The sequence below is a fragment of the Peptococcaceae bacterium genome (assembly GCA_024655825.1).
GTDB lineage: Bacteria > Bacillota > Peptococcia > DRI-13 > PHAD01 > JANLFJ01.
Genome location: JANLFJ010000028.1, coordinates 1 through 42087, shown reverse-complemented (window position 1 = coordinate 42087; position 42087 = coordinate 1). Strand labels below are relative to the sequence as shown.

Sequence of the window (42087 nt, the reverse complement as noted above, 5' to 3'; positions counted from 1 at the left end):
AAATATTTTTTGATTATGCTTTGGTGTTATTTTCCATCAACTGCATAACTCCTGTAATATTATATAAACATCTTGCTGATTTTGTGGATGTCAAGGGTATAATGGCAAGTATTTATTGGAACAAATAAAAACACAGAGAGAACCATCTATTTAGTTTTGTAGGTTGATAAAGTGACTGTATGTTAAAAATATCTTATAGAGATGCTTTTTAATATGAATAAATAAGTGAGGGTGATATAACTTGAAGAAAGTAATAGTAATATTGTTGATAACATTGATTATGATTCAGTTTGGGTGCAGTACCAATTCAAACAGTGCAGATTTGAACATTAATAATAGCTCTCAAGATGATTCTTCGGTAACATTGACTTATCCGATTGTTGATACTGGTGTTAAGGAAAGCTACAGTGATACAGATGTTATCCCTAAACCTAAAGAAGGCGATCCATTTTATGGACAAGATTCTAATTATAGCGGAAATGAACCTAGTTACACTGATAATGGGGATGGTACTGTAACAGACAATGTTACCGGGTTAATGTGGATGAAGGACATGGGCGAGAAGATGACATGGGAAGAAGCAATGGCTTATGCTGAAACTTGCACATTTGCAGGATATAATGATTGGCGGGTGCCGTCTATAAAAGAACTGTATTCACTTATTCTCTTTACAGGAACATCTGGCGGAGAAAAGGCAGGAGAAAGGTTGTTTATTGATACCCGCTACTTCAATCAACCGCTTGGAGATGTTACCAAGGGAGAAAGAGAAATTGACGCCCAGACATGGTCTTCGACCGTTTATGTTGGAAAAGTAATGAATGGGCAAGAAGCAATATTTGGAGTAAATTTTGTGGATGGAAGAATCAAAGCTTATCCAAAATATAAGCCAGGTACCAAAAGACCAAATGCTATGTATGTAAGACTTGTAAGAGGAAATCCGGAATATGGTAAGAATAATTTTATTGATAACGGAGATGGTACGATTACTGACCTTGCTACGGGACTTATGTGGCAGAAGAATGATAGTGGGGTTGGTTTAAATTGGCAGGAAGCACTTGCTTATGCTGAAAATCTTGAACTGGCTGGATATAAAGATTGGCGATTGCCTAATGCTAAAGAACTGCATAGTATTGTAGATTATACGCGTTCACCTGGAACAACTGGTTCGGCTGCTATTGATCCATTATTTAATGTTACCCCGATTAAGGATATTAAGGGCAATAAACAATATCCTTATTTCTGGACAAGCACTACTCACCTGGATGGGAAAAATCCGTATTCTTCTGCTGCTTATATAGCTTTTGGTTATGCACAAGGGATAATGAATAATAAGCTCATGGATGTACATGGTGCGGGAGCACAACGCAGTGATCCAAAATCCGGCAACAAGATGGACTATCCTCAGGCATGGGGACCGCAGGGTGATATCCGTATGGTTTATAACTATGTGCGTTGTGTACGAACTGTAGATTTGTCTTCGTTAAATACAAAAGCTGAGAAATCTCAAGCCCAAAGTGGTAATACTGATGAAGTTTCTCCGTTTTCCTTCGTCGTTATGGCAGATACCCACATGGACGAAGAAACAGATTTCGATATTCTCTATCAAACCTTTCACAATATTGTTAAGTCTTCTCCGGCATTCATTATGGATTTAGGAGATACACTAATGTTTGGAGATTATGGAGAAACGCTGGAAGAAATGCGTGAAAGGGCTCTGTTTGTTTCAGAAAAATTGTCTCCTCTGAAGAATATTCCGATATATTTTGTAACAGGGAATCATGATGGCGAGAACGGTTTCCGGCCTAAACAGCAAAGACTATCGAGAAGTATACGGAACGAATATTTTCCAATGCCAAGTATCAACTCATCATTTTCAGGTGACACAAAAAATGCCAACTACTACGCATTTGAATATGAAAATGTTCTTTTTGTGGTATTGGACGCCTTTACTTTTACAACAGATTCTTCAGCAGGATGGTCTGATACATTGGGTTTAGAACAGTATCAGTGGCTGGAAAGCATATTAAAAAACAGTAAGTGTGATACAAAGTTTGTCTTTGTCCACCATTTGCTTGGTGGAATCGATGTAGAACACAGAGGTGGGGCGCAGGCTTCAAAATATTTTGAATGGGGAGGAAGGGATCTCAACGGTTCATATACCTTTAATAAAAACAGAGTGGATTTTACTATGCCAATTCATGAGTTGCTTGTTCAAAATCATGTTACTGCTGTTTTTCATGGACATGATCATTTTTATGCCAACGAGCAAAGGGACGGAATTCATTATATTTTAGTTCCCCAACCTGGAATAAGTCGTATAGCAACAAAAAAAGCAGTGGAATATGGTTACAATCCGGACGATACATTACCATCTGCTGGATTTTTAAATATATCGATTGAATCTGAATTAATTTGTATTTCTTATATAAAAACAGACAAAAACAACGGTGATTTTACAGTTGCTGATGAGTTTACAATTCAAAGAAAAAATTGATGACTTGATTTATTATAACTAAATAGAATGAAATCGAAGTAGAGAAAGAAACAAATAATCCAATATATATGATGATGGGCTTAAGTAATATATATGGAACAGAAAAGTCTTTGATGCAAAAAGTTTCGAAGATATAAAAATAAAATTGCTATGTGAAAGATACAAAATTATTTGGAAGAATTTTTAAATAAATGGAAGAAGACAATAAGGAATCCGTTAAACCATTAACAATTTCTTTAATGCTGTATCAGCACTTCATATCTTAGTGGAAAACAGCCAAAAACCCATTGATATGTTCCCGCATACGTAAGGTTCAAAAATGAACGCAAGACATCAATGCCATCAACTCGAGCCAGCTCGTATGCACACAAAAATATTGCCTTAGAGCATGAATACCAATCAATGGTAACATTGAGCTGCCATACATCTGTATAATACATATTTCAGGGAGCGTGATCCTTTGCTAAAAGTTATTAACCCAGTTGTTTGTGGTCTTGATGTCCATAAGGATTCTGTAAAAGCATGTCTCCTTAAGGCCCAAAGATTCACAAAGGTATGAAGACACAATCAAAACATTTACAACTATGACCTCGGACCTTGAAAAATTAAAAGCATGGCTTTTGGAAGAAGACTATACCAAAGTAGCCATGGAGAGCACCGGCAAGAACTGGATACCTGTACACAATATCCTTGAGGATTCAATGGAAATTGTTCTGGCTAATGCTCGTCACGTAAAGAATCTTCCTGGGCGCAAAACAGATACCAACGATGCTAGATGGCTGGCAAAGCTTCTTGCACTGGGCCTTGTAGAAGGCAGCTTTGTCCCTCCAAAATACATCAGGGAACTTAGAGATTTAACAAGACGCAGACAAAAACTGATTCAAATGCGTTCATCGGAAAGAAGCCGTCTCCTTGATGTCCTTCGTACAAGCAATATCATGCTTTCAAGCGTTGTTTCAGACGTTTTCGGCGTTTCTGGAATGGCAATGATTGCTGCATTAATATCCGATGATGAGGAGAAAAGCAACGATGTCGAATCAATTGCCAATCTTGCGAAACGCAAGCTTCGCCAAAAAATCCCTCAGTTGCTTGAATCTTTAAATGGCCAGCTGAACAACCATCAAAAAGATCTCATCAAGGAAATTTTAGGGCATCTGGACTTTCTTAATTCACAAATTGCCAAGCTGGAAAGCATGATCGATGAAAAATGTGAGCCTTACAAGGAACTTATTGATATCATCGACTCTCATCCCGGCATTGACAAAACGGCTGCTCAGGCGATTCTTGCGGAAATAGGCCCTGACATGGAAGTGTTTCATTCTGAGGATCATATTGCTTCATGGTGTGGGCTAAATCCGGGTAATAACGAGAGCGCCGGCAAAAGAAAATCCACGCGCGTTAAAGCCGGAAACAACTACGTAAAAACCCTTCTTTGCCAGTGTGCTCATGCAGCTTCAAACACAAAAAACACTTACATTTCTGCGAGGTACTGGTCAATCAAAGTAAGACGTGGGCCTCAAAAAGCTGCTGTTGCAACTGCAAGAAAAATTGTAACAACAATTTACCATATGCTCAAGACAAAGAGCCTTTACCAGGAACATGGTCCGGATTTTTATAAAGAAGCAAGGAACAAAAACAAAGCTCGCAGCATGATTAAGAGGCTTCAGGCTCTTGGTTACGAAGTCAAAGAAAAAGGTTTAGCTGTTTAACAAGGTTCGTAAAGGTCGATAGATAACTTTTCTACCCAAAGCACGTTTTATTATGCTTGTAGTTTTTTATTGTCTTTTTTAGGGTTAAGAATGGCTTTGCGGGTCTTTTTCCCGGGGAAGCTAAACTTCATACCAATCATCCATAGAAACCAAGCGGTTATTGTAAATAGCAATCTTATGGGTATAGATAGCGGCTTAAATACTCCACCACACGATGAGACTACTTAAAAGGCTTCTTGCAGTAGACTACCCAGGAAGTATCATATAGAGAATCGAGCAAAGACTGAAAACTAGATTTTTCGGCATATTGAAGCGATTCTCCAGAGAACCTTAATTTGATTTTCACAAAAGCCTTTTTCAAGTAGAAAAGGAACTTGCCCCGGAACACCTTGGACAAAACCTTTACAGGAATAAAGAACTTTTTTCTCGAACGCACAAAAGATAAGCCGGAAGGAGAAAGACCACCCCCAGGAACAATACAGTGGACATGGGGATGGAAAGAAAGGTTTTGTCCCCATGTATGAAGTACCATCGTCACGCCGATCTGAGCTCCCAAAAACTTTTTATCCAGAGCAAGTTTGGAGAGAGTTTCTGATGCCGCCTTAAAAAGAAGAGAGTACATCAAATCCTGGTTAGAGAGAAACAAACCATTAAGTTTATGAGGTACAGTGAAAACAACATGGAAATACCGGACTGGCAAAAGCTCAGACTTTCGATCCAAAATCCACTGCTCCTTATTCAAATTACCGCATTTAGGACAATTCCTGTTCCGGCAAGAATTATATGAGACCTTGGAACATCCGCAGGAATCACAAACATCCACATGACCTCCCAGAGAAGAAGTCCTACAATTTCTAATCGCATTTATAGCATTCAAGCCTTCATAATGAATAAAATGAGAATCAATAAAACGAACACCGAAGCGGGAAAAAACATCTTGCAACTCAAGCATCAAAGTCACCCCTAATGGCAAAATCCAGGGGACTTTTTAGGCCAAGAACCTGAGCGTGAGTAAGATGCAGGTATATAGAAGTAGTTTGAATATCGGAATGACCCAGCAGATTCTTAATTTGCAGGATGCTGGGACCATTATTTAAAAGGTGTGTAGCAAAACAATGGCGTAGAGTATGAACAGAAACATCCTTAAAAATCCCGGCAGTGACAAGGGCATTATGAAAAACGGATTGGATTGTCCGGGCAGAAATTGGCTTAGAATCAGGAACACCTGGAAAGAGCCAGGATTTAGGACGATACAGTTTCCAGTATTCACGAAGAAGAGAAAGATTCTTCTCTGACAGAATCGAATAACGGTCCTTATTTCCTTTAGATTGACGAATAAAGATACGCATCTGGGAACTATCAATATCGGAAACTTTCAAATGGGCAGCTTCACTGACCCGAAGCCCAGCTGAATAAATCGTAGAAAGAATAGCTTTGTGTTTGAGATTATTAGTAGAATTAATAATCTGAAAAACTTCCTGGGGAGATAAAATTACCGGAAGAAAAGACCTCTTTTTCACTCTGGGGACATGAAGCATATTCCATTTCCGGCATAGAGCCGACTGAAAAAAGAATTTAATAGCTCCATAGGCAGAATTAACGTAAGCTGAGCTCAGTTTTCTTTTGCAAATAGCATGATGAAGAAAAGCCCTGACATCGTCATAGCCGGCTGCTGCAGGGTGTTTGCCGCAAAATTGCGTAAAACGGCGGATGTGTGCCAGATAGTTTTTTTGAGTGCTTTTGGCAAAGCCCCTTAGCTCCATGGAGGTCATCATCAATTGAAGATAATCTTGCATAAAAAACACCTTCCTTATTTCTATTGAGAATAAAGGAAAGTGTAATAAACTGGCAGGAATAAATTGGAAAAGCCACCGCGCCAGCGGTTTAGTTCAACAATGGCTTCACGCAGTGGGCGCGGTAAGCGCGAGAAGTCGACCAGGGGGTAGTACATGTCTGGGGCAGCCGCGCCACATCCCCCGGCCCAAGTCAGGCATGACCCGGCTCGCCCGGGCCTAAGCTAAGAGCTAGCTAAGGTTTGGCCTTCGCCTTAAGGTCGGAAGGCGTCGACGTATAAAGACTTAACAAAGCGGTAATTAACGTAAAACGATGATAGAAACTACCTTATTAATATAGGGTATAATTTAATTATAAAGTCAATTATTAATGAGGTGCGTTTCATGAGTATAAGTGTAAACGTAAAATAATCCCCACCTTGCAAGTAAGGTGGGGACTCAAGTAAGGCTTATTTGCTGCCCCGGCAGACAAGGGGCAAGGACTCGGACCATGGGAGCAGCTTATCAAAAGCATTCTCGTCTTTGGTATCCAGGTTGGGAAGTTTTTCGAAGAGATAGCTAATGATCTGAAGTTCTTGCCGTACCTCGGTGCTCGTTTCATGCAAAGGACCGCCGTAACATGAACAGACCTGCTCTTCGACAGGCAGACGGTACTCAACCGTTTCAACCGGCAGGTTTTCGAGCACCGTCTCACGGTGGCCGCGTTGTTTGCGGCGCTGGTAGGTGATCGTTTCCACGGTCGGCTCAGCTGGAACCGGTTGGGCTTCCACTTCCGTCTCATTAAAAAGAAAAAGCTGCTGTTGTTCAGGAGCGGTCCGTTCGCTGGAAACGCCGAATTGCCGGTGTTTACTTAAGCGAAACTGCTCCATAAACCAGTTCAGCTTGGCGGTCAGTTTAGCGTTTTGACCGTTCACAACACAGCGCTTTTGAAGTTCTTCTATGGTCATTGTGGCAGTATTTGATGTACTATTCATACTTTAATGATTCGACAAATTACCGTCAATTTTCTCCAAAATGAACCAAGAACTGAAAATATTTCTGTCTTATGGTTTTTTACAAGTATTTGACTAATGATTATCTAACCGAGGGAGGAAAAGAAATGTCCAAAAAATCATTTAATGAAAAACTTAATAACACCAAAGAACTGCCTAAGGTACAATTTGTAGGTGCTGACAATAAAATGGCCAAGCGCTTTGGCTGTGGCAATATGCTTATTGCAGCGCCTATCGAATATGATGAGGTAATGAAGAGGATACCCGAAGGTAAGCTTATTACTTCTGATGAAATCAGAGCATTTCTTGCCAAAAAGCATAATGCTGATTTCACTTGTCAGCTTACTGCGGGAATTTTTATAAACATCGCTGCAAATGCATCACAGGAACGAGAAAATTCAGGAAGTAGTGAAATAACACCATATTGGCGCACCTTGAAAAAGGGCGGTGAGTTAAACGAAAAGTATCCAGGTGGTATAGACAAACAAAGGTTATTATTAGAAATGGAGGGGCATGAAATAATACAGAAAGGCAAAAGGTATTTTGTAAAGGACTATCAAAAAGCGTTACATCAATTGTAATTAATTTCATGGTTTTTTGGTATTAGGAAAGACAATAAAGGTTTCTAAAGCCCAACTTATAGGATTTTCAAGATATCCTAAAACACATACAAAAGTGTCATATTCATGTTAAAGCGGTATTGCGCAGCTTCGAAGGGAGAGAATTTCGGGCGGATAAGATGATGTTATCTGCATCTTGCTTTTAGGGGAAAGTATGATGACAAAGGTACCAAGCAAAATCGAGACTTGGCAGATGGTCTCTCTTGGTAAAATGGAGAAAGCCACTATTGACGTGCCTAAGCTTAAACCGGGCGAGGTACTGGTGGAAATAGCAGGTTGCGGTATTTGCAGTTTGGATCATAATGTGTTCTATGGTAAAGTGCCGACTGTTACGGTGACACCGCGAACATTAGGGCATGAGATTAGCGGTACTATTGTCGCCGGCGATGCCAAACTCGTGGGTAAAGAGGTTATCATTCCCCCCACGATGCCGTGCAACAACTGTTCCATCTGTAAAGCTGGGAGGGGGAACCGATGCCTAGCGGCAAAAATACCAGGCTACAGCATGGGTATTTATGGTGGCAACTCCAGTCATATCGCCGTACCTTCGGAAGACTTATGTTACATTAAAGAAAGGAAGGGAATAGCGCTTTCTCATCTCGCGGTAGTTGCTGATGCCGTTGCTTCTGCCTATCAAGCGGCTAAAAGGGCAGATGTGAAGTTGGGAGACCTGGTAATCGTCGTCGGCGCCACGGGAGGGGCTGGCGTTTATGCTACTCAGATCTGTGCGGCAATGGGTGCCCAAGAGATTATTGGCATCGCCCGCAATCAGGAAAAACTTCAGAGGGCGCTTAAGTTCGGCGCAACTCATGTTATTAGCAGCCAGAACAAGACAGCTAAGAATGTACGCGATGAGTTCTATGCCTACTGCAGGAGTAAGGGATTGCCTTCCCATTACGGGTGGAAGATTTTTGAGTGGACAGGCACCGCGGCGGGGCAGGAAATCGCTTTAGAACTGCTGCCCTTTATCGGCAAATTAGTGATAGCTGGTTTCGGAATGCACAAAAATGAGTTCTCTTTATCCAGGGTGATGGCCCTGGAGGCTGAGATAATAGGCACTTGGGCCTGCCTGCCTAAGTACTACCCTGATGTTTTAAACATGGTGCTCAGCGGCAAAATCCAGATAGAGCCGTTTATTAAAACCATGCCGATGAGCCGGATAAAAGAAGCATACGAAGAAGCGCACAAAGGGGGATTGAGGCAAAGGATTGTACTAACTCCTGATTTTTAAATTAATAAAACGGGAACGTTATATGCCATTCATGATAAAGACAATTTATCAATTCGCTTGGGACGGTGTGACCATGAAACTTGAATTTCTTAGAAATGAAATTAATCGGGAAAATAATAGTTCCAGGAGTAACACGCAAGGGAGAAGCAAAAGAAAAAAATGAATACATGGAGAAAGCATATGAATTAGGGAAAAACGCAGCTAAAGCTGTGGAAGGTGTATAACAATACAATGGCTTCACACAACGGGTGCGGCTGTATAAGGCATAATTGAAAAGGTTTTGCTAAACTCGATTAAAGGTACAGTGCGGGTAGAATAACAAAAGGGGAGTGGGAACATGATGAAGAAGTTTACTTTAACCAGGGAAGAAGCGGTGCTGATGGTGATTGATGTCCAGGAACGTTTGGCCGCGGCAATGAAAGACAGGGAAAGGGTTGTCGGAAGAAACTGTGTCTTGATTTCTGCTGCCTCGCAACTGGGTATCCCGGTAATAGCGACAGAACAATACCCCAGAGGTTTGGGAGCGACGGTTCCGGAGATAAACGACCAACTGAAAGAGGGATGCAAGTTTGAAAAAATGACTTTCTCAGGGTGTACGGACCAGGTGCTTTCTTGTCTGGAGGGAATGGGAAGGCGGAAGGTGATTTTGACCGGTATGGAAACACACGTCTGTGTTTTTCAGACGGCCAGGGATCTGCTTAACCATGGGTATGCCGTTTTTGTGGCGGCAGATGCGGTGTGCTCCCGCACAGAAGAAAATTATTCCAGCGGTCTTGATTTGATGCGTGAAATGGGAGCGGTGGTTTCCAACACGGAAACCATTTTGTTCGATTTGCTTAAAGAAGCTGGCACATCAGAGTTTAAGTTCGTATCCGGACTGGTCAAATAACCGGTTATGGTTGAAGGCGAGAGGTGTAATCCATTTGAGTGACAGCAGAATTGACCAGCAGGTAAGGTTTGTTATCGAGATTGACAGGTTGAAAACAATATTCAGGCAAAGTTATTTAGCCGACGGCTCGCGAAAGGAAAATGATGCCGAACACTCCTGGCACCTTGCTGTAATGGCCTTGATTCTTGCCGAGCATTTTCCGGAAGAGATTGATTTGCTTAAAGTGCTCAAGATGACCCTGATGCACGACCTTGTCGAGATTGAGGCAGGCGATACCTATTGTTACGATGGGGAGGCAAACTGCGGCAGGTTTGAACGTGAACGTCAGGCCGCCGACAGGTTGTACCGATTGCTTCCTAAGGATCAGGCAGAAGAATTTTATAAACTCTGGGTAGAGTTTGAGGAATGTAAAACCCCGGAAGCCAGGTTTTCAGCCGCTCTTGACCGGCTGCAGCCTCTGTTGTTGAATTTTCAATCGAAAGGGAAATCATGGCTTGAGAACAATATTTCTTGCGATCAGGTCTTGGTAAGGAATGAAGTAATCAAGGAGAATTCGGATGTATTATGGAACATTGCCGTAAGAATTATTGACGAAGCAGCTGCAGCGGGGTATTTGGCACATGCAAAAGGAGGAAGAAGAATATGAGAATTTTCCAGGTGGACGCTTTTACCGGCAGACCGTTTGCGGGAAACCCGGCAGGGGTTTGCATTATGGAGAAACCCCAAACTGACAGGTGGATGAGTGATGTGGCCAGGGAAATGAATTTATCTGAGACGGCGTTTCTTTTGAGAATTGACGACGGGTATAATTTGCGCTGGTTTACTCCGGAAGTTGAAGTTGACCTCTGCGGCCATGCCACCCTGGCCAGCGCCCATGTGTTGTGGGAAAAGGGATATTTGAGAATGAAAGAAACAGCAAAGTTTCAGACCAAAAGCGGGCTTCTTACCGCTGATTACAGGGAAGGATGGATATGGATGAATTTTCCGGCCACGCCGGATGAAAGAGTTGATGCGCCGGCGGAACTGCTGGCGGCTTTGGATGTCGAACCGGTCTATACAGGCAAGAGTATTTATGATTATATAATCGAGGTGGAATCCGAAGAGACAGTAAGGCGGATAAAACCTGATTTTTCAATTGTTTCAAAGCTGCCGGCGCGCGGGGTTATAGTTACAGCAAAGGCTAAAGATAAAGAATATGATTTTGTGTCCCGGTTTTTTGCGCCGGCGGCCGGGGTGCCGGAAGACCCTGTAACGGGATCGGCTCACTGCTGCCTCGGCCCGTACTGGATGAAAAAGCTTGGAAAAGACAGTTTCACCGCTTTCCAGGCCTCAAAGCGGGGCGGGATTCTGAAGGTCTGCGTAAAAGGCGACAGGGTGTTGATAGCCGGGCAGGCAGTTACCGTAATAGAAGGAGAGCTTTTGCCTTCAGAATGAAGGAAGAATGAGACATGGTTTGCGAATTGTCAGAACGGCAGGTAAAAAAGCAAGGTTTGTGCTTGAAAAAATGGTTGAAAAATGGTAATGTTAAGATAGATGTGGTAGCGATTATAAAAGCGATGATAATAATTTAGAAATCAGAAAAAAACGAGGCGCTTTTTGATTGAATCAAAAGGCGTTTTTTGTCTCATTGTGACGGAAATGAGCAAATATGTTTAATCAGATATATTCTTCAAGGACGTGCCAGCAAAAGAGAACATAAAAGACTGAATATTATGCAAGAAGCGGAGAAAGAAAATGATGGGTCATAAAAAGCTGACTTCTTATGACATTCACCTTTTTCATGAAGGCAAGTTGTTCAGGGCTTATGAAAAATTCGGGGCGCACGTTACAAATGAGAACGGGGTAGACGGCGCGAGGTTCACGGTGTGGGCTCCCCAGGCCAGGCAGGTGGGCGTGGCCGGAGATTTTAACGGGTGGCGGGGCTTGAAGTGTCCCCTGGAAAAAATCAGCCCTTCGGGCATCTGGTCTGCATTTATTCCGGGGATCAGGGAAGGTGAGCTTTACAAGTACGAAATAGACACTGGCCGCGGGCAGGCTTTTATGAAAGCTGACCCGTATGCCTTTTATTCCGAGGTGCGGCCCAAAAGCGCGTCCATTGTCTATAACCTGGACGGTTATCACTGGGGGGATGATTGCTGGCTGCAGAAAAAAACGCCTCCCTACCTAGGACCGCTCAATATTTATGAAGTGCACGCCGGCTCATGGAAACGCAAAGAAAACGGGGAATTTCTCGGTTACCGCGAACTTGCGCACGAGCTTGCCGCCTATGCGCGTGAAATGGGCTACACTCACCTTGAACTGCTGCCCTTGATGGAGCATCCCTTTGACGGTTCCTGGGGCTACCAGGTGACGGGATATTATTCGGTTACCAGCCGTTACGGCCCACCGCACGATTTTATGTATTTCGTTGATTACTGCCACCGGCAGGGGATCGGCGTGATCCTCGACTGGGTTCCTTCCCATTTCTGCCGTGACGAGCACGGCCTGGCAAAGTTTGACGGCACTTCTCTTTATGAAAAGGGGGAAAGCGCTGAGTGGGGCACATTCCACTTTGACTTTTCCAAACCGGAAGTGGTAAGTTTTCTCGTTTCCAACGCTCTTTTCTGGTTCGAGGTCTATCACGTGGACGGGCTGCGCCTAGATGCCGTGGCCAGCATGCTCTATCTTGACTACGGCAGGAAAGAAGGAAAATGGCGGCCCAACAAATATGGCGGCAAAGAAAACCTGGAAGCAATCGACTTTTTAAAAAGATTGAATGAAGCGGTTTTTTATTACTTTCCTCATGCGCTTATGATTGCTGAAGAATCGACGGCCTGGCCCCTGGTGAGCAGTCCCACCTACGCGGGCGGGCTGGGCTTCAATTATAAATGGAATATGGGCTGGATGAACGACATTCTGGAGTATATGGGCAAGGACCCACTCCAGCGGAAATGGCACCACCAGAAGCTGACCTTTTCTCTCCTGTATGCCTTCAGCGAGAACTTTATCCTGCCGTTTTCGCACGACGAGGTGGTGCACGGGAAAAAGTCGCTCATAGAGAAGATGCCGGGAGACTACTGGCAAAAGTTCGCCAACTTGCGGCTGCTTATCGGTTTTATGATGACGCATCCGGGCAAAAAGCTGCTCTTTATGGGCGGAGAGTTCGCCCAGTTTTTGGAATGGCGGTTTTACGAGGAACTGGACTGGAAAATTCTCGATTTCCCAATGCACAGGAGCTTTCAGAGGTATGTAAGGGAATTGAACCGTTTTTACCTGGAAGAAAAAACGCTGTGGGAAAACGACAGCGAGTGGCGGGGTTTCAGCTGGATTGAGGCTGACAACTGGCGCCAGAGCGTGATCGTTTTTATGAGAAAGGATGCGGCTGGAGAGGATTTTGTGGTCGTGGTCGGCAACTTTACACAGGCCGCGTATGAAAAATACAGGATTGGTGTCCCCTTCTCAGGCTGGTATGGGGAAGTATTCAACAGCGACCTGGAAATATACGGGGGTTCGGGCCGGAAAAACCCTGCCTCGATCCGGGCGAGAAAGGTCCCCTGGCAGAACCAGCCCTTTTCGGTGGAAGTGGATATCCCACCTTTGGCCGTAGTTTTTTTGAAGAAACAGCAGCAAATCAAAGAAAAAGACAGGTGAAAAAATGATAAGCAAGGAAGAATTCATTAAGCTGTACCTCGATAAATTTGAAAAGATCCATGGTAAAAGCATTGACGAGGGAACCATGTACGATAAATACGTGGCCCTGGCCGGTCTGGTCAAGGACCTGCTGGCGGTGGACTGGGTTAAGACAAACAATTTATACAGCGAACGAGATCAAAAGCAGGTATATTATTTCGCCATGGAGTTTCTGCCGGGCAAGTTTCTGGGGATTAATCTGCTGTACAGGGGAATTCGGGAGACGGCCAGGGAGGCTTTAAAAGACCTGGGCCTTGACCTGGAGGAACTGGAAGAATTGGAAAGCGATGCTGCACTGGGGAACGGAGGGCTGGGCAGGCTGGGCGCTTGCTTGCTGGATTCCATGGCTTCCATGGGCATAGCAGGGCACGGCTGTTGTCTCCGCTATAAGTACGGGCTCTTCAGGCAGCGCATTGTGGACGGGTTCCAGGTGGAACTGCCCGACAACTGGCTGGTCAACGGCAACATCTGGGAAATCAGGAAGCCGGATAAGGCTGTGGAAGTGAGATTTGGCGGCACTGTGCGAACGGATATGCTTTGCGGCAGGCTTGTTTTTATCCACGAGAACTATGAAGCGGTAAAAGCCGTTCCCTACGACGTACCTATTGCCGGGTATCAAAACGGGGTTGTTAATACCCTAAGGCTCTGGCGGGCCGAGGCGGCCGGGGAAGATTTTGATCTTTCCTCCTTCCCCCGGGGGGATTATTTGAAAGTGCTGGAGTACAAACAAAGTGTGGAAGCGATTTCCCAGATCCTGTATCCCGATGACAGCAGCAGCGAAGGCAAGCTGTTGCGTTTAAAACAGCAGTATTTTCTCGTTTCGGCGGGGTTGCAGAGCATTTTGCGAAGGTATAAGAAAAAGCACGGTTCACTTTTGAATTTTGAAAACAAGGTGGCGATTCACCTTAACGATACGCATCCCGTTCTCTGTATCCCGGAACTGATGCGGCTGCTGATCGACGTGGAAGGAATGGGCTGGGATGAAGCCTGGCGCATCACCACCGGTGTCATGTCTTACACCAACCACACCATTCTTCCCGAAGCCCTGGAAAAATGGCCTGTGGAGATGTTCAAAACGCTCCTGCCGCGGCTTTACCTGATTGTGCAGGAAATCAACGAGAGGCTGGGCCGGGAATTATGGCAGCGCTTCCCGGGAGACTGGCAGAAGGTCGACAGGATGGCGGTAATGAATAAAGACCAGGTGGTTATGGCCCATCTGGCGGTGGTTGGGAGCAGCCGGCTAAACGGGGTTTCAAGAGTGCATACGGAAATCTTGCAGAAGCAGGTATTGAGCGATTTCTATGGATTGTACCCGCAGAAGTTCAGCAACAAGACAAACGGCGTCTCGCACCGCAGGTTCTTGTTGAAAGCCAATCCGGGCCTTAGTTCTTTAATCACGGAGGTCCTCGGCCCGGAATGGATAGGGGAGCCGCAGCAATTGTCCGGGCTGGCGGCCTTTGCTAACGATGCCTCTTTTTTGGAGAAGGCTGCCGCTGTTAAGAGGGAAAACAAACTGAAAATGGGTAAGCTTATTTTTGACAAGTACGGGATTGCGGTTAACCCTGATTCCATTTTCGATGTGCAGGTCAAAAGAATACACGCCTACAAAAGGCAGCTGTTAAACGTGCTGCACATTTTGGATTTGTTCAACCGTCTCAAGGATAACCCGCAGCTGGAGATTGTTCCGAGAACCTTTATCTTTGGCGGCAAGGCCGCTCCCGGCTATTATCTGGCCAAAAAAATCATCAAGCTTATAAACACTGTGGCCGCAAAAATAAACAGCGACAAGCTCGTCCGGGATAAGCTCAAGGTTGTTTTCCTGGAAGACTATAATGTCTCGCTGGCCGAACGGGTGATACCGGCGGCTGATGTGAGCGAACAGATTTCCACGGCCGGCAAGGAAGCCTCGGGTACAGGCAATATGAAGTTCATGATGAACGGGGCTGTTACCGTCTGTACCCTGGACGGGGCTAACATCGAAATAAGAGATGCTGTGGGCGAAGAAAATATTATCTGCTTCGGGCTGACGGTGGATGAGGTGCTTGGATATTATCAACAGGGCGGGTACAGCGCCTGGGAAGAATACCGCCGCAGCGATCGCCTGAGAAGAGTTATCGACCAGCTGGTATCCGGGTTCTTGCCGGCGCCCGCAGAAGAGTTCCGCGAAATCTACAATTTTTTGCTGGTTGACAACGACGAGTTTTTCCACCTGAAGGATTTTTCCTCTTATACGGAAGCCCAGGATAAGGTCGAACGGCTGTACAGGGAAACCAGGAAATGGCTGAGGATGTCTGTCAGCAATACAGCGCAGTCGGGCAGGTTCAGCAGCGACAGGACGGTTGCCGAATATGCCGGGGAGATCTGGCAGGTTTAACCTGTTTTAAACTCGTGCTAAAAATTGTTAATAAGGAGGGGAAAACGCGCATGCCAAGAAAAGAATGTATTGCCATGCTCCTTGCCGGCGGGCAGGGAAGCAGGCTGGGCTGCCTCACAAAAAGGATAGCCAAACCCGCTGTTCCTTTTGGCGGAAAATACCGGATAATAGACTTTAGTTTGAGCAACTGCAGCAATTCCGGCATAGACACCGTCGGGGTTTTGACCCAGTATAAACCGACGCTGCTCAATTCCTACATCGGCGTGGGGAGCGCTTGGGACCTTGACGTGGGCGATGGTGGGGTTTATGTGCTGCCTCCCTATATGGGAGAAAAAGGCGGGGAGTGGTACAAAGGCACGGCTAACGCGGTCTACCAGAACCTTGACTTTATTGAGCATTATGATCCGAGGTGCGTGCTGGTGATTTCCGGCGACCACATTTATAAGATGGACTATTCCCTGATGCTGGAATACCACCGGCAAAAGCAAGCCGATGTTACCATAGCCGTCATTGAAGTGCCCCGGGATGAGACCAAGCGTTTTGGCATTGTAAGAACAGACGAAGAGGGGAGAGTTACGGAATTTAAGGAAAAACCAAAAGAAGCCGCAAGCAACCTGGCTTCCATGGGAGTTTACATATTCAACTGGTCTGTATTAAAAGAACACCTGGCCATGGATGAAAACGATCCCTCGTCCGACCATGATTTCGGTAAAAATGTTATCCCGCGCATGCTCGGTGAGGGCGTGGGCATGTACGCGTACCGCTTCAGGGGCTACTGGAAAGATGTGGGAACGATAGAAAGCTATTACGCGGCTAACATGGACTTGCTTAAAAGAGACCCGGAATTTGATATTTTTGAAGACTATTTGAAGGTATACTCGAAGGCTCCCGTTTTACCTCCTCATTTCCTGGGTCCCCGGGCTGAGGTGCGGAGAGCGCTTGTCCCCGACGGCTGCGTTATTCTCGGAGAGGTGGAGAACTCGGTCCTCTTCACGGGAGTCTATATCGGCGAGGGGAGCAAGGTGATTGACAGCATCATCATGCCGAAAGTGGAAATAGGTGAAGGCTGCATGATTAAAAAGACAATCATCGGCGAAAACACCATTGTGGGTGACGAATGCCGCATCGGGTATGAAAGCGGTGATGAGGTCAGTAATATTGAACTCACGGTTATTGCCGATAATGTGACTTTACCCGGGAGGGTGAGAGTAAAGAAGAGTTCGCAAATCGCTGGCTGGCGGCAGTCGAAAATAAGTTGATAACGAAACGAGAATCGGATTTATCAAGGAGTAGGATCATATGCAGGAAATGATGGGCATTATCGCTAATATCAAAAACGAAGAGTTGATGCCTGAACTGACCCAGCACCGCTGTTTATCCGCCGTGCCGTTTGGCGGGCGCTACCGGGTGATTGATTTTGTGCTTTCCAGCATGGTTAACTCGGGCATCCGCAACGTGGCTGTTATTTCTTCTCATAAATACAGGTCACTGGTGGGTCATCTCGGCTCCGGCAAAGAGTGGGGGCTTGACCGCAAGTCGGAAGGTTTGATGGTTTTGCCTTCGGCCAGTCCCGGCCTCGCCAGGAGAAATCTGAGCCTGGACTTGAAAGACATGTATGCCAATATTGATTACCTGGAAAAGAGCAGGCAGCAGTATGTGGTAATTTCCGGCAATAATGTAATCTGTAACCTCAACTACCAGGACGTGTTGGTTTACCACAAGCAAAAAAATGCCCATATTACCATGATTTATAAACAGGAGAAAGGCAGCGCAGCTGACTTGAGTGGGGTTGTTTTCTTGGGCGTGGGTGATGACGGGCGGGTTAACGGGATTTACAGGACACCATATAAATTGGGGCACAACAATGTTTCGATGGAAATGATGATCATGCGGCGAGAATTTCTTAAAGAATTGATCTGGGCAGCTCTGGCTTCAGGCAACTGGGATCTTACCGCTGTTATTGCCGGCAACCTCGATGATATTGAAGTCTTTGCTTTTCCGTTTAAAGGTTATCTTGCCAGGATCAACTCGGTCGAGTCCTATTTCAGGCACAATATGGAACTCCTGAATCCTGAAATCTCACAGGAACTGTTTTTTGGCCACGGGCCGATTTATACAAAGACAAAAGACGGTCCTCCTACGAGGTATTCTGAGGGATGCAGCGTTACGAACTCCCTGGTGGCTTCCGGCTGCATTGTTGAAGGCAGCGTGGAAAACAGCGTTCTCTTCAGGGGTGTCGATATCGGGCGCGGCGCCCTGGTCAAAAACAGCATCATCATGCAGAAAAGCGCAGTGGAGGAAAATGCTGTCCTTGAAAACGTCATCTTGGATAAAGAAGTAGTGATAAGAAAAGGCACGGTGTTGAAAGGCCAAGAAGGACAGCCCATCGTTATTGGCAAGAATAACATGCTGTAATGGAGTTAACAAAGGTGATGAAAGTTCTTTTTGCCGCTGCGGAAGGAGCTCCTTTTGCCAAGAGCGGAGGCCTGGGGGATGTGATCGGCTCTCTTCCCAGGGCCCTACAAGCGAAAAAAGTCGAGGCGCGGGTTATCATGCCTTTATACGGAAATGTCCCGGCCGCTTACCGCCGGAAGATGAAGGAACTGGGCGCGCTTACGGTTCCGGTTTCCTGGCGGAAGCAGTACTGCGGGATTAATGCCCTCCATTTTGAAGGGATAACCTGGTATTTTCTTGATAATGAATATTATTTTAAAAGGGAAGGGCTTTACGGGTACGGCGACGATGCCGAGCGCTTCGCCTTTTTTTCGCGCGCGGTCCTGGAGAGCTTGCCATTCATTGGTTTTCGACCTTCAGTTCTCCACTGCCATGACTGGCATACCGGCCTGGTCAGCGTTTACCTGCGGGCGTTTTACAGCCGGCAGCCTTTTTATTCCTCCCTGAAGACGGTTTTTACAATCCACAACATCGCCTACCAGGGCGTTTTTCCGGCCTGGATGCTTGGTGATGTGGTGGGATTAAAAGACGATTACTATCACGCAGAAGGCCTGAGGTTTTTTGACTGTATAAATTATCTTCAAGGAGGCATTATCTTTTCCGACCGGCTGACGACGGTAAGCAAGACATATGCCGAAGAAATAATGACCCCCGCATATGGGGAAAACATGGACAATGTACTGCGAAAAAGAAAAGATAAGCTGTGTGGTATAATCAACGGTATTGACGGCGGGAGTTATAATCCTCGTACCGACCCCCATATTTACTGCAACTACCGTTGTTCCCTGCGCAAAAAAGGACAGAACAAAATGAGGCTCCAGCAGGAGCTTAACCTGCCGGTCAGGGAAAGAATCCCCATGCTGGCAGTAGTTTCAAGGCTGGCAGAGCATAAAGGGATTAACCTTTTGCTTGCCCTTTTGCCGGACCTGTTGAAAAAAGAGATACAGCTGGTGGTCCTGGGCACGGGAGATGAGGCGGTGGAAAGGCATCTTTCGGCGGCTGCCGGGATGTATCCGGCCCGGATGGCGGTGAGAAATTCATTTGACGAATCCCTGGCCCGCAGGATTTATGCAGGTTCCGACATGCTTTTGATGCCTTCGCGCACTGAGCCGTGCGGGCTGAGCCAGCTCATTGCCTTGCGCTACGGCACTATACCGGTGGTCAGGGAAACGGGAGGACTTAAAGATACGGTGAGGCCGTACAACGAGGTCACAGGCGAGGGCAATGGGTTTTGTTTTGGGGAATACTCCGCTGACGCCTTAAGGGACGCGGTCGAAAAAGCGCTTGAGGTTTATAAAAGAAGGGAGGTTTGGGCCGGCATCGTTAAAAACGCTGTGCAAGCTGACCACAGCTGGGACAGGTCAGCCGGGGAATATGTTAAACTGTACAGGGAACTGGCTGATTGGTAAAATAAACAAAATGAGAAAAGAAGGGAAGCTGGAAACTGGCGATGAGGGCAGACCTGCACATCCACACCACCGCATCCGACGGCAGCTGGACGCCCGGAATGCTTGTGGGAGCATTGAAGAAAAAAGGCATCAGCATGTTTTCTGTAACCGACCATGACTCGGTTTCAAATTTGAGTGAAACACAGGAGCTGGCCAGGGAAGAAGGGCTTTGCTTCATACCAGGGGTCGAGATTTCCACCTCTGTTCAGGGGAATCTTTTTCATATCCTGGGTTATGGCATCGATCCGGCAAACCGCAGGCTTAACGAACTCCTGCAGCATAACACGGACCTGATGAACAAGAAAGATGACGACAGCATCAGAACCCTGATCAAGCAGGGTTACCGGCTTGATTTTGAAAAGTACAGGAATTACCGGGATGACGGGACCCGCGGCGGCTGGAAAGCGTTGAATTTCCTGATTGATGAAGGGCTCTGCAAAGATGCGGGAGATTTTTTTACGAATCTTTTTACTGAAAAATACAGGCTTGAATTTCCCGTTTTCCCGCCGCCGGAGGAGGTAATCAAGACGGTAACAGAGGCAGGAGGGGTGCCTTTCCTGGCCCATCCGGCCGGGAACCTCCATAAAAGGCTGAATTTGCCGGAGGTCTTGGAACATTTTACACAGCTGGGCATCACCGGAATCGAATGCTGGCATCCCGAACACGACAGGGAAGAAGTCAATTTTTGCCTGGACTGGTGCAGGAAAGGAAGGCTTGATATTTCCGGGGGTTCGGACTGTCACGGTGTATTTATCAAAACCCGGCAGTTGGGAAACCCGCAGGTTTTTCTTGAACAGCTAAAACTGGACAGGCTGAAGTCCTATCTTGGCATTTGACACGGCAAAGATAACAGGGTAAAATATACCCTGTTAAGTTTTTTTACTTAACAGCATAAACGGCAGGGTTGGTGCATGACCATGGACGGTATGGTCCGCCGCGCTCTTTTGTTTGATTTTTACGGTTCTCTGTTAACAAAAAAAACAGCAAGAGGTGTACGATCTCTACTTCCAGCAAGACCTTTCTTTGGGTGAAATAGCCCAGATAAAGAATGTCTCGCGCAACGCCGTTTACGATTTGCTGCAAAGGTCCGAGGAAGCATTGGAATCATATGAAGAGAAGCTTGGGCTGGTAGGTAGGCACATGGAGAGATGCAGATTGGTTGAAAATATGAAGGTGAAACTGGCCAGCCTGCAAGGGAAAGTGAGCCCCGCCGAACTTTACAATCTTCAGGTTATCCTTGATAAAATCGAAAAAAGCTGGTAGGTGACGAATATGGCTTTTGAGGGACTGGCCGAGAAACTGCAGAAAGCTTTCAAGGTTTTGCGAGGCAAGGGAAAGGTTTCGGAAAAAGACGTTGAGCAGGCCCTGCGCGAAGTTCGGATGGCTCTTCTGGAAGCAGACGTGAATTATAAAGTTGTCAAAGACTTTATCGGAAAAGTGAAAGAAAGGGCCGTGGGAGCGGAAGTCATGGCCAGCCTTACTCCCGGGCAGCAGGTTATAAAGATCGTCCATGAAGAAATGACCCGGCTGATGGGCGGTACCGCGAGCAAGATAACGACAGCATCGCGGCCTCCTACCGTAATTATGCTGGTGGGACTGCAGGGTTCGGGCAAGACCACGACCTGCGGCAAGCTGGCGCGATTATTGAAAAGACAGGGCAGAAGGCCGCTCCTGGTTGCCGGCGATGTTTACCGCCCTGCGGCCGTCAAGCAGCTTGAAATCCTGGGCGAACAGGTCGAAGTCCCCGTTTTTTCCAGGGGAGATAAACATGACCCGGTGGATATTGCCAGGGCAGCGAAAGAATATGCGGAATGCCAGGGTCTGGACGTAGTTATTATTGATACGGCCGGGCGTTTGCACATCGACGACGAGCTGATGACGGAACTAGAACGAATGAAGTCCGCCTGCAGGCCTCACGAGATCCTGCTGGTGGTTGATGCCATGACCGGCCAGGATGCCGTAAACGCGGCCGAGGTTTTTAATGGGCGCCTGGGACTTGATGGCGTCATTCTAACCAAGCTTGAGGGAGATACTCGTGGCGGTGCGGCTATTTCGGTCAAAGCCGTTACAGGGAAACCGATTAAGTTTGCTGGGATGGGAGAAAAACTCGATTCCCTGGAGCCGTTTCATCCTGACCGCATGGCTTCGCGCATACTGGGGATGGGCGATGTCCTCACTTTGATTGAGAAGGCCCAGGCCAGTGTTGACGCTCAAAAAGCCGCTGAACTGGAGAGAAAGCTGCGAAAAAGCGAATATACCCTGGAAGATTTTTTGGACCAGTTGCAGCAGATGAGGTCCATGGGACCAATCAGCCAGCTTATGGATATGCTCCCGGGGATGGGAAAGGTTAAAGGATGGCAAGGGATGGAAATCAGCGAAAAGGACATCAAGAGGACGGAGGCCATTGTTCTCTCCATGACCAAAGAAGAAAGAAGAAAACCGGAGATCATAAACGGCAGCCGCAGAAAACGCATTGCGGCCGGGAGCGGCACATCCGTGCAGGAGGTTAACAGGCTCATCAAGCAGTACGAACAGTCCCAGAAGATGTTCAAGCAGTTTGGCCAGATGCAGCAACTGGCAAAGGGCGGCAAAAAGGGCGGCTTCGGCTTCCCCTTTTTCAAATAAAAAAACCGAACAGGTAAAACGAAATGTGCCAGCTGCCGCAAGGAGGTGAAAACATTGGCGACACGAATCAGACTTAAGCGGATGGGAGCAAAGAAAGCCCCTTTCTATCGCCTGGTAGTGGCTGATTCCCGTTCCCCACGCGACGGGAAGTTTATTGAAGAGCTTGGTTATTATGATCCGACCAAAAACCCTTCAATAATTAAAATAAACGAGGAAAGAGCATTATACTGGTTGAAAAACGGCGCCCAACCATCCGAGACTGCCCGGTCTTTACTAAACAAAACCGGTATTATCGCTAAATTGAGCGAATAACCGAATGTTTGGGGGTAGGCAAGTGAAAGGATTAAAAGAATTAGTAGAAGCTCTGGTGCTGGCCCTGGTTGACCACCCGGAAGAGGTCAGGATTACTGAGCGGGAAGAGAACAGAATCATTTTTATCGAGCTGCGTGTCGCGCCTAATGATATGGGTAAAGTGATTGGCAAACAAGGCAGGATAGCCAGGGCGATCCGTACCCTGGTCAGGGCGGCGGCCGCCCGCGAGGAAGGCAAGAAAGTGATTGTGGATATCACGCAGTAAGGAGGGGCCTCTTGCCTCTCTTTGTTTTCAAGGACTTAAAAGGGATGATTCCCAAACCTGGCCTGGAGGTTTTTAGGCCAGGTTTGGGCCCTGTGCGAGCGGCTGGAATTATGGCTGATAAAAGGCAGGGATTCTAATGGAGCAGTTTATAAAAATCGGCCAGATCGTTAATACCCACGGCTGCAGGGGAGAGTTGAAGGTGCTGCCTCTCACTGACGATCCCGGCCGGTTTGAAGAATTGACCCAAGTTTATGTTTTCAGGAAAGACAGGGATTACATCAAGTACAATGTTGCGTCTGCCAGGATTCACAAAGGTATGGTGCTGGTTGCTTTTGCCGAAATAAACGATCTGCTCGAAGCTGAAAAAATGAAGGGGCTTTACCTGGAACTTCCGGTTTCCGAATTGAAACCGCTGCCGGAGGGTCATTACTATATATTTCAATTGATAGGCCTTAATGTTTACGAAGATGATAAGCTGCTGGGAAAAATGATTGATGTTATTAAAACCGGCAGCAACGATGTCTATGTGGTGAAAGCCGTGGGGAGTAAAAAAGAGATTCTTATACCCGCGCTCAAGGAAGTTGTGGAGAAAATCGATTTGTCTTCTGGCGCAATAAGAGTGAAACTCCCGCCTGGACTGCTGGATTTATAAATTTTGGAGGGTCCCTATGGATATTTGCGTTTTCACTCTTTTCCCGGAAATGTTTACCGGACCTCTCGATAACAGTATCCTTAAAAAAGCCCGGGAAAAAGGACTTATTAGTATTAAAATTATTGATTACCGGTATTATTCCCCCTCCCGGCATAAGAATGTGGATGATAGTCCTTTTGGCGGGGGAGCCGGAATGGTGTTAAAGCCGGAACCAATTTATTATGCCCTGGAAAAAAACTGTCCCCGTCCAGGGAAGGTGCTTCTCATGACTCCTCAAGGGAAAACTTTTGATCAGGCGCTGGCCAAGCTTTTGGCCAGCGAGGAATCACTGGCTATCATTTGCGGTCATTACGAGGGATATGACGAAAGGATACGCGCACTGTCCGATTATGAGCTATCGATCGGCGACTATGTTTTAACGGGAGGCGAACTTCCTGCCATGGTGGTCATCGACGCTGTGTGCAGGCTCTTGCCCGGGGTTTTAGGAGAAAAGGAATCGCCGTTGACTGACTCGTTTTATGATGGGCTTCTCGAACACCCGCAGTACACAAGGCCCAGGGATTTTCGCGGCATGAGGGTTCCTGACGTTTTGCTTTCCGGAAATCATGAACAAATCCGGGTCTGGCGGCGTAAAGAGTCATTAAGGCGCACATTGTTGAGACGGCCCGATCTCTTGGCTAAGGCCAGTCTTTCTGAAGAGGACCGAGAACTCTTGGAGGAGATCGCCCGGGAGGAGCGTCAAAAAGATGAATAATCGCGTTTTTCTTGGACTGGTTCACTATCCTGTCTATAATAAGAATTCGGAAATAATCACGACATCGATTACCAACCTGGATATTCACGATATTGCCCGCTGCGCGATTACTTATAACTTGGCACGCTATTATGTGATTCATCCGCTTCCTACCCAGCGCAAATTAATCCGGGAGATTACCGATTACTGGCAGACAGGATACGGGGCGGTATACAACCCCGACCGCAAAGAAGCGTTGGAACTTGTGGAACTAAAGGAATCTATCGAAGAAGCGAAACAGGCCATTAAAGCAGAATACGGCGGGAAAGTGTATACGGTGGCTACGGATGCCAGGGCGTATCCTCACACGGTTGGTTATAGGGAGTTTCGAAGTATCCTGGCCGGAGAGGGCGGGAACAATTTTCTGCTGCTTTTCGGGACTGGCTGGGGCATGTCGGCGGAAGTCATCAACCAGGCTGATTACATATTACAGCCGATTTACGGCAGGGGTTCTTACAATCACCTTTCAGTCAGGAGTGCGGTGGCCATAATTCTTGACCGGGTTTTAGGCGAAAATTGGTGGCAATAAGTTGCCAGAAAAGAATTGTTTATGCTATAATTACTGTCGGTTGCCGAGGAAAACGGATGGTCCGCTGTCCTGACGCGGGTGCAGGATAAGAACATCTAAGCGGGAAGGAGGGAATACCATGGATTTGATGAAGACAATCGAAGCGGAACAATTAAGGAAGGATATCCCCGATTTCCGTCCCGGCGATACTGTGCGGGTCAAGGTGAAAGTGGTCGAAGGCAACAGGGAGAGAATCCAGGCCTATGAAGGCATAGTCATTAAAAGAAGGGGCGGCGGGCTGAATGAGACGTTTACCGTGCGCCGTATTTCATACGGGGTGGGAGTGGAACGCTGTTTTCCCGTGCATTCGCCCAGATTGGAAAAGATAGAAGTGGTTCGCAAGGGCCATGCGCGCAGAGCAAAATTATATTATCTTCGCGAGCGCACAGGCAAGGCGGCGACAAGAATAAAGGAAAGGACCCGCGGCGAGAGCAAGTAAAAGACTGACCAGTAAGGGGTGTTGTTGTTTATCCCCTGCGGGCAATTAATTTAAGAATGGGGGGGCTGATATTCAGCCCCTTTGCGTCTAAAATGGGAGTGTAGTATTTACCTGATCAAAGCGGTTGTGAAGAAATGAGGAGATTCTTTTGGTCCAGTGGTTTCCCGGTCATATGGCCAAAACAAGGCGACTGGTATATGAGAACATCAAGCTGGTTGATGTTGTTACGGAGCTTTGTGACGCCAGGATCCCCGCCAGCAGCCGCAACCCGTTGTTTGACGGGCTTGCCGGAAACAAGCCGCGCCTTTTGGTCCTCGGCAAGGAAGACCTGGCTGATACGGCCGCAACCGGCTTGTGGCTCGAATACTATAACCGGTCAGGGCAAAAGAGTCTGGCTTTAAATATGGTGCGCGGGACAAAAACCGCCAGGAAAAAACTCCTGCAGGCTATCAGAAGCCTGGCAGAACCGGTACTGGCCAAAAGGGTGCAGAGAGGGATAAAAAAACAGACCGTGCGGACCATGGTAGTAGGTATCCCCAACGTGGGCAAATCAACGCTCATTAATTTCCTTGCGGGAAAGGGAGCAGCGGAGACCGGCGACAGGCCAGGAGTGACCAGGGGAAAACAGTGGATCAGGCTGGAAGGCGAGGTTGAACTCCTGGACATGCCTGGGCTGCTCTGGCCGAAGTTTGAAGACCGCGAGACCGGGTTGAAGCTGGCTGTGACCGGCGCAATCAGGGATGAAGCGGTCGATGGACAGGAACTGGCCTTGTGGCTGATAAAATGGCTTGCCGGAAACGCGCCGGGGAGAATAAGGGAAAGATACGGTATTGAAGAAAGTAAAGACGCCAATTTATTGCTGGAAGAAATAAGCAGGAAGCGCGGTTTTTTGCAAAGGGGCGGCAAAGTGGATGTGGAAAAAGGCGCAGCGATGCTGCTTGACGAATTCCGCGCCGGAAAGATAGGCGCTTTTACCCTGGATGCCTTGCCCGGTAAATTGTAAGGCGGGGGTAATAAAGATGAAAATGGAAAAGCAAAAAGCCGAAAAAGAGCGCCTGTATAGATTGTGGGAATGGGAAAGAAGTCTTTGGACAGCGGGTTACAGTAAGGTAGCCGGTCTCGACGAGGCGGGGAGAGGGCCGCTGGCCGGCCCTGTAGTGGCAGCTTCTGTAGTATTACCGCCGGAAATCGAGATACCCGGTCTCAATGATTCCAAAAAGCTTTCCGGAAATAAAAGGTCGGCCCTGGCGGAGATAATAAAACAAAAGGCTTTAGCCTGGGGTGTGGGGGTAGTTGACCAAAGCGAGATAGACCGGATCAATATTCTGCAGGCTTCTAAAATAGCCATGATCGAAGCGGTGCGGCAAATGGGAGTAAGGCCCGATTTTCTGTTGATCGATGCGCTTACTGTTGCCCTGGATATACCTCAACAAGGAATTGTTCATGGGGATACCTTATCAGCCTCTATTGCCGCCGCCTCTATTATTGCCAAAACGCACCGCGATTCGCTGATGGAGATGATGGACGTGCTTTACCCGGAATACGGTTTTAAGGACCACAAAGGATACGGAACACCGCGCCATCTTGAGGCGCTGAGGTGCTACGGGCCCTGTCCGATTCACCGGGTTACGTTTATACATAAAATGAATAAAACAAGAAATTGAGATATTTCCTGAAATATGGAAAGAATATGAAGATAAAAACCAAAAAATATTGGCTGGTCTTGCGCCGCGAAAACTGGTAATATAAAAAAGATAGAAAACTTTGCGGAGGCGAAACAAGGACTGCCGCGATTTTCCGGTAAAGGGGTTGGTTTAAAAAATGTTTATGCAGTACGCAACAGTCGGCATCTTCTTAATTGCAGGCATTATTTTCGGTTTTGGCGCGCTCTTTGCCAACTGGCTGCTGCGGCCCAAACCAAAAAACGCGCCGCCCGCCAAGCTGGAGGCTTACGAATGCGGCATGGAGACAATCGGGCCCACCTGGGTCCAGTTCAGGATAAACTATTTTATTATTGCGCTGGTGTTTATGGTCTTTGACGTTGAAACGATATTTCTTTACCCCTGGGCGATAGCTTTTCAGAAATTGGGTTTATTCGCGTTTATCGAAATGTTTGTTTTCCTGGCGATTCTTGTAGTCGGATTCTGGTATGCCTTGAAGGAAGGAGCATTTGAATGGCGCTAGAAATAAACGATGAAAAGACTTTGGAAAAAACGCTGGAAAAGAATGTGTTGCTTACTACTCTGGATAAGCTTTTCAACTGGGGAAGGGGCAATTCCCTGTGGCCGCTGCAGTTTGGCTTGGCCTGCTGTGCCATCGAAATGATTTCCTCTGGACAGGCCCGTTTTGATCTTTCCCGCTTTGGGTATGAAGTGTTCCGTCCATCTCCTCGACAGGCCGATGTGATGATCGTGGCGGGAACAATTACCAAGAAAATGCAGCCTGCGATCAGAAGAATTTATGACCAGATGCCCGAACCAAAATGGGTTATTGCCATGGGGAACTGCGCCATCGGCGGCGGACCGTTCGCCGATTCTTACGCGGTGGTTCCGGGAGCCGACGAGTTCCTGCCGGTGGATGTTTATGTTCCGGGGTGTCCTCCCCGGCCGGAAAGCCTGTTTTACGCCATGCTGCAGTTGAAAGAAAAGGTGATGAATCCACAAAAGGCGAGGGCGAAGAAATATGGCCGGTAATGGTTTCGCATTCCTGGAAGAGAAGTTTCCAGGCGTAAAGTCCAGCGATAATGTAATCCAGGTGCCGCGGGAAAAACTCCTTTCGGTAATGGAGTTTCTGAAAGAGCAGGGTTTTGATTATTTGAACGACCTGACAGCGGTAGACTGGCAAAAACATTTCACCCTGGTTTATCAGGTTCGCTCGTACAGCAAACCTGAGGAGGTTACGGTCAAGACCGACCTGGAAAGGGACGACCCCAGGGCGCCTTCGGTGACCGGAATATGGAAAGCGGGCAACTGGATGGAACGCGAGGTTTACGACATGTTTGGGATAGTATTTGAAGGGCATCCCAACCTGAGACGCATCCTGCTGGGGGACGATTTTGTCGGGTACCCCCTCCGCAAGGATTTCCAGTCGTAGCCAGGCAATTCGGAGTTAAACTTTGAGACGTTTGAGGTGGGAGCGAGTGAGGACTCAAGAACTGACAATCAATATGGGCCCGCAGCACCCCAGTACCCACGGGGTGTTTCGCCTGATTTTGAACCTGGACGGCGAAGTGGCCACAGGTTCAACTTCCGTGCCGGGTTATTTGCACAGGGGCCTGGAAAAGCTGGCCGAAGGGCGCACATACCCCCAGTTTATACCTTATACGGACAGGCTTGATTATCTGTCGTCGATGAGCAACAACCTGGGGTACGTGCAGGCCGTGGAAAAAATGCTGTCCATAACGGTTCCGGAACGGGCCGAATACCTGCGGGTTATTTTCGCGGAACTGCAACGGATTGCCAGCCACCTGGTGGCGATAGGGACGTTTGCCCTGGACCTGGGAGCGTGGACGGCCGTGGTTTTCGCTTTCAATTACCGGGAAAAAATAATGGACCTCTTTTCCATGACCTGCGGGGGGCGTTTAACCTATAACTATATGCGTGTCGGCGGTGTTTCGCATGATATCCCCTGGGCCTTTATGCCGCGGCTCCGCTATTTCCTGGACTACATGGAGCGTTCAGTGGAAGAATTCCAGCGCCTGGTAACGGGAAACGAGATTTTTCTGGCCAGGACCAAGGGTGTCGGGGTGATTACCGGCGAAAAGGCGCGCGACTTCGGGTTGAGCGGCCCTAACCTGAGGGCTTCCGGTGTCAACTATGACGTCCGCAAGAACAGGCCATACGGCATTTATGACCGTTTTGACTTTAAGGCCTGCGTTTTGGAAAACGGCGACTGTTTTGACCGCTACATGGTGCGCGTGATGGAGATTGAAGAAAGCCTCAAGATAATCAGGCAGGCTGTTCATGACCTGCCCGAAGGCCCGGTAATAGCGCAAGTGCCCAGGGTTATCAAACCTCCGGCCGGAGAAACATATCATTCCATCGAAAACCCCAAGGGGGAACTTGGGTTCTACCTGGTCAGCGACGGCAGCAATAAACCTTACCGGCTGCACATAAGAAGGCCGTCCTTCGTGAACCTGGCCGTACTGGACGAAATAGTGCCCGGCTGGCTGGTGGCTGATGTGGTGGCGATACTGGCCAGCCTGGATATAGTGCTTGGCGAAGTCGATGGGTAAGGGGGCAGCGGAGAAATGAGCATTATCAGTGCAGCCTGGAATTATTCTTGGGATTTAGGCGTGCGGTTGTTTAAGCTGGGAGTTGACCTGTTCTGGTTCCTGCTTGATTTGGCCGACAATGTCTTTTTGCTTGGAGCGGATCTGGCCAGGCTTGTCTTTACCATGCTGACAGGCTGGCTGGGAGTGGATAGCGTCTGGGTGGAGCTGGGCATGGTCCTGGTATACCTCGCCGGGATTTTGGGCGTGATTATGGCCGCCGCACTGGTTTTGCTGCTGGTGGAAAGAAGGGTGGCGGGTTTTGTCCAGTACCGGCTCGGTCCCAACCGCGTGGGCTTCCAAGGGGTGCTGCAGCCTGTAGCCGATATGTTTAAGCTGTTGACCAAAGAAAACATAACCCCGGCAGGTGTGGATAAAACTCTTCATACCCTGGCTCCCGTGCTGGTGCTTGTGCCGACAGTTTTGGCCTTTGCTGTTGTCCCGTTTGGCCGGGGCATGATCGCGCAAGACCTTAACATCGGTATTTTTTACTTGATAGCCGTTACTTCCTTGACTACCATTCCCTTTTTGATGGGCGGATGGGGTTCCAACAACAAGTACTCGCTGCTGGGAGGGATGCGGGCGGTTGCCCAAATGATCAGCTACGAGGTGCCCATGGTCTTTTCACTGCTGGGAGTGGTGATGATCGTCGGGTCGCTCCAGATGTCGCAGATCGTCGAGGCTCAACAGAAAGTGTGGTTCGTTTTCCTGCAGCCGCTGGCATTCTTTATCTATATCATCGCGGCCACAGCAGAGTGCAACAGGCTTCCTTTCGACATCCCCGAGGGGGAATCGGAGCTTACGGCCGGTGTTTATACGGAATACACAGGGATGAAATGGTCCCTGTTCATGATGACCGAGTACGGCAACCTGGTCCTGGTTTCCGCCGTCGCCACTACCATGTTCCTGGGAGGCTGGCACGGGCCGCTGCTGCCGGGCTGGTTCTGGTTCGGGTTAAAAACTTCGCTCCTGCTTGGCTTTTTCATCCTCATGCGGTGGACCTTTCCGCGGGTAAGGGTGGACCAGCTGATGAAAATCGGCTGGAAGTACCTGGTTCCCGTTTCCCTGGTCAATATTTTCATCACCGGGATCGGGGTTTACCTTTACAAATCAATGGGGTGGTGAGAACGATGTTCGGCGCGGGCTTAATCAAAGGTCTTTCCCTGACCTTCAAGGTAATGTTTACGCGAAAGATTACGGAGCAGTACCCGGATGAAAGACCGTTCATAGACCACCGCTGGCGGGGATCCTTTCAACTCGACAGGGAGGCCTGCATCTGCTGCGGGATGTGTGTCAACGCCTGCCCCAACAGGGCTGTTGTTATGGAAGCCGCCAAAAGCCAGGATGGCAGGCGCGTGTTGACCCGTTATGAAATAGATTTTGAGCGGTGCCTGGTCTGCGGGTTTTGCGTAGAGGCCTGTCCCCAGGGCTGCCTGCGGTTTACGCGAGAATATGAACTGGCCTCATATTTCCGGGAGGATGTGGCCCTTGACTTGCTTAAAAACGACAACCTGGACGCCCCGGCTTCGAAGTATGCGCAAAGGGTTCCGGCCAGAGAGGAGGAAGCATAACAGGTGGGTTTATCCGAGCTGATTGTTTATTTTAATGACCTGTTTGTCAGGCATGTATTCGACCTGGTTTTTTTGGCCGTATCATTTGTCACGGTGCTTTCCGCGCTGGGGGTGGTTTTTTTCAGGAATATCGTCCACAGCGCCTTGAGCCTGGTGGTCACCTTTTTGGGTGTTGCCGCGCTGTTTATTACCCTGGAAGCCGAATACCTGGCTCTTGTCCAGGTCCTGGTATACGGCGGCGCGGTTTCCGTTTTGATCGTTTTTGCCCTCATGCTCATCCAAAGGGGATCGGTAAAGGAAACGAACATGTTCGGACGCCTGGCCGTACCGGCTTTTTTCACTGCATTTGCCGTTTTTGCGCTGATCGGCTGGTCGCTTTTACAAAAAAACTGGGTTGTAAAGGCGGGTCAAACGCCAGCAGCGGCGGGAAACGCGGTTTTCTCCATTGCCGAGGTGATGCTTGCCAGGTATGTGTTTCCCTTTGAAATAGCGGCGGTGCTGCTTTTAGTGGCGATGATCGCGGCAATCGTTATCGGGAAAGAGGTGAAAGGCACGAAATGATCAATATTAACCATTACCTTTTCTTGAGCGCGCTTCTCTTTTCTATCGGCCTTTTTGGAGCCCTTTCCAAGAAAAACGCGGTGGCGGTCCTTTTATGCATAGAGTTGATGTTGAATGCCATCAATATAAACCTGGTGGCCTTTACCAAGTATCTCCAACCGGGCGATATTACCGGGCAGGTGTTCGCGATCTTTGTTATTGTCGTCGCCGCCGCTGAAATAGCGCTGGCCCTGGCGATTGTCATCGCCGTTTATCGCCGCAGGGAAACAATTACCATCGAAAACCTCGATTGGCTCAAATGGTAGGAGCCCTTCAAACAAAGGCGGGTGTTGATTGCTTATGATTGAGAAAGTCTGGCTTGTACCGTTTTTACCGCTGGCTGCGTTTGTCTTCATTAACTTTGTGGTTAAAAAGTATCGAGCTGTGAGTGCCCTTTCGGCAATAGCGGCCATTGGCGGGTCGTTTGCGGTTTCCGCCGGCATTGCGCGTGAGGTGCTGGGCGGGGGTATAACCATGGAAAAGCCCGTGGAACTAGGAGTTCAATGGTTAAACCTGCCTGGAATTTTTATTGAGATGGGAGCTTTGATTGACCCCCTGACAGTGGTAATGCTGCTGGTGGTAACTTTTATTTCGCTCCTGATTTTTATATACTCGGTGGGTTATATGCACGAAGACCCAGGGTTTTCACGTTACTTTTCCTACCTGGTATTTTTTACCTTTTCCATGCTGGGGCTGGTTATCTCCAACAACTACTTGCAAATGTATGTCTTTTGGGAACTGGTGGGCCTGTCATCGTATCTACTGATCGGTTTCTGGTACCAGAAGAATTCGGCCGCCGACGCCAACAAAAAGGCGTTCATCACCAACCGGGTAGCTGATTTCGGTTTCCTGCTGGGTATTTTGGTCCTGTTCAGCTATTTCGGCACCTTTAATTTCGGGGAACTGGCAGTCGGCATACGGGGTTGTGCCGAGACGGGGTTTTTGACTTTGGCCGGAATCCTGGTGTTCCTTGGACCAGTGGGCAAGTCGGGCCAGTTTCCTTTACATGTCTGGCTTCCTGACGCCATGGAAGGGCCTACGCCCGTCAGCGCCCTGATCCATGCCGCCACCATGGTGGCGGCCGGTGTTTACCTGCTGGCCCGCGGTTACATCCTTTTTGCGTCATCAGCCGCAACCCTGCTGGTTGTCGCCGTGACCGGCGGGTTCACTGCCCTGTTTGCCGCCTCCATTGCCCTGGTCCAGCGAGACATGAAACGAATCCTGGCTTATTCCACGTTGAGCCAGCTGGGATACATGGTTCTGGCTATGGGTGTGGGCAGCATGACGGCAGGGATGTTCCACCTGACGACTCACGCCTTTTTCAAGGCCCTCATGTTTCTCTGCGCCGGCAGTGTTATCCACGCTCTGCATGAACAGGACATTATGAAAATGGGCGGTCTGAGCGGGGACATGAGAATAACAACTGTCACGATGATCATCGGAGGGTTGGCTATAGCCGGCATACCGCCTTTTGCGGGTTTTTGGAGCAAGGATGAGATATTGTCGGCTGCCTACGCAAACGGACCGAGTATCTTCGGTTATAATATTCTCTATATCATGGCCGCCCTCACCGCGTTTATGACCGCTTTTTACATGTTCCGCATGATTTTCCTGGCCTTCTTCGGTGAAAAGAGGGGTGAGCACCACCCCCACGAGTCGCCGCCGGTAATGACCATTCCTCTAATTGTGCTGGCCTTCTTCGCCGTTACGAGCGGCCTGCTGGGGGCCCCTTTTATTGAACACGGTTTCAGTTCGTTCGTATATTTCGGGGAAGCGCATCACCCGGAGGTCAACTGGCCTGTTATGTGGTCATCCATCCTCCTGGGTATCGGAGGTATAGCAATGGCGTGGTTAATCTATATCCGGAAAGTTATCCCTGCGGAAAGCATTGCCCGTGCTTTTCCACGCATTTACAGGGTTTTAGATAATAAGTATTACATTGACGAGCTTTATCTCTGGTTTTTTGACAATGTCGTGCTGCGGATTGCTGCGGCCTTCAACTGGAGCGACCGCAACCTGGTGGATGGCACGGCCCACGCTGTTGCCGACGGGACGCGGGGTCTGGGAAGGATGCTTCGTTATCTCCAGACCGGTAATTTGCAGGTTTATGCCTTGGTAATATTTGCCGCAGTCGTTTTGATTGTGCTTTTCACAGCAGTGCCTGTAATAGGAGGTGTGAGATGAGCCTGCCAGTACTTTCCCTTATTATCCTGTCTCCCCTGCTTGGGGTGCTGACCATTTTGTTAATTCCCGCTGAAAAAGCGGGGACAATCAAGAAGGTAGCCGCCGCCTGCACGGGAGTATCCCTGGCCCTTTCCGTATACGGGTACGCGACCTACGACAAGGTAAAGGGCGGGCTGCAGTTTGTAGAAGATATACCCTGGATTGACCGGTTCGGCATCAGTTATTCCTTGGGGGTTGACGGCATCAGCCTTCCCCTGGTCCTGTTGACGGCCATTGTGATTTTCACTGGTGTTTTTGCTTCCTGGGGCATGGAATTAAGGGTCAAAGAATTTTTCATCTGGCTTTTGACCCTGGTGACCGGTGTTTTTGGCGTGTTTTGTTCCCGCGATCTCTTTTTCTTCTACCTCTTTTACGAATTGGCCGTCATTCCCATGTACTTGCTGATAGGTGTCTGGGGCAGCACCCGCAAGGAATACGCGGCAATGAAGCTGACGCTTTATCTTTTGGTGGGGAGCGCTTTTGCCCTGATCGGCGTTATCGCCGTTTATCTCGAAAGCGGGTTGGGAACTTTCGATATTCAGGCTTTGACTGCTGTTGCTTACGATCCTTCGTTCCAGAAATTTGCGTTCTTTTTCATGATGATCGGTTTCGGTTTCCTGGTCCCCATGTGGCCGCTGCACACCTGGTCGCCTGATGGACACGTGGCGGCGCCGACAGCGGTAAGCATGCTTCATGCCGGTGTCCTTATGAAGCTGGGAGCTTACGGCCTGGTAAGAGCGGGGATTTTTATGTTCCCCGAAGGAGCGGTATTCTGGTCGCCGCTTATAGCCACGCTGTGCATCGTTAATGTGGTGTACGGGGCCATGGTGGCCATGCACCAGAAAGACCTGAAATTCGTGGTCGGCTATTCCAGCGTTAGCCATATGGGCTATGTCCTGCTGGGGATTGCCGCCCTTAACACCATCAGCATCAACGGGGCCGTGGCCCAGATGTTCGCTCACGGCATTATGACGGCGCTTTTCTTTGCCCTGGTAGGAATCATTTACGATAAGGCACACACCAGGGTGATCGCGGAATTTGGAGGCCTGGCCGCGCAGATGCCGCGAGTGGCGACAGGATTTGTCATCGCGGGGCTCGCCTCTTTGGGGCTGCCGGGACTGAACAACTTCGTGGCCGAGTTCTTGATTTTTGTGGGAAGCTTCAGGGTGTACCAGGTCTCGTCCATCCTGGCCATTTCCGGGATTGTCATCACTGCGGTGTATGTGCTGAGGGTTGTTCAAAAGGTTTTCTTCGGGCCGCCCAATCCTAAGTGGGAAAAGATGACCGACGCCCAGGGCGCCCAGATGGTTCCCATTGTTGTCCTGTGCGGAGTCCTCATTTTCTTCGGGTTTTTCCCCTCGCTGCTGGTGGATGTCATTAATAACGGAGTTGATCCTTTCGTGCGAACTTATCTGGGTCAAATAAGCATAGGGGGTGGTTTCTGATGGAGTTTCGCCTGGTTTATCCCGAACTGTTGACCACTGCCCTGGCTTTCGGTGTGCTGGTGTTATCGATTTTGGTCCCGCGTGAGCGCAGGATCGCCCTGAATTATGCGTCAGTCCTTGGCCTTGCGGCGGTCCTGGCTGTCCTCGTTGGTATGCTGGGAGTAAATGATTCCCTGCTGGACGGCATGTATGTTGTGGACGGGTTTGCCACGTATTTTAAAATATTGGTTGTTATTTCAGCCATTATGGTCAGCCTGATTTCCCCGGGATACACCGGAAAATTCATGCCTGACAGCACAAGCGAATATAATTCCGTTTTGCTCTTCGCCGTCCTGGGAATGATGCTTCTCGTTTCCGCCGGTGACCTGATCACCCTTTATACTTCCCTGGAACTGATGACGATTTCGTTTATTGCCCTGGTAGGGTTTGGCACATTTTTGCGCAAGGCCCCGGAGGCCGCGGTCAAATATATTTTGCTTAGCGCGCTTTCGTCGGCGCTGCTTCTTTACGGGTTGACCCTGGTTTTCGGATTATCCGGCTCAACGCTGTTTACGGATATTGCTCTGTATGTCAAAACAAAGCACGTCCTTGAACCGCTCATGTTGATGGGACTGGTTTTCATCCTGGCCGGTTTTGCTTTTAAAGTATCGGCTGTTCCTTTCCACATGTGGACTCCCGATGTGTACGACGGGGCCCCGACCACGATCACCGCCTTTCTTTCCGTTGCCTCCAAGGGAGCAGGATTTGCCGTACTGCTGCGCCTATTTATGCGCGTTTTTACGGATACGCAGGTCTGGATGCCGGTTGTCGTGGTGATTGCTGCCCTGAGCATCCTGCTCGGCAATTACGTGGCTATTCCCCAGACCAACATCAAGAGGCTGATGGCCTATTCAGGGATTGCCCAAGCCGGCTACATTTTGCTGGGACTGGTCGCCTATACCCGGGCGGGCCTTGAATCGGCCATTTTCTATGCGATGCTCTACGTTTTCTGCAACCTGGGCGCATTTGCGGTGATTACCGTGATGGGTGAAGCGCTGGAGAGCGACGAGATAGAGGACTATGCGGGCCTGTGGAAACGCTCGCCCCTGATGGCGGCTACGATGCTGATTTGCCTTCTTTCCCTAGCCGGCATCCCGCCCCTGGCTGGTTTTTATGGCAAATTCTACCTATTTACTGCGGCCATGGAGCAGGGGTACCTCTGGCTGGTCATTGTGGCGCTGGGGATGAGCATGGTCTCGGTTTATTATTACCTGATGGTGGCCAAGGTCATGTATTATTTTGATCCCAAGGAAGACCAGCCGATACCGGTGCCTTTAGCGGCAAGAATAGTGATGGTTGCGGCTGTGCTCATAACGATTTTTATCGGGGTCTACCCGGACCCGCTGACTGATGTGGCTGTAACTGTGGCCAAAACATTCCTGCCTTAAATAATTAAAATTAATTATGAAAATCGCCGGCTGACGGCGATTTTTGTTCATAGGTCGGGAATTTGTGGGAAATAATGAGTGTTCTTCATTGCGTTGGGCAGCCGTGGTATGATAGAAGAAAACAAGAACGAGGCCGGTGAGGAAACACGGTGGATAAGGTGGAAATGGGACGCAAGGCGGAGGATTTGGCCATAAAACACCTTTTACAGCAAGGCTTCAGGATAGTGGAAAGAAACTGCCGCTTCCCCCAGGGAGAAATAGATATTGTTGCCGAGGACGGAGCGTACCTGGTTTTTATCGAGGTGAGGAGCAGGGGTAATACTGCGTTCGGACTTCCGCAGGAAACAGTGAATTGGACTAAGCGGCAAAGGCTGAGAAAACTGGCCAGTGCTTACTTGCAGAGAAAAAACGATTGGGAACGGCCTTGCAGGTTCGATTGTGTTTGGGTACTTTTTGACGAGAAGGGCGAAATGAAGGAGATTGAACTGCTCCGGGACGCTTTTTAAATAAATATAGATTGAAAGCGTAGGCTAGGTAATTTGAAATAATGGAAAACAATTGCGGGCGAACAAAAAAAAGAGGGGTGAACGAAAGTGAATGAGCGGAGAGAAAATATCAGTTTCCAGCCCGAATCCAGCCGGGTGGTAAACCGTAAAAAGAACAAGGCTGGCAGTGTGCTGGCTGTTTTTTTGGCGGTGGTCATCTGGTGCGGCTTGGTGGGCGGCGGCTATTATGCTGCCAAAAGATATGTGGACCAGGTTGTGCAAAAGGTCCAGCAGACCAATGCCATGCATGTCCAGTTATTGAACGAGCGGTTGAGCGCTCTTTCTTCCGAAATGAACGAATTGAAAAGGCTGCTGAGCAGTGCGGACCAGACTATTTCCAGCACCGGAAGCCTGCAGCAGGAACTGAACGCCAGGATAGAACAGCTTGATTTGCAGATGCAGGAACTGGAGAAAAGCCTCAAAATCCTAAAGGAGGCCCCCTGATGAGGTTTGTTAATGTATTGATGCTCTTTGTTCTTGCCCCGTTTTTAGGCCTGGCTTTTTCAATATACGGTTTTGCATCTGATACCAACAATATGCTGCTCCCGCTTGAGAAGACAGGCCAGGCGGTGGAATCAATCGCCGCCGGTTTTGAAACGGCGCTGGAGAAAATTGGGCTTATTGCCGAAACGGCACAGGAGCAGGAATCCCGTTTCCGGGAACAGCAGTCCACCCTTGGGCAGCTGAGTGAGCAGGTATCCACTCAAAGGGAACTGTCGGACAATATTTATGAAGAACGCATCCTGGCCATGCTCGGTCCCCCTGTTAAAATATATAAATCCAGCAGGGTGGAAGTAAAGGTCTTTAAACTGGATGAGATGGGATACCGGGGCTATATCGCCAAGGTTAAACTATACGATCCCAGTGCGTTCAAGGTGGTGCTGGCCAAGGATACCCCGGGCGAAAAGGAAACGACCCTCGAAGCGGTGCAGCGCACGGGAGCTATCCTGGGGATTAACGGTGGCGGTTTTTATACCGAAATGAGGGATGGGAAGCCTTACGCGGTGCCGATGGGTAACGTCATGATTGACGGGAAACTGCTGGGCCCTTTTAATCCTTATCCCGAAAACCTCTTTTTTGCCGGGATCAACAGGCAGGGAAAATTCATCGGCGGGATTTTTTATGAATTAAACGGGTTAATGGCGCTTGACCCCTGGCAGGGCGTGAGTTTTGTTCCCGTTTTGATCAAGGGCGGGCTTGCCCGTCCCGTAGACCAGGAATGGAAAGAAACCAAACACCCGCGCACGATTATCGGCGAATACGCCAACGGGGACATCATTTTTATTGTCGTGGACGGGCGCCAGTCAGACTGGAGCAGCGGCGTGACCCTGGAAAGGCTACTAGATAAGCTGGTGGAGCTTGGCGTTAAGGAGGGGTACAACCTGGACGGCGGCGGGTCGAGCACTTTTGTTTACGACGGCAAAATACTGAACCGGCCTTCGGATGGAAAACCGCGCCCGGTGGTGACAAATATTGTGATTATGCCCTGATGTAGGGTGATTAAACATGGAGGTGGAATGATGAAGGATTACCCTGAAACGCTTTTGGAGGTAACAACAGCCCTGCGGAGCGGGAAGATCGATTTGCAGGACTATATAAACTCCATTTGCGACCGGATTGACGAAAGGGATTCACGGATACAGGCGCTTGTTCCTGAGACGGGAAGGAGGGAACGCCTGCTCTGGGAAGCCGCAGAACTGGAGAAAAAATACCCTCTTACAGGGAACCGGCCGCCGTTATTCGGGGTGCTGGTTGGAATAAAAGACATATTCAGGGTTGATGGATTCCCCACCAGGGCGGGGTCCAAGCTTCCCGCGCACCTGTTCGACGGGGCGCAGGCCAGGTGCGTTACCCGGCTGCGCGAGGCCGGAGCTCTTATCCTGGGGAAAACGGTTACCACGGAATTTGCGTATTTTGCCCCGGGGCCGACGCGAAACCCTCACAACCTCGCTCATACACCGGGCGGTTCAAGCAGCGGTTCGGCCGCGGCTGTGGCCGCCGGTTTTTGCCCGCTGGCCGTAGGCACCCAGACTGTGGGCTCGGTGATCAGGCCGGCGGCGTTTTGCGGGATAACCGGCTACAAGCCAAGCTATGACCGGATTTCGACCGAGGGGCTGCTTTATTACTCGCGTTCCCTGGACCATGTGGGGTTGTTTACACGTGATGCAGCCGGTATGTTGTTAGCGGCCGCAGTCGTTTGCCGGGATTGGGAACAGGACAGGGCGGCAGCTAACATGACGCTGCCGGTGCTGGGAGTGCCTGAAGGCCCATACCTAAAACAGGCCCCTGCCGGCACGCTGGCCGCCTTCGAGGAATACCTGCTCCGGCTGGTGGAAGCCGGCTGCACGGTCAAACGCATCCCGGCATTGGAAAACATTGAAGAGATCAACAGGCGCCATAACCGGCTCGGGGCCGCCGAAATGGCCAGGGAGCATGAAAAACTGTTTGCGGAATACGAAGGGCTGTACCGGGAGCGCACGGCTGATTTAATCAGGGAAGGGAAAGAGGTGAGCGCCGAAGAAGTAGAAGAGGGGAAAAAGTCAAGAGGGCTTCTGAGGACAGAACTGGAAGGTTTAATGGATGAAAATGGGCTTGACCTCTGGGTGTCGCCTCCGTCTACCGGCGAGGCTCCCGCAGGAATAGAGTCGACGGGCAACCCAATTATGAATCTTCCCTGGACCCATGCCGGCCTGCCGACCGTGACCCTTCCGGCCGGCAGGGGTAAAAAAGGACTTCCTTTGGGGTTGCAGTTCAGCGCCCGGTTTATGGCCGATGAAATGCTGCTGGCCTGGGCTGTAAAATTGGAAGAACTGCTGGCATATGATAAACAGACGCCCTAGTGGAAATGTATTGCATATCATGTAGATATATGCAATATTATGTAGTAATAGCAAAATATGTTGTATAATGTCACGGGAGTGATGGGCGTGCTGGCCAGGGTGTACAGTTGCACTACGGTGGGAATGGACCCGCATTTGATCGAAGTGGAAGTGGATGTTTCGGCAGGCCTTCCGTGCCTGGAAATTGTAGGTTTGCCTGATACCACGGTGAGAGAAAGCAAAGAAAGGGTCAGGACCGCTATAAAGAATTCCGGTTTTGAATTCCCGCCGCGCAGGATCATCGTCAACCTTGCGCCAGCCGATATTAAAAAGGAGGGGCCGGGCTTTGACTTGCCTATTGCCGTGGGCATCCTCGCCGCGACCCGGCAGTTGAAGGCTGTGTCTCTTGAAAAGCATGTCTTGGTGGGAGAACTTTCTTTGGGCGGCAGGCTGCGCCCTGTCGCGGGAATACTGCCCATGGCCCTGTACTTGGCGGAACAGTCGAATAAAGCGTTTGTTATTCCGGTGAACAACAGCGGGGAAGCCGCATTAACGCCTTTGGATACATATGTTTTTGCAACCCTTGCCGAAGTGAAGGACTTTTTGGAGGGCGAAGGCAGTTACAAGCCCCTGGAAAAAATAAGCTTGTCAGACTACCTGCAGAATTTGCCTTCTGCCGGTCCGGATTTCAGCGAGGTAAAAGGTCAGAATATGGCCAAAAGGGCCCTGGAAGTGGCCGCTGCCGGCGGTCATAACATCTTGCTGATCGGGGCGCCGGGTTCCGGCAAAAGCATGCTGGCCAGGTGCCTGCCCTCGATTTTACCGCCGCTTACCATTGAAGAAGCTCTGGAGGTGAGCAAAATTTACAGCATAGCCGGGCTGCTCACCAAAGAAATGCCTCTTGTCACGGCGCGGCCTTTTCGTTCCCCACATCACAGCTCCTCACTGGCCAGTTTAATAGGCGGGGGGCAGATTCCCAGGCCGGGAGAGATCACTCTTTCCACGCATGGAGTTCTCTTTTTAGACGAGCTTCCCGAATACCGCCGGGAAGTCCTGGAATCGCTGCGCCAGCCCATGGAAGACCGGGTTGTAACCATTTCCCGGGTTACGTCGGCCATGACCTATCCAGCCAGGTTCCAGCTGGTCGGGGCGGCCAATCCCTGTTACTGCGGGTATTTCGGTGACCCTACCAAGGAGTGCACCTGCACGCCTTACCAGGTTAACAAGTACCGGAGCAAGCTCTCCGGTCCTTTGCTGGACAGGATCGATATCCACCTGGAAATACCGCGCGTGGCCTTCCAGGAACTGAACAGTGATCGACCCGAAGAATCCTCGGTCCTGATCAGGGAAAGGGTGGTCAGGGCCAGACAAAGGCAGCTGGAACGGTTTGACGGCAGCGGCATCACCTGCAATGCTTTTATGAAAGCGAAAGATATTAGGAAGTACTGCGCTGTTCGCGGAGAAGCCAGAAAGCTTTTGCAGGGCGCTTTTCAGAGTCTTGGTTTGAGTGCACGGGCTCATGACCGGATACTTAAGATTGCCCGTACCATCGCTGACCTGGAAGGAAACGAGGAAATAACGGCCGAACACGTGGCCGAAGCTGTCCGGTACCGCAGCTTTGACCGGGTAGTGGTCTGATGTGTTGTCGATTGGCATTTTTTGATGCGGCGTATAAAAACTGGTTTATTTGAAAACTTGCGCTGGACCCCATTTTTAACTTTTTTGTTGGCTGTCTTCACCCACACCAATATGCTCGTGTATTTGCTGGTAAAAGGGAAGGCGCGTTTGGAATAAACAAAAATAATAACCCGAGTTTGGCGACAAATATTTCCATGCCAATGGTGACAAGGGTTCCTGGTT

General features: G+C 48.9%; 41 protein-coding genes and 2 pseudogenes. 40 read left to right on the top strand and 3 right to left on the bottom strand.

The window, feature by feature from the left end; genetic code table 11:
- Window positions 1-241 precede the first annotated feature (241 nt).
- Together NUV48_11035 and NUV48_11030 are read left to right on the top strand one after the other, a co-directional pair.
- Entirely contained in the window at window positions 242-2494 is a 2253-nt protein-coding gene (locus NUV48_11035; GenBank protein MCR4442671.1) for a DUF1566 domain-containing protein, read from the top strand.
- 563 nt (window positions 2495-3057) lie between these two features.
- Window positions 3058-4203 (top strand): annotated as a pseudogene (locus NUV48_11030) (IS110 family transposase).
- Between the two features lie 220 nt (window positions 4204-4423).
- On the opposite strand, the gene NUV48_11025 reads toward NUV48_11030, so the two are convergent.
- From NUV48_11025 to NUV48_11015, 3 genes and pseudogenes are all read right to left on the bottom strand, one after another.
- Window positions 4424-5155 carry a transposase zinc-binding domain-containing protein gene (locus NUV48_11025; protein MCR4442670.1) on the bottom strand — a complete coding sequence of 244 codons (732 nt, stop codon included), beginning with the start codon at window positions 5153-5155 and terminating at the stop codon, window positions 4424-4426.
- Window positions 5148-5999, bottom strand: coding sequence for a site-specific integrase (locus NUV48_11020; GenBank protein MCR4442669.1), 852 nt, complete (start codon window positions 5997-5999; stop codon window positions 5148-5150). The genes NUV48_11025 and NUV48_11020 overlap by 8 nt, the downstream gene beginning before the upstream one ends.
- Window positions 6000-6556: 557 nt before the next feature.
- A pseudogene (locus NUV48_11015) lies at window positions 6557-6970 on the bottom strand (transposase).
- A gap of 125 nt (window positions 6971-7095) precedes the next feature.
- Here NUV48_11015 and NUV48_11010 point away from each other — a divergent pair.
- The 38 genes from NUV48_11010 (at window position 7096) to NUV48_10825 (ending at window position 41865) form a co-directional block, all read left to right on the top strand.
- Window positions 7096-7569, top strand: coding sequence for an MGMT family protein (locus tag NUV48_11010; GenBank protein ID MCR4442668.1), 474 nt, complete (start codon window positions 7096-7098; stop codon window positions 7567-7569).
- A 193-nt stretch (window positions 7570-7762) separates the two neighbouring features.
- Window positions 7763-8839 carry a 6-hydroxycyclohex-1-ene-1-carbonyl-CoA dehydrogenase gene (had, locus tag NUV48_11005; GenBank protein ID MCR4442667.1) on the top strand — a complete coding sequence of 359 codons (1077 nt, stop codon included), beginning with the start codon at window positions 7763-7765 and terminating at the stop codon, window positions 8837-8839.
- Window positions 8840-8919: 80 nt separating this feature from the next.
- On the top strand, window positions 8920-9063 hold the full coding sequence (locus NUV48_11000) for a hypothetical protein (GenBank protein MCR4442666.1): 144 nt from the start codon (window positions 8920-8922) through the stop codon (window positions 9061-9063).
- A 116-nt stretch (window positions 9064-9179) separates the two neighbouring features.
- The gene (locus NUV48_10995) at window positions 9180-9728 is read left to right on the top strand and encodes an isochorismatase family protein (GenBank protein ID MCR4442665.1); all 549 of its coding nucleotides are present in this window, start codon (window positions 9180-9182) and stop codon (window positions 9726-9728) included.
- Between the two features lie 34 nt (window positions 9729-9762).
- Window positions 9763-10374, top strand: a complete 612-nt coding sequence (locus tag NUV48_10990) for an HD domain-containing protein (protein MCR4442664.1) — start codon at window positions 9763-9765, stop codon at window positions 10372-10374.
- A complete protein-coding gene (locus tag NUV48_10985; protein ID MCR4442663.1) occupies window positions 10371-11162 on the top strand; it encodes a PhzF family phenazine biosynthesis protein in 792 nt (263 codons plus the stop codon). Before NUV48_10990 ends, NUV48_10985 begins: the two co-directional genes overlap by 4 nt.
- Before the next feature lie 300 nt (window positions 11163-11462).
- Window positions 11463-13358 carry a 1,4-alpha-glucan branching protein GlgB gene (gene glgB / locus NUV48_10980; GenBank protein ID MCR4442662.1) on the top strand — a complete coding sequence of 632 codons (1896 nt, stop codon included), beginning with the start codon at window positions 11463-11465 and terminating at the stop codon, window positions 13356-13358.
- 4 nt (window positions 13359-13362) lie between these two features.
- Window positions 13363-15771 (top strand): glycogen/starch/alpha-glucan phosphorylase, encoded by a 2409-nt coding sequence (locus NUV48_10975; GenBank protein ID MCR4442661.1) that lies wholly within the window; start codon window positions 13363-13365, stop codon window positions 15769-15771.
- A gap of 50 nt (window positions 15772-15821) precedes the next feature.
- Entirely contained in the window at window positions 15822-17030 is a 1209-nt protein-coding gene (locus NUV48_10970) for a glucose-1-phosphate adenylyltransferase (GenBank protein MCR4442660.1), read from the top strand.
- A 40-nt stretch (window positions 17031-17070) separates the two neighbouring features.
- Window positions 17071-18186, top strand: coding sequence for a glucose-1-phosphate adenylyltransferase subunit GlgD (gene glgD, locus NUV48_10965; GenBank protein MCR4442659.1), 1116 nt, complete (start codon window positions 17071-17073; stop codon window positions 18184-18186).
- A gap of 17 nt (window positions 18187-18203) precedes the next feature.
- A complete protein-coding gene (gene glgA / locus NUV48_10960; protein ID MCR4442658.1) occupies window positions 18204-19634 on the top strand; it encodes a glycogen synthase GlgA in 1431 nt (476 codons plus the stop codon).
- A 41-nt stretch (window positions 19635-19675) separates the two neighbouring features.
- The gene (locus NUV48_10955; GenBank protein ID MCR4442657.1) at window positions 19676-20509 is read left to right on the top strand and encodes a PHP domain-containing protein; all 834 of its coding nucleotides are present in this window, start codon (window positions 19676-19678) and stop codon (window positions 20507-20509) included.
- Window positions 20510-20663: 154 nt separating this feature from the next.
- Window positions 20664-20936, top strand: a complete 273-nt coding sequence (locus NUV48_10950) for a hypothetical protein (protein MCR4442656.1) — start codon at window positions 20664-20666, stop codon at window positions 20934-20936.
- 9 nt (window positions 20937-20945) lie between these two features.
- Complete coding sequence (gene ffh / locus NUV48_10945; GenBank protein ID MCR4442655.1) at window positions 20946-22298, top strand: signal recognition particle protein; 1353 nt, start codon at window positions 20946-20948, stop codon at window positions 22296-22298.
- 54 nt (window positions 22299-22352) lie between these two features.
- Complete coding sequence (gene rpsP / locus NUV48_10940; protein ID MCR4442654.1) at window positions 22353-22610, top strand: 30S ribosomal protein S16; 258 nt, start codon at window positions 22353-22355, stop codon at window positions 22608-22610.
- A gap of 22 nt (window positions 22611-22632) precedes the next feature.
- A complete protein-coding gene (locus NUV48_10935; protein MCR4442653.1) occupies window positions 22633-22875 on the top strand; it encodes a KH domain-containing protein in 243 nt (80 codons plus the stop codon).
- 136 nt (window positions 22876-23011) lie between these two features.
- Entirely contained in the window at window positions 23012-23527 is a 516-nt protein-coding gene (gene rimM / locus NUV48_10930) for a ribosome maturation factor RimM (GenBank protein MCR4442652.1), read from the top strand.
- A gap of 16 nt (window positions 23528-23543) precedes the next feature.
- On the top strand, window positions 23544-24281 hold the full coding sequence (gene trmD / locus NUV48_10925) for a tRNA (guanosine(37)-N1)-methyltransferase TrmD (protein ID MCR4442651.1): 738 nt from the start codon (window positions 23544-23546) through the stop codon (window positions 24279-24281).
- Window positions 24274-24849 (top strand): RNA methyltransferase, encoded by a 576-nt coding sequence (locus NUV48_10920; protein MCR4442650.1) that lies wholly within the window; start codon window positions 24274-24276, stop codon window positions 24847-24849. Before trmD ends, NUV48_10920 begins: the two co-directional genes overlap by 8 nt.
- A gap of 118 nt (window positions 24850-24967) precedes the next feature.
- Complete coding sequence (rplS, locus tag NUV48_10915; protein ID MCR4442649.1) at window positions 24968-25327, top strand: 50S ribosomal protein L19; 360 nt, start codon at window positions 24968-24970, stop codon at window positions 25325-25327.
- 142 nt (window positions 25328-25469) lie between these two features.
- Window positions 25470-26330, top strand: coding sequence for a ribosome biogenesis GTPase YlqF (gene ylqF / locus NUV48_10910; protein MCR4442648.1), 861 nt, complete (start codon window positions 25470-25472; stop codon window positions 26328-26330).
- A gap of 16 nt (window positions 26331-26346) precedes the next feature.
- Window positions 26347-26991 (top strand): ribonuclease HII, encoded by a 645-nt coding sequence (locus tag NUV48_10905; GenBank protein ID MCR4442647.1) that lies wholly within the window; start codon window positions 26347-26349, stop codon window positions 26989-26991.
- A 157-nt stretch (window positions 26992-27148) separates the two neighbouring features.
- Window positions 27149-27511 carry an NADH-quinone oxidoreductase subunit A gene (locus NUV48_10900; GenBank protein MCR4442646.1) on the top strand — a complete coding sequence of 121 codons (363 nt, stop codon included), beginning with the start codon at window positions 27149-27151 and terminating at the stop codon, window positions 27509-27511.
- Window positions 27502-28020 (top strand): NADH-quinone oxidoreductase subunit B, encoded by a 519-nt coding sequence (locus NUV48_10895; GenBank protein ID MCR4442645.1) that lies wholly within the window; start codon window positions 27502-27504, stop codon window positions 28018-28020. Before NUV48_10900 ends, NUV48_10895 begins: the two co-directional genes overlap by 10 nt.
- The gene (locus NUV48_10890; protein MCR4442644.1) at window positions 28010-28420 is read left to right on the top strand and encodes an NADH-quinone oxidoreductase subunit C; all 411 of its coding nucleotides are present in this window, start codon (window positions 28010-28012) and stop codon (window positions 28418-28420) included. The genes NUV48_10895 and NUV48_10890 overlap by 11 nt, the downstream gene beginning before the upstream one ends.
- Before the next feature lie 46 nt (window positions 28421-28466).
- Window positions 28467-29561, top strand: a complete 1095-nt coding sequence (locus tag NUV48_10885; protein ID MCR4442643.1) for an NADH-quinone oxidoreductase subunit D — start codon at window positions 28467-28469, stop codon at window positions 29559-29561.
- A gap of 162 nt (window positions 29562-29723) precedes the next feature.
- A complete protein-coding gene (gene nuoH / locus NUV48_10880) occupies window positions 29724-30722 on the top strand; it encodes an NADH-quinone oxidoreductase subunit NuoH (GenBank protein ID MCR4442642.1) in 999 nt (332 codons plus the stop codon).
- 5 nt (window positions 30723-30727) lie between these two features.
- Complete coding sequence (locus NUV48_10875; protein MCR4442641.1) at window positions 30728-31168, top strand: NADH-quinone oxidoreductase subunit I; 441 nt, start codon at window positions 30728-30730, stop codon at window positions 31166-31168.
- 3 nt (window positions 31169-31171) lie between these two features.
- On the top strand, window positions 31172-31729 hold the full coding sequence (locus tag NUV48_10870; GenBank protein MCR4442640.1) for an NADH-quinone oxidoreductase subunit J: 558 nt from the start codon (window positions 31172-31174) through the stop codon (window positions 31727-31729).
- Entirely contained in the window at window positions 31729-32034 is a 306-nt protein-coding gene (nuoK, locus tag NUV48_10865) for an NADH-quinone oxidoreductase subunit NuoK (protein MCR4442639.1), read from the top strand. Before NUV48_10870 ends, nuoK begins: the two co-directional genes overlap by 1 nt.
- A gap of 34 nt (window positions 32035-32068) precedes the next feature.
- On the top strand, window positions 32069-33952 hold the full coding sequence (nuoL, locus tag NUV48_10860) for an NADH-quinone oxidoreductase subunit L (protein MCR4442638.1): 1884 nt from the start codon (window positions 32069-32071) through the stop codon (window positions 33950-33952).
- Window positions 33949-35436, top strand: coding sequence for an NADH-quinone oxidoreductase subunit M (locus NUV48_10855; GenBank protein ID MCR4442637.1), 1488 nt, complete (start codon window positions 33949-33951; stop codon window positions 35434-35436). Before nuoL ends, NUV48_10855 begins: the two co-directional genes overlap by 4 nt.
- Entirely contained in the window at window positions 35436-36863 is a 1428-nt protein-coding gene (locus NUV48_10850) for an NADH-quinone oxidoreductase subunit N (GenBank protein ID MCR4442636.1), read from the top strand. The genes NUV48_10855 and NUV48_10850 overlap by 1 nt, the downstream gene beginning before the upstream one ends.
- 149 nt (window positions 36864-37012) lie before the next feature.
- A complete protein-coding gene (locus NUV48_10845) occupies window positions 37013-37369 on the top strand; it encodes a YraN family protein (protein ID MCR4442635.1) in 357 nt (118 codons plus the stop codon).
- 87 nt (window positions 37370-37456) lie between these two features.
- Window positions 37457-37852, top strand: a complete 396-nt coding sequence (locus tag NUV48_10840) for a hypothetical protein (protein ID MCR4442634.1) — start codon at window positions 37457-37459, stop codon at window positions 37850-37852.
- The gene (locus NUV48_10835; GenBank protein MCR4442633.1) at window positions 37852-38898 is read left to right on the top strand and encodes a phosphodiester glycosidase family protein; all 1047 of its coding nucleotides are present in this window, start codon (window positions 37852-37854) and stop codon (window positions 38896-38898) included. Before NUV48_10840 ends, NUV48_10835 begins: the two co-directional genes overlap by 1 nt.
- 27 nt (window positions 38899-38925) lie before the next feature.
- Entirely contained in the window at window positions 38926-40248 is a 1323-nt protein-coding gene (locus NUV48_10830; protein ID MCR4442632.1) for an amidase, read from the top strand.
- Window positions 40249-40335: 87 nt separating this feature from the next.
- A complete protein-coding gene (locus tag NUV48_10825) occupies window positions 40336-41865 on the top strand; it encodes a YifB family Mg chelatase-like AAA ATPase (GenBank protein ID MCR4442631.1) in 1530 nt (509 codons plus the stop codon).
- Window positions 41866-42087 lie beyond the last annotated feature (222 nt).

Coding starts and splice junctions, on each gene's coding strand:
- NUV48_11025 (MCR4442670.1), bottom strand. CDS start 5,155: ATGCTTGAGTTGCAAGATGTTTTTTCCCGCTTCGGTGTTCGTTTTATT.
- NUV48_11020 (MCR4442669.1), bottom strand. CDS start 5,999: ATGCAAGATTATCTTCAATTGATGATGACCTCCATGGAGCTAAGGGGC.
- NUV48_11010 (MCR4442668.1), top strand. CDS start 7,096: ATGTCCAAAAAATCATTTAATGAAAAACTTAATAACACCAAAGAACTG.
- had (MCR4442667.1), top strand. CDS start 7,763: ATGATGACAAAGGTACCAAGCAAAATCGAGACTTGGCAGATGGTCTCT.
- NUV48_10995 (MCR4442665.1), top strand. CDS start 9,180: ATGAAGAAGTTTACTTTAACCAGGGAAGAAGCGGTGCTGATGGTGATT.
- NUV48_10985 (MCR4442663.1), top strand. CDS start 10,371: ATGAGAATTTTCCAGGTGGACGCTTTTACCGGCAGACCGTTTGCGGGA.
- glgB (MCR4442662.1), top strand. CDS start 11,463: ATGATGGGTCATAAAAAGCTGACTTCTTATGACATTCACCTTTTTCAT.
- NUV48_10975 (MCR4442661.1), top strand. CDS start 13,363: ATGATAAGCAAGGAAGAATTCATTAAGCTGTACCTCGATAAATTTGAA.
- NUV48_10970 (MCR4442660.1), top strand. CDS start 15,822: ATGCCAAGAAAAGAATGTATTGCCATGCTCCTTGCCGGCGGGCAGGGA.
- glgD (MCR4442659.1), top strand. CDS start 17,071: ATGCAGGAAATGATGGGCATTATCGCTAATATCAAAAACGAAGAGTTG.
- glgA (MCR4442658.1), top strand. CDS start 18,204: ATGAAAGTTCTTTTTGCCGCTGCGGAAGGAGCTCCTTTTGCCAAGAGC.
- NUV48_10955 (MCR4442657.1), top strand. CDS start 19,676: ATGAGGGCAGACCTGCACATCCACACCACCGCATCCGACGGCAGCTGG.
- ffh (MCR4442655.1), top strand. CDS start 20,946: ATGGCTTTTGAGGGACTGGCCGAGAAACTGCAGAAAGCTTTCAAGGTT.
- rimM (MCR4442652.1), top strand. CDS start 23,012: ATGGAGCAGTTTATAAAAATCGGCCAGATCGTTAATACCCACGGCTGC.
- trmD (MCR4442651.1), top strand. CDS start 23,544: ATGGATATTTGCGTTTTCACTCTTTTCCCGGAAATGTTTACCGGACCT.
- NUV48_10920 (MCR4442650.1), top strand. CDS start 24,274: ATGAATAATCGCGTTTTTCTTGGACTGGTTCACTATCCTGTCTATAAT.
- rplS (MCR4442649.1), top strand. CDS start 24,968: ATGGATTTGATGAAGACAATCGAAGCGGAACAATTAAGGAAGGATATC.
- NUV48_10905 (MCR4442647.1), top strand. CDS start 26,347: ATGAAAATGGAAAAGCAAAAAGCCGAAAAAGAGCGCCTGTATAGATTG.
- NUV48_10900 (MCR4442646.1), top strand. CDS start 27,149: ATGTTTATGCAGTACGCAACAGTCGGCATCTTCTTAATTGCAGGCATT.
- NUV48_10895 (MCR4442645.1), top strand. CDS start 27,502: ATGGCGCTAGAAATAAACGATGAAAAGACTTTGGAAAAAACGCTGGAA.
- NUV48_10890 (MCR4442644.1), top strand. CDS start 28,010: ATGGCCGGTAATGGTTTCGCATTCCTGGAAGAGAAGTTTCCAGGCGTA.
- nuoH (MCR4442642.1), top strand. CDS start 29,724: ATGCTGACAGGCTGGCTGGGAGTGGATAGCGTCTGGGTGGAGCTGGGC.
- NUV48_10875 (MCR4442641.1), top strand. CDS start 30,728: ATGTTCGGCGCGGGCTTAATCAAAGGTCTTTCCCTGACCTTCAAGGTA.
- nuoL (MCR4442638.1), top strand. CDS start 32,069: ATGATTGAGAAAGTCTGGCTTGTACCGTTTTTACCGCTGGCTGCGTTT.
- NUV48_10855 (MCR4442637.1), top strand. CDS start 33,949: ATGAGCCTGCCAGTACTTTCCCTTATTATCCTGTCTCCCCTGCTTGGG.
- NUV48_10850 (MCR4442636.1), top strand. CDS start 35,436: ATGGAGTTTCGCCTGGTTTATCCCGAACTGTTGACCACTGCCCTGGCT.
- NUV48_10835 (MCR4442633.1), top strand. CDS start 37,852: ATGAGGTTTGTTAATGTATTGATGCTCTTTGTTCTTGCCCCGTTTTTA.
- NUV48_10830 (MCR4442632.1), top strand. CDS start 38,926: ATGATGAAGGATTACCCTGAAACGCTTTTGGAGGTAACAACAGCCCTG.